54 protein-coding genes, 1 tRNA gene, 1 pseudogene and 3 riboswitches (1 of these 59 cut by a window edge) are annotated in these 55,754 nt (G+C 64.1%); of the genes and pseudogenes, 32 read left to right on the top strand and 24 right to left on the bottom strand.

Features of this window, described 5'->3' with window-relative positions:
• A protein-coding gene (locus tag NVV93_RS17280; protein ID WP_258251868.1) for a paraquat-inducible protein A crosses the window boundary here: on the bottom strand, positions 1–547 show its 5' portion. It extends 50 nt beyond the left edge of the window; 547 of the gene's 597 nt are visible here — the first part of the coding sequence; its start codon is at positions 545–547; its stop codon lies off the left edge, out of view.
• Between the two features lie 354 nt (positions 548–901).
• Here NVV93_RS17280 and NVV93_RS17275 point away from each other — a divergent pair, with 354 nt between their 5' ends.
• Both NVV93_RS17275 and NVV93_RS17270 read left to right on the top strand, forming a co-directional pair.
• Positions 902–1,786, top strand: coding sequence for an NAD(P)-dependent oxidoreductase (locus NVV93_RS17275; protein ID WP_258251867.1), 885 nt, complete (start codon positions 902–904; stop codon positions 1,784–1,786).
• Entirely contained in the window at positions 1,779–2,708 is a 930-nt protein-coding gene (locus NVV93_RS17270) for an NAD-dependent epimerase/dehydratase family protein (RefSeq protein WP_258251866.1), read from the top strand. The genes NVV93_RS17275 and NVV93_RS17270 overlap by 8 nt, the downstream gene beginning before the upstream one ends.
• A 55-nt stretch (positions 2,709–2,763) precedes the next feature.
• Here NVV93_RS17270 and NVV93_RS17265 read toward each other — a convergent pair whose 3' ends face one another.
• Positions 2,764–3,435 carry an OmpW family protein gene (locus NVV93_RS17265; protein WP_258251865.1) on the bottom strand — a complete coding sequence of 224 codons (672 nt, stop codon included), beginning with the start codon at positions 3,433–3,435 and terminating at the stop codon, positions 2,764–2,766.
• Positions 3,436–3,629: 194 nt separating this feature from the next.
• On the opposite strand from NVV93_RS17265, the gene NVV93_RS17260 reads away from it, so the two are divergent.
• Positions 3,630–3,974 (top strand): hypothetical protein, encoded by a 345-nt coding sequence (locus NVV93_RS17260; protein ID WP_258251864.1) that lies wholly within the window; start codon positions 3,630–3,632, stop codon positions 3,972–3,974.
• A 4-nt stretch (positions 3,975–3,978) separates the two neighbouring features.
• On the opposite strand, the gene trxA is transcribed toward NVV93_RS17260, so the two are convergent.
• The 3 genes from trxA to NVV93_RS17245 form a co-directional block, all read right to left on the bottom strand.
• Complete coding sequence (gene trxA / locus NVV93_RS17255) at positions 3,979–4,851, bottom strand: thioredoxin (RefSeq protein WP_258251863.1); 873 nt, start codon at positions 4,849–4,851, stop codon at positions 3,979–3,981.
• Between the two features lie 118 nt (positions 4,852–4,969).
• Entirely contained in the window at positions 4,970–5,626 is a 657-nt protein-coding gene (locus NVV93_RS17250) for a methyltransferase (protein WP_258251862.1), read from the bottom strand.
• On the bottom strand, positions 5,623–6,066 hold the full coding sequence (locus tag NVV93_RS17245) for a YbaY family lipoprotein (protein WP_258251861.1): 444 nt from the start codon (positions 6,064–6,066) through the stop codon (positions 5,623–5,625). The genes NVV93_RS17250 and NVV93_RS17245 overlap by 4 nt, the downstream gene beginning before the upstream one ends.
• A 117-nt stretch (positions 6,067–6,183) precedes the next feature.
• On the opposite strand from NVV93_RS17245, the gene nrdR reads away from it, so the two are divergent.
• The 10 genes from nrdR (at position 6,184) to NVV93_RS17195 (ending at position 14,206) form a co-directional block, all read left to right on the top strand.
• Positions 6,184–6,648 carry a transcriptional regulator NrdR gene (nrdR, locus tag NVV93_RS17240; RefSeq protein WP_258251860.1) on the top strand — a complete coding sequence of 155 codons (465 nt, stop codon included), beginning with the start codon at positions 6,184–6,186 and terminating at the stop codon, positions 6,646–6,648.
• Entirely contained in the window at positions 6,645–7,778 is a 1,134-nt protein-coding gene (ribD, locus tag NVV93_RS17235) for a bifunctional diaminohydroxyphosphoribosylaminopyrimidine deaminase/5-amino-6-(5-phosphoribosylamino)uracil reductase RibD (protein WP_258251859.1), read from the top strand. The genes nrdR and ribD overlap by 4 nt, the downstream gene beginning before the upstream one ends.
• A 96-nt stretch (positions 7,779–7,874) precedes the next feature.
• A riboswitch (FMN riboswitch) is annotated at positions 7,875–8,026 on the top strand.
• A gap of 118 nt (positions 8,027–8,144) precedes the next feature.
• Complete coding sequence (locus NVV93_RS17230; RefSeq protein ID WP_258251858.1) at positions 8,145–8,807, top strand: riboflavin synthase; 663 nt, start codon at positions 8,145–8,147, stop codon at positions 8,805–8,807.
• 13 nt (positions 8,808–8,820) lie between these two features.
• A complete protein-coding gene (ribBA, locus tag NVV93_RS17225; RefSeq protein ID WP_258251857.1) occupies positions 8,821–9,900 on the top strand; it encodes a bifunctional 3,4-dihydroxy-2-butanone-4-phosphate synthase/GTP cyclohydrolase II in 1,080 nt (359 codons plus the stop codon).
• 91 nt (positions 9,901–9,991) lie between these two features.
• A complete protein-coding gene (gene ribE / locus NVV93_RS17220; protein ID WP_258251856.1) occupies positions 9,992–10,468 on the top strand; it encodes a 6,7-dimethyl-8-ribityllumazine synthase in 477 nt (158 codons plus the stop codon).
• Positions 10,465–10,962: a transcription antitermination factor NusB gene (gene nusB / locus NVV93_RS17215; protein ID WP_258251855.1), complete on the top strand. Its 498-nt coding sequence runs from the start codon at positions 10,465–10,467 to the stop codon at positions 10,960–10,962. Before ribE ends, nusB begins: the two co-directional genes overlap by 4 nt.
• A 131-nt stretch (positions 10,963–11,093) precedes the next feature.
• Positions 11,094–12,053, top strand: coding sequence for a thiamine-phosphate kinase (thiL, locus tag NVV93_RS17210; RefSeq protein ID WP_258251854.1), 960 nt, complete (start codon positions 11,094–11,096; stop codon positions 12,051–12,053).
• A 225-nt stretch (positions 12,054–12,278) separates the two neighbouring features.
• Complete coding sequence (locus NVV93_RS17205) at positions 12,279–12,791, top strand: phosphatidylglycerophosphatase A (protein ID WP_258251853.1); 513 nt, start codon at positions 12,279–12,281, stop codon at positions 12,789–12,791.
• Positions 12,792–12,807: 16 nt separating this feature from the next.
• The gene (locus tag NVV93_RS17200; RefSeq protein ID WP_258251852.1) at positions 12,808–13,572 is read left to right on the top strand and encodes a transporter substrate-binding domain-containing protein; all 765 of its coding nucleotides are present in this window, start codon (positions 12,808–12,810) and stop codon (positions 13,570–13,572) included.
• Positions 13,559–14,206 carry a TIGR02281 family clan AA aspartic protease gene (locus NVV93_RS17195; RefSeq protein ID WP_258251851.1) on the top strand — a complete coding sequence of 216 codons (648 nt, stop codon included), beginning with the start codon at positions 13,559–13,561 and terminating at the stop codon, positions 14,204–14,206. The genes NVV93_RS17200 and NVV93_RS17195 overlap by 14 nt, the downstream gene beginning before the upstream one ends.
• A 141-nt stretch (positions 14,207–14,347) precedes the next feature.
• Here the strand turns inward: NVV93_RS17195 and NVV93_RS17190 are convergent, their stop codons facing one another.
• The 5 genes from NVV93_RS17190 to NVV93_RS17170 all read right to left on the bottom strand — a co-directional run bounded on the left by NVV93_RS17190 (position 14,348) and on the right by NVV93_RS17170 (position 18,519).
• Positions 14,348–16,429, bottom strand: a complete 2,082-nt coding sequence (locus NVV93_RS17190; RefSeq protein WP_258251850.1) for a FapA family protein — start codon at positions 16,427–16,429, stop codon at positions 14,348–14,350.
• Between the two features lie 6 nt (positions 16,430–16,435).
• Positions 16,436–17,101: a PilW family protein gene (locus tag NVV93_RS17185; RefSeq protein WP_258251849.1), complete on the bottom strand. Its 666-nt coding sequence runs from the start codon at positions 17,099–17,101 to the stop codon at positions 16,436–16,438.
• A complete protein-coding gene (locus NVV93_RS17180; protein ID WP_258251848.1) occupies positions 17,098–17,469 on the bottom strand; it encodes a hypothetical protein in 372 nt (123 codons plus the stop codon). The genes NVV93_RS17185 and NVV93_RS17180 overlap by 4 nt, the downstream gene beginning before the upstream one ends.
• A 163-nt stretch (positions 17,470–17,632) precedes the next feature.
• On the bottom strand, positions 17,633–18,100 hold the full coding sequence (locus tag NVV93_RS17175; protein ID WP_258251847.1) for a Tfp pilus assembly protein FimT/FimU: 468 nt from the start codon (positions 18,098–18,100) through the stop codon (positions 17,633–17,635).
• The gene (locus NVV93_RS17170) at positions 18,097–18,519 is read right to left on the bottom strand and encodes a type IV pilin protein (RefSeq protein ID WP_309137380.1); all 423 of its coding nucleotides are present in this window, start codon (positions 18,517–18,519) and stop codon (positions 18,097–18,099) included. The genes NVV93_RS17175 and NVV93_RS17170 overlap by 4 nt, the downstream gene beginning before the upstream one ends.
• A gap of 429 nt (positions 18,520–18,948) precedes the next feature.
• Between NVV93_RS17170 and ribA the strand changes: the two genes are divergently transcribed.
• Genes ribA through NVV93_RS17150 form a run of 3 tightly spaced genes read left to right on the top strand, consistent with a single transcriptional unit; the run spans position 18,949 to position 20,775 of the window.
• A complete protein-coding gene (gene ribA / locus NVV93_RS17160) occupies positions 18,949–19,578 on the top strand; it encodes a GTP cyclohydrolase II (protein ID WP_258251846.1) in 630 nt (209 codons plus the stop codon).
• Positions 19,568–19,978 (top strand): MFS transporter, encoded by a 411-nt coding sequence (locus NVV93_RS17155; protein ID WP_258251845.1) that lies wholly within the window; start codon positions 19,568–19,570, stop codon positions 19,976–19,978. The genes ribA and NVV93_RS17155 overlap by 11 nt, the downstream gene beginning before the upstream one ends.
• Entirely contained in the window at positions 19,978–20,775 is a 798-nt protein-coding gene (locus tag NVV93_RS17150) for a cobalamin-binding protein (RefSeq protein ID WP_258251844.1), read from the top strand. Before NVV93_RS17155 ends, NVV93_RS17150 begins: the two co-directional genes overlap by 1 nt.
• 383 nt (positions 20,776–21,158) lie before the next feature.
• Here the strand turns inward: NVV93_RS17150 and NVV93_RS17145 are convergent, their stop codons facing one another.
• From NVV93_RS17145 to NVV93_RS17125, 5 genes are all read right to left on the bottom strand, one after another.
• A complete protein-coding gene (locus tag NVV93_RS17145) occupies positions 21,159–23,042 on the bottom strand; it encodes a TonB-dependent receptor domain-containing protein (RefSeq protein WP_258251843.1) in 1,884 nt (627 codons plus the stop codon).
• A gap of 100 nt (positions 23,043–23,142) precedes the next feature.
• Positions 23,143–23,344, bottom strand: a riboswitch (cobalamin riboswitch).
• Positions 23,345–23,594: 250 nt separating this feature from the next.
• On the bottom strand, positions 23,595–24,548 hold the full coding sequence (locus NVV93_RS17140) for a metal ABC transporter ATPase (RefSeq protein WP_258251842.1): 954 nt from the start codon (positions 24,546–24,548) through the stop codon (positions 23,595–23,597).
• 120 nt (positions 24,549–24,668) lie between these two features.
• Complete coding sequence (locus NVV93_RS17135) at positions 24,669–25,493, bottom strand: aldo/keto reductase (RefSeq protein WP_258251841.1); 825 nt, start codon at positions 25,491–25,493, stop codon at positions 24,669–24,671.
• The gene (locus NVV93_RS17130) at positions 25,490–26,665 is read right to left on the bottom strand and encodes an FAD-binding oxidoreductase (RefSeq protein WP_258251840.1); all 1,176 of its coding nucleotides are present in this window, start codon (positions 26,663–26,665) and stop codon (positions 25,490–25,492) included. Before NVV93_RS17130 ends, NVV93_RS17135 begins: the two co-directional genes overlap by 4 nt.
• A gap of 183 nt (positions 26,666–26,848) precedes the next feature.
• Positions 26,849–27,181: a multidrug efflux SMR transporter gene (locus NVV93_RS17125; RefSeq protein WP_258251839.1), complete on the bottom strand. Its 333-nt coding sequence runs from the start codon at positions 27,179–27,181 to the stop codon at positions 26,849–26,851.
• Positions 27,182–27,262: 81 nt separating this feature from the next.
• Between NVV93_RS17125 and waaA the strand changes: the two genes are divergently transcribed.
• Positions 27,263–28,546 carry a lipid IV(A) 3-deoxy-D-manno-octulosonic acid transferase gene (gene waaA / locus NVV93_RS17120; protein ID WP_258251838.1) on the top strand — a complete coding sequence of 428 codons (1,284 nt, stop codon included), beginning with the start codon at positions 27,263–27,265 and terminating at the stop codon, positions 28,544–28,546.
• A gap of 199 nt (positions 28,547–28,745) precedes the next feature.
• On the opposite strand, the gene NVV93_RS17115 is transcribed toward waaA, so the two are convergent.
• Positions 28,746–30,194 carry a TolC family outer membrane protein gene (locus tag NVV93_RS17115; RefSeq protein WP_258251837.1) on the bottom strand — a complete coding sequence of 483 codons (1,449 nt, stop codon included), beginning with the start codon at positions 30,192–30,194 and terminating at the stop codon, positions 28,746–28,748.
• Between the two features lie 219 nt (positions 30,195–30,413).
• Positions 30,414–30,520, top strand: a riboswitch (TPP riboswitch).
• A 93-nt stretch (positions 30,521–30,613) separates the two neighbouring features.
• On the opposite strand from NVV93_RS17115, the gene thiC reads away from it, so the two are divergent.
• Positions 30,614–32,497 carry a phosphomethylpyrimidine synthase ThiC gene (gene thiC, locus NVV93_RS17110; RefSeq protein ID WP_258251836.1) on the top strand — a complete coding sequence of 628 codons (1,884 nt, stop codon included), beginning with the start codon at positions 30,614–30,616 and terminating at the stop codon, positions 32,495–32,497.
• Positions 32,498–32,650: 153 nt separating this feature from the next.
• Positions 32,651–33,952: a putative hydroxymethylpyrimidine transporter CytX gene (gene cytX, locus NVV93_RS17105; RefSeq protein ID WP_375162897.1), complete on the top strand. Its 1,302-nt coding sequence runs from the start codon at positions 32,651–32,653 to the stop codon at positions 33,950–33,952.
• Positions 33,953–34,093: 141 nt separating this feature from the next.
• On the opposite strand, the gene NVV93_RS17100 is transcribed toward cytX, so the two are convergent.
• Positions 34,094–34,837: an RsiV family protein gene (locus NVV93_RS17100; protein WP_258251835.1), complete on the bottom strand. Its 744-nt coding sequence runs from the start codon at positions 34,835–34,837 to the stop codon at positions 34,094–34,096.
• Between the two features lie 208 nt (positions 34,838–35,045).
• On the opposite strand from NVV93_RS17100, the gene NVV93_RS17095 reads away from it, so the two are divergent.
• The 9 genes from NVV93_RS17095 (at position 35,046) to NVV93_RS17055 (ending at position 44,216) form a co-directional block, all read left to right on the top strand.
• Complete coding sequence (locus NVV93_RS17095; RefSeq protein WP_258251834.1) at positions 35,046–35,663, top strand: NUDIX domain-containing protein; 618 nt, start codon at positions 35,046–35,048, stop codon at positions 35,661–35,663.
• On the top strand, positions 35,654–36,106 hold the full coding sequence (locus tag NVV93_RS17090; RefSeq protein WP_258251833.1) for a DUF1249 domain-containing protein: 453 nt from the start codon (positions 35,654–35,656) through the stop codon (positions 36,104–36,106). The genes NVV93_RS17095 and NVV93_RS17090 overlap by 10 nt, the downstream gene beginning before the upstream one ends.
• Positions 36,107–36,227: 121 nt before the next feature.
• Positions 36,228–37,043 (top strand): 3',5'-cyclic-AMP phosphodiesterase, encoded by an 816-nt coding sequence (gene cpdA / locus NVV93_RS17085; RefSeq protein WP_258251832.1) that lies wholly within the window; start codon positions 36,228–36,230, stop codon positions 37,041–37,043.
• A 47-nt stretch (positions 37,044–37,090) separates the two neighbouring features.
• Positions 37,091–37,696 carry a YqiA/YcfP family alpha/beta fold hydrolase gene (locus NVV93_RS17080; protein WP_258251831.1) on the top strand — a complete coding sequence of 202 codons (606 nt, stop codon included), beginning with the start codon at positions 37,091–37,093 and terminating at the stop codon, positions 37,694–37,696.
• Positions 37,697–37,710: 14 nt separating this feature from the next.
• Positions 37,711–39,600 (top strand): DNA topoisomerase IV subunit B, encoded by a 1,890-nt coding sequence (parE, locus tag NVV93_RS17075; RefSeq protein ID WP_258251830.1) that lies wholly within the window; start codon positions 37,711–37,713, stop codon positions 39,598–39,600.
• Positions 39,597–40,583: an esterase-like activity of phytase family protein gene (locus NVV93_RS17070; protein ID WP_258251829.1), complete on the top strand. Its 987-nt coding sequence runs from the start codon at positions 39,597–39,599 to the stop codon at positions 40,581–40,583. Before parE ends, NVV93_RS17070 begins: the two co-directional genes overlap by 4 nt.
• Positions 40,580–41,104 (top strand): TIGR02281 family clan AA aspartic protease, encoded by a 525-nt coding sequence (locus NVV93_RS17065; protein WP_258251828.1) that lies wholly within the window; start codon positions 40,580–40,582, stop codon positions 41,102–41,104. The genes NVV93_RS17070 and NVV93_RS17065 overlap by 4 nt, the downstream gene beginning before the upstream one ends.
• Positions 41,105–41,111: 7 nt before the next feature.
• Positions 41,112–43,364: a DNA topoisomerase IV subunit A gene (gene parC / locus NVV93_RS17060; RefSeq protein ID WP_258251827.1), complete on the top strand. Its 2,253-nt coding sequence runs from the start codon at positions 41,112–41,114 to the stop codon at positions 43,362–43,364.
• A 141-nt stretch (positions 43,365–43,505) separates the two neighbouring features.
• Entirely contained in the window at positions 43,506–44,216 is a 711-nt protein-coding gene (locus NVV93_RS17055) for a membrane integrity-associated transporter subunit PqiC (protein WP_258251826.1), read from the top strand.
• Between the two features lie 97 nt (positions 44,217–44,313).
• Here the strand turns inward: NVV93_RS17055 and NVV93_RS20115 are convergent.
• A pseudogene (locus tag NVV93_RS20115) lies at positions 44,314–44,525 on the bottom strand (metal-dependent hydrolase); the annotation flags it as partial.
• Between the two features lie 32 nt (positions 44,526–44,557).
• Positions 44,558–46,096, bottom strand: coding sequence for an AhpA/YtjB family protein (locus NVV93_RS17050; protein ID WP_258251825.1), 1,539 nt, complete (start codon positions 46,094–46,096; stop codon positions 44,558–44,560).
• A 133-nt stretch (positions 46,097–46,229) separates the two neighbouring features.
• Between NVV93_RS17050 and serB the strand changes: the two genes are divergently transcribed.
• Positions 46,230–47,444, top strand: coding sequence for a phosphoserine phosphatase SerB (gene serB, locus NVV93_RS17045; protein ID WP_258251824.1), 1,215 nt, complete (start codon positions 46,230–46,232; stop codon positions 47,442–47,444).
• Between the two features lie 60 nt (positions 47,445–47,504).
• On the opposite strand, the gene NVV93_RS17040 is transcribed toward serB, so the two are convergent.
• From NVV93_RS17040 to rarD, 5 genes are all read right to left on the bottom strand, one after another.
• Positions 47,505–49,574: an EAL domain-containing protein gene (locus NVV93_RS17040; protein ID WP_258251823.1), complete on the bottom strand. Its 2,070-nt coding sequence runs from the start codon at positions 49,572–49,574 to the stop codon at positions 47,505–47,507.
• A gap of 62 nt (positions 49,575–49,636) precedes the next feature.
• A complete protein-coding gene (locus NVV93_RS17035) occupies positions 49,637–51,463 on the bottom strand; it encodes a molecular chaperone (protein ID WP_258251822.1) in 1,827 nt (608 codons plus the stop codon).
• Between the two features lie 169 nt (positions 51,464–51,632).
• The gene (gene asd / locus NVV93_RS17030) at positions 51,633–52,505 is read right to left on the bottom strand and encodes an archaetidylserine decarboxylase (protein ID WP_258254404.1); all 873 of its coding nucleotides are present in this window, start codon (positions 52,503–52,505) and stop codon (positions 51,633–51,635) included.
• A gap of 15 nt (positions 52,506–52,520) precedes the next feature.
• A complete protein-coding gene (gene rhdA, locus NVV93_RS17025) occupies positions 52,521–53,336 on the bottom strand; it encodes a thiosulfate sulfurtransferase (RefSeq protein WP_258251821.1) in 816 nt (271 codons plus the stop codon).
• 514 nt (positions 53,337–53,850) lie between these two features.
• On the bottom strand, positions 53,851–54,735 hold the full coding sequence (gene rarD, locus NVV93_RS17020; protein ID WP_258251820.1) for an EamA family transporter RarD: 885 nt from the start codon (positions 54,733–54,735) through the stop codon (positions 53,851–53,853).
• 166 nt (positions 54,736–54,901) lie between these two features.
• Between rarD and NVV93_RS17015 the strand changes: the two genes are divergently transcribed.
• The 3 genes from NVV93_RS17015 to NVV93_RS17005 all read left to right on the top strand — a co-directional run bounded on the left by NVV93_RS17015 (position 54,902) and on the right by NVV93_RS17005 (position 55,430).
• Positions 54,902–55,060 carry a YqaE/Pmp3 family membrane protein gene (locus NVV93_RS17015; protein WP_205348471.1) on the top strand — a complete coding sequence of 53 codons (159 nt, stop codon included), beginning with the start codon at positions 54,902–54,904 and terminating at the stop codon, positions 55,058–55,060.
• Positions 55,061–55,104: 44 nt separating this feature from the next.
• Positions 55,105–55,293 carry a YgdI/YgdR family lipoprotein gene (locus NVV93_RS17010; protein ID WP_258251819.1) on the top strand — a complete coding sequence of 63 codons (189 nt, stop codon included), beginning with the start codon at positions 55,105–55,107 and terminating at the stop codon, positions 55,291–55,293.
• 61 nt (positions 55,294–55,354) lie between these two features.
• Positions 55,355–55,430, top strand: a tRNA-Thr gene (locus NVV93_RS17005).
• The last annotated feature ends 324 nt before the right edge of the window (positions 55,431–55,754 follow it).

Below are 55,754 nucleotides of genomic sequence, written 5' to 3'. Positions count from 1 at the left end.
GCAGTATGCTCAGGGCGGCCAGGGCCACCAGGCCTATTCCGGGGATCACCGACAGCATGCCGGCGAGCTTGATCACGGCGACCAAGGCGCCGAGCAGGCAGACCTCGAGCATGCTCCACGGGCGCAGCGATTCGAGCCAGCGCATGCACAGGCTGAAGGCCGGCGAGCGCCGCGCGGCGACGGCAAAACTGAGGACCCAGACCAGCAGCGCGACCTGGACGATCGGCGCGACGATCACCGCGATAGCCGCGACCAGGGCGATGAAGGTGATCGGCCCGGCGCTGAGGACCAGCACCGAATCCCATAGTGTTGCGGCGTTGCTCAAGCCTTGCAGGCTGATGCTCATGACCGGGTAGACGTTGGCGAAGACCAGCAGAATCGCGGCGGTGACGCTGAGCGCCAGACGTTGCTGGATAGACAAACCGTCATGCCGTTGAAGAACCCCGCCGCACCGGACGCAAAGGGCTTTTTGGTGCTTGGTGAGAGCGGCTTGTTGATAGACGGAATCGCAGTACTCACAAATGATCAATCTATCGCTGCTCACCATGGCTCGCTCTCGCTGAAACGCTGCGCTAGGCCGGTCACAATATAGAACTGCTCCGCGATTGAGCAAGCGAGCGGGTCCGGCGATTCTTCGTCAGGCGGTCGGATGAGCTGGCTCGTCGCGTGCGGCCGATGGCGGTAATTGTCTCTTTAACCGCTGGCATGTCTGGCCGCCGTCCAGTTTGTCCGTGACGGCTGGGGATGAAACCCGCAAAATGCTGGTAATGCCCTGATTTCAGGGGATCATTGATCATCTCGCCAGTTAGCGCCGATGACCTGACCGCCCATGCGGTTTCTCTGGGCGGTCAGGTCGTTTACAGTTTTCTAGTTCCCATATTCTTTGACCTTTGAGTTAGCTATGCGAATGCGCCTGATGTTACTGGGCGGTGGTAATGCTCTCGGTCAGGCGCTGATTCGCCTGGGTGCCGAAGAAGACATTGGTTTCCTTGCCCCGCGTCCGCCCGAGGGGGGCTGGGATGCCGCCAGCCTTACGCAGTTGCTGGACTCCACCCGTCCCGATGCCGTGATCAACCTGGCTTATTACTTCGACTGGTTTCAGTCCGAAGAGGTCAGCGAGAGCCGTTTCGCCGCACAAGAGCGCGGTGTCGAGCGGCTCGCCGAGTTGTGCCAGCATCATCAGATTGTGCTGCTGCAGCCCAGCAGCTATCGAGTTTTCGACGGCTCACGTGCCACCGCCTACAGCGAGAAAGAAGAGCAGGTGCCGCTGGGCTTGCGTGGTCAGGCCCTCTGGCGCATCGAGCAGACCGTGCGGGCGACCTGTCCGCGGCATGTGCTGGTGCGCTTCGGTTGGCTGATGGACGACGATCCCTGCGGCTTGCTCGGGCGTTTTCTGCGGCGCGCCGAGAAGGGTGAAGAGTTGTTCTCCGCCGACGACCGGCGCGGCAACCCGACCCCGGTGGACGATGCCGCACGGGTGCTGATCGCGATAGCCAAGCAGCTCGATTGCGTGGCGCCGCTATGGGGTACCTACCATTACGGTGGCCACGAGGCGACCACCGCACTGGCGCTCGGTCAGGCGATTCTCAGCGAAGCGCGCACCTATCGGCCGGCGCTGTTCGACCATATCAGCCCGCAGCCGCACGCCGCACGCTCGGACGCCGCCGACGAGCCGCAACATGCGGTGCTGGCCTGCAAGAAAATCCTTCATACCTTCGGGATCAAGCCGCGCGCCTGGCGTGCCGGCTTGCCTGCCCTGCTGGATCGGTATTACCGCCATGTCTAATGCTCCCATTCTGATCACCGGTGGTGCGGGTTTTATCGGCTCGCATCTGGTCGATACCCTGCTGGGTCGCGGCCACGCGGTGCGCGTGCTGGATAACCTGTCCACCGGCAAGCCGGCCAATCTGCCGTTGGGCGATCCGCACCTCGAGCTGATCGAGGGCGATGTCGCCGACGAAGCTCTGGTGCGTCGCGCGATGCAGGGCTGCCAGGCGGTCGCCCATCTGGCCGCGGTGGCCTCGGTGCAGGCCTCGGTGGACGATCCAGTGAGCACCCATCGGAGCAATTTCATCGGTACCTTGAATGTCTGCGAAGCCATGCGCGAGCACGCCATCAAGCGCGTGCTGTTCGCGTCCAGCGCGGCGGTGTACGGCAATAACGGTGAAGGTCAGGCGATCGACGAAGACACCGGCAAGGCGCCGCTGACCCCGTATGCGGTGGACAAGCTGGCCAGCGAGCAGTACCTGGATTTCTACCGCCGTCAGCATGGCTTCGAGCCGGCGGTGTTCCGCTTTTTCAATATCTTCGGTCCGCGTCAGGATCCGTCCTCGCCCTATTCGGGAGTGATCAGCATCTTCACCGAGCGCGCGCGCGCCGGCCTGCCGATCACTGTGTTCGGCGATGGCGAGCAGACTCGCGACTTTGTTTATGTCGGCGACCTGGTGCAGGTACTGCACCAGGCGCTGGAAGCGCCGACGCTAGCGGTGGGCGCGGTGAACGTCGGACTCAATCGCGCGACCAGCCTCAAGCAATTGCTGATGGATATCCGTAGCGTGCTCGGCACATTGCCGGAGATCAGCTACGCCGCGGCGCGCGCCGGCGATATCAAGCATTCGCGGGCCGATAACCGGCGCCTGTTGGAGCGTTTCGACCTTCCCGTGACGACACCGATGACGGTCGGCCTGGCCCGCTTGCTGGGCCTTTGAGGCCACACAAAAAAAGCCGGCACATACGCCGGCTTTTTCTATCGCCTCAGCGCCGTCAGAACTTGTAACCGACGCCGACCATGTACACCCACGGATCGACGTCCACATCGACCTTGACCTTGCCGACCCCGGCCAGATCCGTGCTCGCGGTGGTGTCGATATCCATGTACCAGACCGAGGCGTTGAGCAGCATGTGGTCGGTCAGCATGTAATCGACGCCGGCTTGCATTGCCAGGCCCCAGGAGTCATCCAGCTCGAGATTACTGAAGCCTTGACTCTCGCGCTGGCTGGTCAGGTCCTCATCGAAAAACATCGTGTAGTTCAGGCCAGCACCGACGTAGGGCTGCACGCGTGACGTCGGAGCGAGTGGATAGTATTGCAGTGACAGGGTCGGTGGCAGGTGTTTGATGTCCGCCAGTTTGCCATCCAGGCCACCGAGGCCCTGGACCGCCACCTGATGCTGAAACGGCGTGGCCGCCAGCAGCTCGACGCCGACGTGGTCGGTGAGCATATAGGCGCCGCTTAGGCCCAGCTGGGTATCGCTGTCGAGGGTGGCTTTGGTGCCGGCGACGTTGCCGCCCGCAATCGACAGATCCGCACTGTTTTCATGCGGGTCGACCGTGGCGGCCCCGGCGCGGATGATTAAATCGCCTGCCTGGTGCGCCTGCGCCAGCGGCGTAGCAAGGCTCAGGGTCAGCAAGGAAGTGGTGAAGAGAGCGGTGCGCATGGTGGAACTCCAAGCAAGCTGAAAATTTGGTGGGGCCAATTTGACGGAGCGCAGCGGGGCGAATATTGATCCAACTCAATACAGCTGCGAATAAGCGACGGAATTTTATGAGCCAAATGGAATTAGGCTGTCATGCCTTGGCGGCAGTTCAAACGCATGGGAGCATGCCGCCACTGGCGGGAGAGGAATGAGCAATGCTGCGGATTAAGGGCATGATCGGCGATCTGCCGGTGGATCTGACTGTCGAGCTGGATGCGGCGGACTGGCAACAGCTAGCCGCGCATTTGCCGACTGTCCCGTCGATCGCGCCGGCCGCGGCACCCAACGCGCCGGTGACGGCGAGCGATGCGCAATGGCAAAACGCGCTGAGCCTGTTGCGTCAGGCCGGTGAGATGGAAGGGCCGGCCCTGCTCGCCGCGGTTAGCGCGTTGACGGGCGGGGCGGCCGCCGGCAAGCGCCTGCTGGTGCGCTTGCGGCATTGCCCGCAGGTGCATGTCGAAGGTGGCGGCGAAACGCCGTTGTACCGCTGGGTCGGCTAACGGCTTAGTAGAGCACCTGGTACAGCCGGCGTCGGTAGGCGATAACCAGCGGATGGTCGCCGCCAAGCAGATCGAATACCTGCAGCAGGGTTTTGTGGGTGAGCCCGTCGGCATAGCTGCGGTTGCGCACGAACAATTTCAGCAAGCCATCCAGCGCCGCGTCGTATTGCTGGCGGGCGAGTTGGTGGATGCACAGTTGATAGGCTGCTTCGTCGTCTTCGGCATTCTGCGCTAGGCGGCTTTTCAGCAGCGCAGCGTCCGGCAGGTCGGCGACCTGGTGTAAAAAGGTCAGCTGCGCGCGGGCCGCAGCCAGCGCCGCTTTATGTTCGTCGCCTTTGACTGCGCCAAGCACCGTTTCCGCCTCTCCCAGTTCACCGCGCTCGGCCAGGCAGCGCGCATACAGAATCAGCGCGACCGGCTGCTCGCTGTTTTCGCTGAGCAGGGCTTGCAGCAGGCTTTCCGCTTCGCCGAACCGGTCTTCGGCGAACAGCGCCTGGGCCCGCTCCAGCGGATCGTCGGTGGCTGGTGCCGGGGCCTGCACATGCGGTTCGAGCATGGCGCGGACCGCCGACTCCGGTTGCGCGCCGGCAAAGCCGTCGACCGGCTGACCGTCCTTGAACAGCACCACGGTCGGCAGGCTGCGGATGCCGAAGCGGGCGACGATCTCCTGCTCGAAATCGCAGTTGACCTTGGCCAGCAACAATTCGCCCTGGTAGCTCTCGGTCACCTGGGCGAGCAGCGGCATCAGGGCCTTGCAGGGCGCGCACCAGTCGGCCCAGAAGTCCACCAGCACGGGCTTGTGGAAGGAGTTCTGGATCACCAGTTGATCGAAGTCGGCGGCGCCGGATACGTCGAAGATATAAGGGCTGTCGCTCATGGTCGGTCTCGAGTGGCGTAATGCTGATGACTATAAATGCGGGCGTTTGGCGGCGGATACAAGTAGCCCGGATGCATCCGGGGTAATGAGAGACGCTGCTTCCCGGATTACATCCGGGCTACGGGCGCTGCGCGTGATACAGGCTGACCCGGCGGAACTCGGCGGGTTCGGCCAAGTCCGGCCAAGTACAGGCGTCGAGCGCAGCCAGGCGCTGATACAGCGGGTGCTGGAAGTCGCGCACCCGTGAGTCAGCGACCAGCGCTTCGCGGCCGCGGCTGAGGAACTCATCGAGCAGTGGCAGATTGGCGCGATCGTAGAGCACGTCGGCGACGATGATCAGGTCGAAGCGATCCGCCTCGGCGAAGAAATCCGCCGAATAACTCAGCGTCACGTCATTCAGCTCGGCATTCGCGCGGCAGGCAGCGAGGGCCAGCGGGTCGAGGTCGCAGGCCACCACTTCGGCCGCGCCGGCCTTGGCCGCGGCAATCGCGGCAACCCCGGAGCCGGCGCCGAAATCCAGCACGCGCTTGCCGCGCACCCACTGCGGATGCTCGGCCAGCCAGCGGGCCAGGACCAGGCCGCTGGCCCAGCAGAAGCACCAATACGGCGGCTCGTCGAGAATCAGCCGGGTTTCCTCGGGACTGAACTCGCGATCCATATTGGCGGCGTCGATCAGCCACAGCCTGAGGTCGGTGCCGGGCAAGGTTTCGGCGACCAGCCGGGAGTCGCCGAGCAGCTCGCTGAGCGCCGCCTGCAGCGCGGCCGGAGCCTTCATGGCGCGGGCGCCAGCTGCAGGGTGCCGAGCGCCTGGGTGGTCGGCGTGCTGATGCGCCGCGCCGGCAGCTGCAGGATCAGCATCCCGGCTTGGCTGACCCGCCCGCGCAACTCGACCCGTGCGCCTTGGGGAAACGCTTCGGGGTTGAAGCTCAGGCGAAACGGCAGCACGGCGCCCGAGCCCTGCAGTTCGATATTGCCGAGCAGGCGCTGCGGACGGTCGCGCTCGTCGATCACCAGCAGCGCCAGTTCCACCGTGCTGCCCGCCGGCGCGCCGGCGAGGCTGCCGCTGAGTTCGCGCAGATGCGCCGGCAGCGGGGCGACCACCGGGGCGGCGGGCTTCGCCGCTGAGATAGTGGGCGTCACGGACTTGGGCGCCGGTGAAGAGCAGGCAGCGAGCAGGCAGGTAGCGGCGAGGAGGGCGGAGCGGCGCAACGGCATGGTGGGAATTCCAATCACGGCAACAACGGTGGGCGCCTATATACCGCATGCCAGGCGGGTTGTCTTGCTGACTCGATGCGCTACCATGGCCGCTCCATCCCGCATCGCCAGCCTCCTATGCACTGTCCTTTCTGCGCCGCCAATGACACCAAGGTAATCGACTCGCGCCTGGTCGCCGAGGGCGAACAAGTTCGTCGCCGCCGCGAATGCCTGGCCTGCGGCGAGCGCTTCACCACCTTCGAAACCGCCGAGCTGGTGATGCCGCGCCTGATCAAGCAGGACGGCAGCCGCCAGCCCTTCGATGAAGACAAGCTGCGCGCCGGCATGCAGCGCGCCCTGGAGAAGCGTCCGGTGAGCATCGAGCGCCTGGAGGCGGCGATTGCCCACATCAAGCATCAGCTGCGCGCCACCGGCGAGCGGGAAATCAAATCGCTGGTGCTCGGCGAGTTGGTGATGACCGAGCTGCAAAAGCTCGATGAAGTTGCCTACATCCGTTTCGCCTCGGTGTATCGGCGCTTCCAGGATCTCAACGAGTTCCGCGAGGAAATCGACCGCCTGGCCCGCGAGCCGTCCAAGCAATGAGTGACAACGCCACGGACGCCCTCGACGCCCGCTACATGAGCCGCGCGCTCGAGCTGGCCCGCAAGGGCCTGTATTCCACTCATCCGAATCCGCGCGTCGGTTGTGTCGTCGTGCGCGACGGGCAGATTGTCGGCGAAGGCTGGCATGCCCGCGCCGGAGAGCCGCATGCCGAAGTACACGCACTGCGCCAGGCTGGCGAGCGCGCGCGGGGCGCGACGGCCTACGTCACGCTCGAGCCATGCAGCCATCACGGCCGCACCCCGCCGTGCGCCAATGCGCTGATCGATGCCGGCGTGGCGCGGGTGGTGGCGGCCATGCAGGACCCTAATCCGCAGGTCGCCGGACGCGGTTTGCTGCGCCTGGCCGAAGCCGGTATCGCGGTGCACAGCGGCGTGCTGGAAGGCGAGGCGCGCACCCTCAATGTCGGCTTCATCAAGCGCATGGAGCAGGGTGTGCCGTTCGTGCGGGTCAAGCTGGCGATGAGCCTGGACGGGCGCACGGCGATGGCCAGCGGCGAGAGCCAATGGATCACCGGAGCCGCCGCGCGCGCCGCCGTGCAGCGCTTGCGCGCGCGCTCCAGCGTGGTCTTGACCGGTGCCGACACGGTCCTCACCGATGCGGCACGGCTCACCGTGCGGCCCGATGAGTTGGGCTTGAACGCCGAGCTGACCGCCTTGGCGGTGACCCGCCCCCCTGTGCGCGTACTGGTCGATGGGCGCTTGCGGGTGCCGCTCGACGCACCGTTCTATCAGGCCGGCGCGGCGTTGGTGGCGACCTGCGCCGCGGCCTCGGCGCGCGACCGGTTTCTCGCCGAAGGCCACGAGCTGCTGGCGGTGCCGGGCAGCAACGGGCATGTCGACTTGCGCAAATTGCTCGCCGAACTGGCCGCGCGCGGCGTCAACGAAGTCCTGGTCGAGGCCGGCCCACGCCTGGCGGGTGCCTTTGCCCGGTTGGGCCTGGTCGACGAATACCAGCTGTTCGTCGCCGCCAAGTTCCTCGGCTCCAGCGCCCGGCCGTTGCTCGACCTGCCGCTGGCGCGGATGGCCGAGGCGCAGGAGCTGCAAATTCGCGATATCCGTGCGGTCGGCGATGACTGGCGAATCATCGCCACCCCCAAGGCTCTCGGGTAATTCCGTAGGCGTCGGGGCGCCCCAGCGGGTGGCGCTTTTATGCATCTGCAGCGCAAATATGATAAAAACACGCACGGCCACCCCATCGGGTGGCCGTAACGTTCTCAGGGCGGGGTGTAAGTCCCCACCGGCGGTAATGACACGCAAGGTGTCTAGCCCGCGAGCGCCTTTCCGGCTACGGAAAGGGTCAGCAGACCCGGTGTGATCCCGGGGCCGACGGTCATAGTCCGGATGAAGAGAGAACGGGATTGCCGTGCGGGCCATGGGTCCGTGCTTGCACCCATTCGATCCGATGCCCTGTTTTGATCAAAAACAGGAGTTGTGCATGTCATTCCTTATCACCCCGATCCGTGCTCCGGAGGACCTATGTTCACCGGCATAATCGAAGCCCTCGGCACTATCCGCGCGCTCAGCCCGAAAGGCGGCGATGTGCGCGTGCAAGTCGCGACCGGCAAGCTCGACCTTTCCGACGTCAAACTGGGCGACAGCATTGCCGTTAATGGCGTGTGCCTGACGGCCGTGGAACTGCCCGGCGATGGCTTCTGCGCCGATGTCAGCCGCGAGACGCTGGCCTGCACCGCGTTCATTGGCCTCAAGGCCGGCAGCGTGGTCAACCTGGAGAAGGCGCTGACCCCCAGCAGCCGTCTCGGTGGGCATCTGGTCAGCGGCCATGTCGACGGGGTCGGCGAAGTCATCGCCCGCGCCGATAACGCCCGCGCCGTGCAATTCACCCTCCGTGCGCCACGCGAGCTGGCCAAGTACATCGCCCTCAAAGGCTCGATCACCGTCGACGGCACCAGTCTGACCGTCAATGCGGTGAACGGCGCCGAGTTCGAGCTGACCATCGTCCCGCATACTTTGAGCGAGACCATCATGGCCGACTACCGTCCGGGTCGCCTGGTCAACCTCGAGGTCGATCTGCTGGCCCGCTACATCGAGCGCCTGCTGCTCGGCGACAAGGCCGCCGAGCCGAGCGCCTCGGGCATCAATGCAAGTTTTCTGGCCGAACACGGCTACCTGAACAAGTAAAGGAATCGCCACGATGGCACTCAACAGCATCGAAGAACTGATCGAAGACATCCGCCAGGGCAAGATGGTCATCCTCATGGATGACGAAGACCGCGAGAACGAAGGCGACCTGATCATGGCCGCCGAATGCGTTAAGGCCGAGGACATCAACTTCATGGCCCGCTTCGCCCGCGGCCTGATCTGCATGCCGATGACCCGCGAGCGCTGCGAAACGCTCAAGCTGCCGCTGATGGCGCCGCGCAACGGTTCCGGTTTCGGCACCAAGTTCACCGTCTCGATCGAAGCCGCCGTAGGCGTCACCACCGGTATTTCCGCCGCCGACCGGGCGTGTACCGTGCAGGCGGCCGCGGCGAAGAACGCCAAGGCCGACGATATCGTTAGCCCCGGCCACATCTTCCCGCTGATGGCTCAGGCCGGTGGCGTGCTGGCGCGTGCCGGCCACACCGAAGCGGCCTGCGACCTGGCGCGGATGGGCGGCTTCGATCCGAGCGGGGTGATCTGCGAAGTGATGAACGACGACGGCACCATGGCCCGCCGTCCGGAGCTCGAAGCGTTCGCCGCCGAGCACGACATCAAGATCGGCACCATTGCCGACCTGATCCACTACCGGATGATCCACGAGCGCACCGTCGAGCGTATCAGCGAGCAACCGCTGGACACCGAAGTGGGCCAGTTCACCCTGGTCACCTATCGCGACGCTGTGGAAGACACCGTGCACATGGCGCTGACCCTCGGCCGCATCAGCCCCGAGGAGCCGACCCTGGTGCGGGTGCACAACATGGAGCCGCTGCGCGACCTGTTCATGGTCAACCAGCCAGGGCGCTGGAGCTTGCGCGCGGCGATGGCCAAGGTGGCCGATGCCGGTAGTGGCGTGGTGCTGCTGCTGGGTAACCCGCTCACCGGTCCGGAACTGCTCGCCCACCTCGGCCGTCAGCAGCCGCCGAGTCCGGCGACCTATAGCACGGTCGGTGCCGGCTCGCAGATCCTTCGCGACCTCGGCGTGCGCCAGATGCGCCTGATGAGCTCGCCGATGAAGTTCAACGCGATATCCGGTTTCGACCTAGAGGTTGTAGAATACCTGCCCTCTGAATAAGGCCCGCAGCTGCTGCGGCCCACGGGGCGCCCCATTGCGCCCCTTTTTCATCTTTACTCCCTGAATCTGCTCTTTACAGACGAGAACGCTCATGACCCTGAAGACCATCGAAGGTACTTTCATCGCCCCCAAAGGCCGCTACGCCCTGGTGGTTGGCCGCTTCAATAGCTTCGTGGTCGAGAGCCTGGTAAGCGGCGCAGTCGATGCGCTGGTACGCCACGGCGTGAGCGAAAGCGACATCACCATCATTCGCGCCCCGGGTGCCTTCGAGATTCCGCTGGTCGCCCAGAAAGTCGCTCAGCGTAGCGAGTACGACGCCATCATCGCCCTTGGCGCGGTGATTCGTGGCGGCACGCCGCACTTCGAATACGTCGCCGGCGAATGCACCAAGGGCCTGGCCCAGGTGTCCATGGAGTTCGGCGTACCGGTGGCCTTCGGCGTGCTGACCGTTGATTCCATCGAACAAGCCATCGAACGTTCCGGCACTAAAGCCGGCAACAAAGGTGCCGAAGCGGCACTCTCGGCCCTGGAAATGGTCAGCCTGCTGGCGCAGCTGGAGGCCAAGTGATTAGCGACGACAACGACAGCTTCAACCCACAGCCGGAGAAGCGCCCCAACGCGCCGACCGGCAAGCTCGCCGCGCGTCGTCAGGCGCGCAGCCTGGGCATGCAGGCGCTGTATCAGTGGCAGATGGCTGGCCAATCGCTGAACGAAATCGAAGCGCAGTTTCGCGTCGACAACGATTTCAAAGCCGTCGACGGCGCTTACTTCCGCGAGATTCTGCACGGGGTGGCGACCAACAAGACCGAGATCGATGATGCGCTGCTGCCCTGTTTGGACCGCACTCTGGAAGAACTCGATCCGGTCGAGCTGGCCATTCTGCGGCTGTCGACTTACGAGCTGCTCAGGCGCATCGACGTGCCGTACCGCGTGGTGATCAACGAGGGCGTCGAGTTGGCCAAGGTGTTCGGCGCCACCGACGGACACAAGTTCGTCAACGGTGTGCTGGACAAGCTGGCGTCCACGCTGCGCGCCGCCGAAGTGAATTCGGCCAAGCGCTAACGACCTGGCGCCTGCGGAAGTAGCCCGAGTGCTCTTTTGTAGGGGCCGGCCCGTGGCCCGGATGCAATCCGGGAGCGAAGCGGCGGGTTTCCCCGGATTTCATCCGGGCTACATGGTTCGGGATTTCTGGCGTGGGTGAGTTCGAGCTGATTCGCCGTTACTTTGCCGCCGCGTCCTGCGCGCGCGCGGCGGCCGGCGTTGCCTTGGGCATCGGCGACGATTGCGCGTTGTTGCAGGTGGACGCTGGCGAACAGCTGGCGGTCTCCACCGACACCCTGGTTGCCGGGGTGCACTTTCCCGATTGTTGCGATCCTTTTCTGCTCGGCCAGCGTGCGCTCGGCGTCTCCGCCAGCGATCTCGCGGCGATGGGCGCTGCGCCGCTGGCCTTTACCCTGGCCTTGACCCTGCCGAACGCCGAGCCGGCCTGGTTGGAGGATTTTGCCCGGGGTCTCGACCAGATGGCGCAGGCCTGCGGTCTGGCGCTGGTCGGTGGCGATACCACCCGCGGCCCGCTGAGCCTGACCCTCAGCGTATTCGGGCGGCTGCCCGCCGGCCAGGCCTTGACCCGTAGTGGCGCGCGTCCGGGTGATCTGCTGTGTGTCGGCGGCACGCTCGGCGATGGGGCCGGTGCCTTGCCGTTGGTGCTCGGTCAGACGCAGGCCGCGGCAGCCGTCGCCGAACTGCTGCTGGCACGCTATTGGGCACCGCAACCACAGTTAGCGCTCGGTCAGTTGCTGCGTGGCAAAGCCAGTGCGGCGCTGGATATTTCCGATGGCCTACTCGCCGACTGCGGGCACATCGCCCGCGCCTCTGGCGTCGCCTTGCTGATCGAGCGCGAGCGCCTGCCGCTCTCGCCGGCGCTGCTGGCCCTATGCGGGCGTGAAGCAGCCCTGGCCCATGCGCTTGGCGGTGGCGACGATTACCGTCTGGCGTTTACCCTGCCGGCAGAGCAGCTGGCCGCGGTGCAAGTAGCCTGGCCGGAAGTGGCTGTGATCGGCCGGGTCGCGGCGGGTGAGGCTGTGCAGCTGCTGGACGCCGATGGCCAGCCGCTGGCTTTGCCCGAGACGGGCTATCAGCATTTCCGGCCATAGTCGTGCGGACGGCTATGGCGCAAACGCGTGTGAAGCAGGCAGGCCTTGTAGGCGATGCCTGCCGCAAGATGACGGGTAGGGTGGGTTAGCCGCAGGCGTAACCCGCCAACCTTGCAGGACAACGGTGTTCATGGCCACACCGCAGGGGTTACACCGCTACGCGGCTAACCCGCTCTACAAAAGCCGTGCTCAAACTTAACAGGCCATAGCCTCTAGGAACTTTGCGTGCCCGAACATCCCGATCAAGCTCCCGCCCAGCCGGTACCACACTCGGTATGGCATAACCCTTGGCACTTCCTGGCCTTCGGCTTTGGTTCCGGGACGTTGCCGAAAGCCCCAGGCACCTGGGGCTCGTTGGTCGCGCTGCCGTTCGTCCCGCTGTGGCAACTGCTGCCGGACTGGGGCTACTGGCTGATGCTCGGGCTGACCATGCTGTTCGGCTTCTGGCTGTGCGGCAAAGTTGCCGATGACCTGCGCGTGCACGATCACGAAGGCATCGTCTGGGACGAAATGGTCGGCATGTGGATTACCCTGTGGCTGGTGCCGGAGGGCTGGCAATGGCTGCTCGCGGGCTTTGTCGTGTTCCGCATTTTGGATATCCTCAAGCCTTGGCCGATCCGCTGGATCGATCGCCATGTGCATGGCGGGGTCGGCATCATGCTCGATGACATCCTGGCCGGGGTGTTCGCCTGGTTGACCATGCAACTGCTGGTCTGGGCTGTCGCCCTGTGGGGATAGTGTTTCAAGGAGTCGTATGCGTAGTTGGATAGGGACATTGCTATGCGTGCTGGGCCTGAGCCTGACGGCATCGGTGCAGGCGCACACCGCCACGGGCACGATTCGCGTGGCCAGCGAAGTGTGGTCCGGTTATACCGAGGCCGATGGCAGTGGCCTGGCGTGGGACGTGTTGCGCAAGGTGTTCGGCCCGGCTGGCGTCGAGTTGCATACCCGCAGCGTGCCGTATACCCGCGCGGTCGGCCTGGTGAAACGCGGCGAGGCGGATGCTTGGGTCGGCTCCTATCTGAATGAAATCGACGGCGCAGTGGTCTATCCGCTCTGGCATTTCGATGCCGATCAGATCTACGCACTGGGCCGGGCCGACGAAGCAGCGGTGAATCTGGATAACCTCGGCGATTTCCGCCTGGTGTGGATGCGCGGTTATGCGTTCGCTAAATATCTGCCGAATCTGACCCACTTCGAGGAAATCCAGCGACGTGGCGGTATTCTGTCGATGCTCGATCTCGAGCACGCGGACTTCTATATCGATGCCCGTCCAGAGATCGAGCAGGTACTGCAAGCCGCGAAGAATCCCGCCGCCTACCGGATCACTCCGCTGACCCAGTTGCGTCTGTACCTGGCTTTTGCCGATACCCCGCACGGACGGACGCTGGCCAAGTTGTTCGATGAGCGCATGGCCGTGCTGGTGAAGTCCGGGGAACTGCGGCCGGTGTTCGCACGCTGGCACTATCCCTATCCCTTCGTCGATACGCCTGAAGAGACGCCCCATGCGCTGCCTTGATCTACTTGCCGTCGTTCTGCTGCTGTCCGCCAGTGCGCTGCAAGCCGCGCCACAGGTGCAGGTGGTTGGCTTGTTTCCAGGCGCTGCGGTGCTCAAAGTCGATGGCCAGCGCAAGTTGGTCAAGGTCGGCCAGACCGGCCCCGGCGGGGTGCAAGTGATCAGCGCCGACAGCCGTGGCGCGGTCCTGCGTATCGATGGCGTGGACAGCGCTTACAGCCTTAGCCGCGAATACGGTGATGGCGGTTATGCCGTGCCGAGCAAGCAGCAGCTGAGCATTGCCAAAGGGGTGGGTGGGCATTACTGGGTAGCGGGCTCGATCAGCGGCCAGCCGGTGCAGTTCCTGGTCGACACCGGCGCCACCTCGATCGCTCTCAACGATGGCCAGGCGCGCCGCCTGGGTCTGGACTATCGCGTGCAGGGTCAGCGGATGCTGGTGAGTACTGCCAGCGGCACGGCCAATGCGTGGCGGATCAAGCTCGATCGGGTCAAGGTCGGCAGCCTCGAACTGCTCGGCGTCGAGGCGATGGTCCTGGAAGGCAACGCGCCGACTGAGGCGCTGCTAGGCATGAGCTTCCTCAACAGGGTCGGCTGGCGCGAAGAGCAGGGCGTGCTGATGCTGGAGTCTAAGCACTGAGCGGTAGCTGGCACACGCGGACAAGCGTCGCGGTCGTTTCCCGGTAGGGCGTACTCGCGCAGCAGTACGCCAGTGTGGTCAGCCTGTAACGGCGGACTGTTCGCTGCGCTCCGGTCCGCCCTACACCGGGGCTCCAGTCGCCTACAAGTAACGACTCCAGAGCAATTTGGCCTGACTGATCTGGCCGCTCGGGCTGTCGGCACTCGGGTCGCAATCGGTTTGGCACGGTTGCGTGCCGCCCCCCATGTCCGGGATGTCGCCTGGGTCGTAGCCGCTGGGTAGGTTGCGCAGGTCGATGGTGGTCCTGCCGCTCCAGTTATTGCTGCCCGCGCCACCCTGGCTGGCCGCCGTCACCTGGCCATTGATCATGGTGTCGCCACCGGTTTGCAGCAGATTGCCGGCGATCACGCTGCCGTAGATCTTCGAGGACGCGCCGAGGTTGATGTTGCCGCCGCTGAAGGTATTGCCGACGAAGCCGCCGGCGAGCAGGGCGATATTGCCCAGAGCATTGGGTTTGAGTTGCTGGGCGGCGGTATCGCAAAAGTTGGTCGGGAACAGCGGGGCGTAGAAGGTGCTGGTGCAGATATTCGCGTAGCCGGCGAAGTTGATCGCGAAGGTGCGATGGCTGCTGCTGGCGATGTTGCCGGTGGCCAGGATGCTGTTGCGGAACTTGCCGTTGGACAGTTCGACATTGCCCTCAAACCACAGCGCGCCAGGGGCGACCACCACCGCTTCGTTCGGGGTGCCCTGGGGCGGTGTGGTATCGGCGGGCGAGTTGCCTTCCAGCCGCCATGTGCCGTTGTTGAAGGTGATGCTCTGGGCATTTTCCGAGTTGCCGCGGGTGAGCCGGCGCAGGGTGGCCATGCCCGGCCCGGTGCAGGTGCCGCTGACCACCGTGCTGCACTCGTCGCGGCAGAAGCCACCGCCATCCAGCGCGGCACACAGATATCCCCACTTATCGCCGCCTTGTTTGATTCTGCCAATCCGGTAGCTGCCGTCGGCGATGCCGTTGACGTTCTTCACGCCCACCTGGATCTGCCCGTTGCGGAATTCGAAGACGTAGTTGGCCGAATCCTTCAGTTCATAGGCATCGACGTTGGGCTTGGGCAGGCTGAACGGTTGCAGCGGGGTCATCAGCAGCACGGTGACTGCGGTCGGGGCGCTGATCTTGGCCGGCGCCACCGGGCAATTGAAGGTCGCCCGGCCGGCGCGGATGCTGTTGAAGTTGTTCCAGTTGACCGAGGCGCAGAACACGTCGGCCTGGCTGTTCATCGCGCGAATGATCGGGAAACCGCTGGCGGTAATGTTGCCCACCGCGTTGGCGGTGGCGGTGGTGCCATTGCTGATGTTGATGGTCTTGCCGGCGGTGAAGGTGCCATGGCTGCCGCCGCTGCTGGCGTTGATTGCACCCAGGGCGTTGGCGGTGCCGACGCTGCCGTTGCTGATAAGGATGTCGCCATTGGCGAAGATCGCTCCCTGAGTGCCGCCGCTGTTGATATTCACATTGCCGACCGCCGAGGCCTTGAGCGCGGTGGCCGAGCCGCCGAGAGCGATGTTGCCGTTGGCGAACAGTTCTTCGACGGCAATGGCGCTGCCGATGTTGATGTCGCCGGTGGCGCGCAGGGTCTTGATGCCGGTGATCGAGGCATTGTTCAGGGTCGCGTTGCCGTCGACGTTGAACTTCGCCGCGTTGCCGCCTTTGACGTCGATGCCGCCCGTCATGTTCAGGTCGCTGTAGATGTTCAGCACATCGGTCCACGGTTCGTGCGGTTTCGCTGCGTTGGCCCCGGCGACCACCGCAAACACCGCCTGGATGGTCGAGGTGGCGCGCGCCGCGTTGTCCTGGTTGCGGATGTTGGCGGTCACGGTGTAACGCTTTTCCGTCGCCCCGGATGCCGGCGGCAGGTTGCTGACGATCTTCGCCTGCAGCGTGCTGGTGCCGACCTGCATGTCGATCTGATTGTTCGCCAGCAGCGCGCCCAGCGCAGTTTCGTCGAGCTGTTCCAGATAGCTGCGGAAGATCTCCAGACCCGCCCAGGCGCCGGCCTGCGCGTGGGTGCTGGCATGCATCGCGGCCTGTTTTTCCTGGGTGCCGCGCACCGCATGCACCACACCGAGGGCGGTGACGGTGAGGGCCATGCCGACCAGAACGACAATCAGAATGGTCGCCATGCCGCGCTGGCGGCCGGGCATCCGGCGCGGGTATCGGATCATGCGGTGCATAGCCGGCTACTCCGTGATGTTCGGTAGGCAAATGCTGTAGCTCAGCGGCGCGATGCCGCTGGTGCCAGCCAGCTGTGCACTGCTTGGCGCGCTGAGGGTGACTTGTGGATGTCGCGCCTTGGCGCCGACGCCGAACGGTGCGCAATCCAGGCTGGCGATGCTGAAGGCGATCAGCGGCTGCGGTGCGGCCTGTTGCGTGGCGGGGACCTGCAGCTTGGCCAGCTCGCTGCGCACGCTCCAGTTCAGTCCGCCCAGGCTGGCGCCGGCGCTGCAGCCGCTGTCGGCTTGCAACAGGGTGAACAGGCGTACCGGCTTGCCGGTATTGGCGTCGCTGCCGGCGCGGTCGACCAGGCCGCGACACTGGTAGCCGGCAGCGTCCAGATAACGCCAGAGCAGGGCGCTGGGATTGCTGCCGTCGAGACTGATCGCGGTTTTCTGCAAATGCTGCGAGCCGATGGTGTCGATGCCGAAGCCGGCGCTCTGCAGTTCCAGCTGCGCGGTGAGCAGCCCGGCAGCGAGCTGGCCGTCTTGATTGGCGTCCTGGGTGGCGACGACCGCGGTCTGCACCAGATTCTTGTACAGACCGAGCATCGCCAGGATGCATACGGTCGACAGCAGCATGCCGATCATCAAGCTGATCAGGCTCACGCCACGTTGCTGCCGATTAGTCATAGCGCACCGCCGACGCGGACTTCGCCGCCCAGGCTCGGATCGCTGACCGACAGGACCAGCGGGCCCTGGATGCCGACCAGGCTTTTGCGCGCGCTGTCGGTAGCCTTGCCGACGGAGGCGGCCAGGTTGCTGTTGCAGCCGCTGACCGTGACCCGCAGGGTCAGCGGATTGGGTAGCTGAATGCTCGGCGCGCTGGCGCACAGATCGAGCGTGCCGCTGCCGTTGCGTTGCAGCAGGTCGCGCATCTGGCTGATGGCGAGGTTCTGCAAATTCATATCCTTCTGGCTGACCGCCACCCGCGAGCTGGTGTAGACCAGGCCGAGGCCGACGATCGCCATCAGCAGCATGCCGATCAGTGCTTCGATCAACGCGTCGCCACGCTGCCGTTTAGCAGGCCGTTGAAAAACTACCTGCGTTGCCGATACGGCGTTAAAAACGGCCTCAAAATGCTCATTTACAACGCGTAAACTGCGCTTTTTCGGCCGTTTTTGCCTTGTCTCGGCTGCCTCGGCTACATTTTTCAACGGCCTGCTAGTTGAGCGTGAACGTGACATGTTCACTCCCTGCCGCGAGGGCAAACGATTGGTTGGTGCTGCAACCGCCGCTGGCCAGGACCATGGCTTTGCTGTCGAACGCCAGGCAGCTGAACGTGGCGCCAGCGGTCTGCACGCTGACCTGTGCGGGCAATTGCGCGCTCCAGATCTGCGCGCTGCTGCAACTGGCCGGGCTGTCGGCGGAGGCGGCTTCATGCAGGCTGAGGCGCCGGTTTGGATCCAGGCACAGCGCCGCCACCGGCTGGGCATCAATGACCCCATAGCGATTGCGCAAGGCGTGCGCCTTGGCGCGGGCGATGCCTTGGCTGAGCACACCCTCGGCATCGCGCACCTGGGCGCTGTTCGACCAACTGATGGTGAAGGGGCCGGCGAGCATCGCCAGCAGGCCGATCAGGGCAATGGTGATCATCAGCTCGATCAAGCTGAAACCTGCCTGACGCTTCACAGCCAGTTACCGTTGTAGGCCCCGCAGCTGGCAATAGTGCGTACGTTGCCGTTGGTCAGGGTGATGATGCAGCCAGCCAGGCGCCCGCTCGAGCCAGTGGCGGTAAGGGTGTAAGCGCTCGCCGCCGAATTGACGCTATAGGCGAAGCTGGCTTCCGCTGGCTGCCAACCGGGGAACGCGGTTTTGGTGGCGCTGGTATCGGCGGGCGTGGCGACCGGATAGGCGAGAGTGCGCTGGTAGGCGTTTTCCAAATTCAGGCTGAGTCCAACCAGATCGGCCTGCGCCGCCTTGATGCGGCCCTTGGCGATATACGAGTCATAGGCCGGCAGGGCGATGCTGGCGAGGATGCCGATGATCGCGATGGCGATCAGCAGTTCGATCAGCGTGAAACCCTGAGAAGAACGGATGGTTCTGGGCATGGGCGAATCCTCCTTGCCGTTGCAACGGTACGCCGATGCGCTAAAAAGTGTGATCCAGTTATCATTATTGTTGACCTTAAAGTCAGCGCCTGCGTTGATCCAGGGCAGCATTTGCCGCCATTCGTCCAGGCAAACTGTGCGTGTTGTGGTCGAGGGCCTGCGAGGGCTGGTTATGAACATCGAGCGTTTCGCTCGTTCTCAGAACCTGTCTACGATCTGCTGCGCGTCGGCCATCCGGCGTTGAAACCGGGCTCAGAATGCTCATTTACAACGCGTAAACTGCGCTTCTTCACCCGATTTCGCCTTGTATGGCTCTAGCTCGCGAGATCGTAAACAGGTTCTCAGCAGGTTTCTGCCTGCCTTACCGCGACGGGCTGCTGGTACAATGCCGGCCCTTTAAATTTTCCGATTTCGAGACAGGAGCTTCCGGTGTCCATCGTTTTTGTCGCCGCTTCGCAACTGCCGACGCCGTTCGCCGTGTTCACCATGCATGGCTTCCTCGAGGAAGCGACGGGCCGCGAGCACGTCGTGTTGACGCTCGGTGATGTGGCCGACGGCGAGCCTGTACTCGGCCGCCTGCACTCCGAATGCCTCACCGGTGATGCGCTGTTCAGCCTGCGCTGCGATTGCGGTTTTCAGCTCGAAGCCGCGCTGCGTGCGATTGCCGAGGAAGGTCGCGGCGCGCTGCTGTATCTGCGCCAGGAAGGCCGCGGCATTGGCTTGCTCAACAAGATCCGCGCCTATGAGCTGCAAGACGGCGGCGCCGATACCGTCGAAGCCAACGAGCGTCTGGGCTTTGGCGCCGACCAGCGCGACTACGCGATCTGTCTGCCGATGCTCAAGCACCTCGGCATCAGTTCGCTGAAGCTGATGACCAACAATCCGCGCAAGGTCAAAGGCCTCAGCGAGTTGGGCATCCAGATCAGCCGCCGCGTGCCGCTGCAGATCGCGCATAACCCGCACAACCAGAAGTACCTCGCCACCAAGGCCGGCAAACTCGGTCACTTGCTTGGCAACCTGCACCAAGGCGAGGAGAAGAGGAAAGCGCGTGAGCCGTGACCAGCAGCGTCGCCGCCTGGCGCTTGAGTGGTGGCTGTTCGTGGCGCTGGGGTTGGCGCCCTGGCTGCTGACCTGGTTGTTCGAGGCGGGCGCGCCGTCGCCGCTGGCCATGCCAGTGTTTATCGCCGGGCTGCTGGCGATGTTCGTCAGCCTGCCGCTGTTTCGCCGCTACAAACATGCCTTGATCGCCACGCAAAAGGCCTTCGATAGCGACGCCGAAAGCAGCGCGTGGCAAACCCTCGGTCAGGTTCGTCGCAAGGCGCTGATCGGCGCCGTAATGCCGGCGTGGATCGCCGCCCTGGGCCTGCTGGTCGGCCTCGAAGGCCTGCCCAAATTGCTCTTGGTCTGCGCCAGTCTGGTGCTCCTGTCGCTCTACCGCATCCCCCGCCAACTGCGCTGATGCGTGCCCTGTTCGTCTGCCTGCTGCTGATCCTGGCTGGCCCGCTCAAGGCAGCCGAGCGGGTGATCAGCCTGGCGCACTCACTCTCGGAAATCATGCTCGAGCTGGACGCCGGCGACTTGCTGGTCGGTGTGCTGGATGGTGACGAGCGCCCGCCGGCGTTGGCGGCACTGCCGTCGGTGGGGCGTTATGGGCAACTCGAACTGGAAACCCTGCTGAGTCTCAAGCCCGACCTGATCCTGATCGCGCCGGGCAGTGTGCCGCTGGCGCAGCAGGAGCAGCTCAAGCACTTCGGCCTTCCCCTGTATGTCGTCGCGCCGCGTCGCCTCGAGCAACTGGCCAGCGAGTTCGCCGCCATCGGTGAGCGCATCGGTCGCCCAGAGCAGGGCCGCAAGCTGGAGGCGCGCTTTCGTCAGGGTCTCGACGCGTTGCGCACTCGCTATCACCGCGAGCAACCGCTGCAGGTGTTCTATCAGGTCTGGCACAGGCCGCTGTACACCATCGGCGGCGGCCAGGTGATCAGCGACGCGCTGGAGGTCTGCGGGGCGCGCAACGTGTTCGCCGGTCTCACCCAGCCGGCGCCGCAGGTCGGCATCGAAGCGGTGCTGCAACGCGACCCGCAGGTGATCCTCGGCGGCACGCAGGCCGAACTGGATATCTGGAAAAGCTGGCCGCAACTCAGCGCGGTGCGCCTGCAGCAAGTCTGGGAAGTACCCGACAAAGGCCTGGAGCGACCAAGCTTCCAGATGCTCGGCGCCCTGGAACAGCTTTGTCAGGTGTTGGCCAAGGCCAGGTAATCAGGGCGACGGTGTTCCCGGATTGCATCCGGGCTACGCCGCTGTGGCTCGCTCCTACCGGGTAAGTCCGTAGGGTGGGTGAAACCCGCAGGCCGGGGATTGGATCTGGCGGGTTGCACCCGCCCTACGAAGGTGTTCCAACCCGTAGGATGGGTGGAGACGCGCAGCGACGATGCCCATCGCACACCCTCGATGGGCATCGCTGCGCTCAACCTGCGCCGACCCATCCTACGCGCTGCGCACCGGTGGATGTGAGGAGCGACATCCACCCTACAGGTCCGACACTGCGTAGCCCGGATGCAATCCGGGAGCCGGCTCAGCCCGTAGGGCGGGTGCAACCCGCGCGCCGTGGAATGATCTGGTGGATTGCCTTCGTTTTCGAATTACAGCGCCGGCGTCCAGGTCACCGCAAACAGCGCGGTACGGCCCGGCGTGTTGTAGCCGAAACGGCCATTCGGGGTGCTGTAGTCGGCCTCGGCGTAGTCTTGGTCGAACAGGTTATCGAGCTTCACATCCAGCGCCACTTCCGGCGTCGCCTGCCAACTGCCGCGCAAGCCGAGTACGCCGTAGCCGGCCAGCTCCTCGTTATTGTCGGCATCGTCATAGCGGCCACTCACCGCGCGCCAGCCGGCACCCAGCGAGAACAGGCCGAAGCTGCGGTCAAGATCCAGGCTCAAGGTGCGCTTGGCGCGGCGGGCCAGGGTGTGGCCGCTGTCGCGATCACGCGGATCGATCAAACCGAGGGCGAGATTGCCCTGCCAGCCGAACAGCTCCTGCTGCAGCGCCGCCTCGAAGCCGTTGATCCGCGCAGTCTGGATATTCTGCGGGATGAAGTCCTGGTCGAGGACGATGGCGTCATCCAGATCGATGCGGTACAGCGACAGCTCCAAGGAACCGCTGTCGCTGTAGCGGTTGCGCCACTGGATTTCGTAGTTCTTGGATTTTTCCGGCTGCAAGTCGGGGTTGGCGCTGGGGAAGCAGAAGCCGTCGAAGCAGAAGTCCGGGTAATAGAGGTCGTTGAAGGTCGGCGCGCGGAAGCCTTCGCTGTAGGAGAAGACCAAGTCGTTGCGCGCATTCAGCGCCACAGTCAACGCGCCGTTCCAGGTGTTTTCGCTGCCGAATTGCTGGTTCTTGTCGTGGCGCATGCCGAGTTCGGTGCTGAACACCTCGCCGTTGTAGCGGTGTTGGACGAAGCCAGCCTGATTCCAGCGCGATTGTTCGGTGAAATCGGTATCGCTGTGCAGGGTGTCCTCATACCAGTCGGCGCCGAGCAGCACTTGCTGGGTCTCGGTCACCGCCAGGGTATTCACCCAGCTGGCGGAGTCATGGTAGGTATTGAACTGGCTGTCGCCGCCGCCCGCGAGGTCGTTGCTGGTGTCGCGCTTGTCTTCGCTGTGGCCGATCTGCAGGCGGCTGTTCCACACCTCGCTGAAGTTACCATCGACGAAGCCCGAGGCGCTGCTCAGTTGGAAGTCGGTGGTCGGCAGCGAGCCGCTGAAGACATCGTCGTATTCCACTTGGCCGCGCTGGTCGAGGGCGCTGAAACCGGCTTGCCAGTCGTCATTGAAGCGGTGGCTGAGATTCATGCTCAGCGAGCGGTTGCGGAAGGCATCCTCGTCGCCGTTGCTGCCGAAGCCGTCGCGGGTGGTATCGAAGCCCTGGGTGTCATCGAGCGCCGCGCCGAGGTTGAAGCGGGTCCGCTGGTCGCCGCCGGACAGGCCGAGGCTGCGCTCGAAGGTGCTGTCGCTACCGGCGCCGAGGCGCGCGTAAGGCTTGAGGCCGTCACCGTCGCCCTGGCGAGTGAAAATCTGGATCACCCCGCCAATCGCATCCGAGCCGTACAGCGCCGAACGTGCGCCACGGACCACTTCGACCCGTTCGATCTGTTCGGGGCTGAGAAACTCCAGGCTGCTGGTGCCGCTGGAGGCGGCGGCAATGCGCTGGCCGTCGACTAGCACCAGGGTTTGCGCGGTCGAGGTGCCGCGCAAAAATACGCTGGTCAGGCTACCGACACCGCCGGTGCGGGTGACACTGACGCCCGGCACGCGCTCGAGCAATTCGGCGACGCTGCGCACTTGCAGGCGGTCGATATCGGCGCGAGTGAAGACGCTGGTGGCCGCCGAGGTTTGCGCGCGGGATTGTACGTCGCGGTTGGCGGTGACCACGGTATCGGCGAGTTTCAGCGCCTGGTCGTAGGTCGGGGTTTCGGCAATAGCCTGGGCGCTGGGCAGAAAGGCGACGGCAAGGGCAAGGCGGGACAACTTCATGATGGATCCTCAAAAGTGGTCAGCAAACTTTTGAGGAGGGCAGGGACAAGCGGGCGGTGCACAGACGCGGCCACGCTTGACGGTGATGCCCTCCGCAACACCTGTCACAACGCACCGAGGCTGGTCTCCGGGCTGCCGACTCGCGCGGATCTCACCTTCCCGGACGAGAACGTCCAGTGGTTGTCGAGACCGCGTGCCATCCGTTGATGGCGGTCGGTTTACCGTTGCGGGGGCAGCGCAGGTTTTTCACCTGCTTCCCGTTTAACGCCCATCATTGGGCGACCTAGGTACAGCAAAACGCCGCGCACCTTAATGCGCGACGGGTAAGAGTACAAGCGAGGCGTACGGCTTGCCGCGCGTAGGATGGGGCGGGACGCGCAGTCTGAGCGCAGTGATGCCCATCGGTTCTGCAGTGATGGCTATCGGCGCCATGCGCCCCGGCCCATGCTAAGGATGACCCTCTCCCACAAGGGAAAGAGGGTGCTCGAAGCGGGTACGCCCGCATGTTGCGCTCGATGGTCGCGAGCCCTTTTGCCAAGCCAGTGTTGTTTTTCAGGCCATGCGAAACAGTTTTCTGGCCTGCTCCGTCAGGCGCTTGAGGCCGCTTTTGCCCGGTATTCTCTGGCGGGGCGTGAGGTTCTGCTGGGCCAGCCAATCCTTCCAACGCACCCGCTCGTCGCGTACCAGCCAGCCGTCCTGCGGTGCGAAGCTTTCCGCCAGCCATAGACCGCGGGTGCTGGCACTCTTCAGGCGGCCTTTCCTGAGGGTCAGCAGCTCCGCGCAGGGCCGCCCGTGTTCGAGGGGGATCAGGTACAGGTCGGCGCGGCTGCGGTCGAGGCGGGCGATCAGTTGCTCGTTCTCCAGGCATTCGTCGACGTGGAACAGGCTGAGCTGCTTGATTTCCTTGGGCAGTTCCAGACGCAGGTCATAAACCAATTGCAGCGAGGCGGTCGGCAGATGCACGTAAGCGCGCGGCCGTTCGAGCAGAGTCAGGTTGCCGCAGCGCACCTGGCGCGCCGCGCCGGATAACGGGCTGAGGCGGAAGTTGCAGCTTTCCCGGTAACGCAGGGCGTCGTGATAGGGCGCTGGCAGCCAGGTATCGCCGAAGCGCCCGCAGAGCCAGCCTTCGGGCGTCTCCAGCAGGCATTCCTCGGCGACTTCATGAATGGCGGTAAGCAGCGGCAGATTCAGCTCATGGGCCGGGACATAACCGGAGATCAGCTTGAGCACCACATCGCCGCGATCCGCGCGCCGCTGGCGCACCAGCACCCAGTAATCGCGGCCCTGCCAGTTCAATGTCAGGCGCACCGAGACGCCCAGGTTGGCCAGCTCGGTGGCGAAATGCTGGTTGTCGTCGATCTGGATCGGCTGACGCCGGGCGAGCATCTGGGTGAAATTCAGCGGGCGGCCGCGGCTCTGATAACTCAGGCCATCGGCGTTGGCTTCGACGAATAACGGCAGCGTCTTGAAGTTACTGGGATCCTTGCGGGCGAGAATTCTCGGCATGTCGGCTCCTGGCTAACGTCAGCAATACGGGTCCTGGCGGTTGATTGCGTGCCGCTCGCGAGCGAGTCGCCGGCTGGCGGATGCCGTGAAGACTGCTCCAGTCAGCGGCGAGGCAGGCAATCAACCGCGTTGGCCAGTGGTTATTGTTCTAATCACTTCTGCAGCGGTCGCGACATTATGGGTCAGATGTAGCGGATTGATGGTTCCGACTATCGCCGCGTGCACGCCGGGGTGGCCGAAAATCAGTTCGAAGCTGGCCCGTACCGGATCGACATCCGGCGCCAGGCACACGTGGCCGCTGGCCAGCGCCTTCTTGATCAGCACCCCTTTACCGTGCGCGGCGGCGTAATCCAGCACCGGCCGCTCGGCCTGCTCGCTGAGGTTGAAGGTGACCATCGCGCAGTCGCCGTGCTGCAGCGCCTGGATGCCGCCCTCGACGGTTTTGCCGGAGAAACCGAAGGCGCGGATCTTGCCCTCCTGTTTGAGCGCGGCGAGCGTCGCGTAGACCTCGCCATCTTGCAGGATGGCCAGGTCGTTGCCGTCGGAATGCACCAGCAGCAGGTCGATGAAATCGGTTTCCAGGCGTTGCAGGCTGCGTTCCAGCGAGCGCCGGGTGTGCGCGGCGCTGAAGTCGAAATGCGACAGGCCGTTGTCGAATTCCTCGCCGACCTTGCTGACGATCACCCAGTCCTGGCGCTGGCAGCGCAGCAGCGGGCCGAGGCGCTCTTCACTGCTGCCGTAAGCCGGGGCGGTATCGAGCAGGTTGATGCCCAGTTCGCGGGCCAGTTGCAACAGCTGGCGGGCGCTGAAATCGTCCGGAATGCTGAAGCCATTGGGGTATTTGACGCCCTGGTCGCGGCCCAGTTTGACCGTGCCCAGGCCGAGCGGCGAAACGCGCAGGCCGGTGTCGCCCAGTTGCCGATGCAGATCGTGCAGGCCGTTCATGGCAACAACTCTTCCCAGACCGCACGAGCCAGAGGCGGGCGTGGTAAGTCCGGCAACGTGGCCGCGGCGCCGGGCTGAATGCCATCGCGGGCGAGACTGGCCAGCACCCGCTCGGCGAAGTCTGGGGCCAGCGCCAGCTTGGTCGGCCAGCCGACCAGCAGGCGGCCTTGATCGGCGAGAAAAGCGTTGTCCGGACGCAGCAGACCGGATTGCGCCGGCTCGGCGCGGTCGACCCGCAGCGTCGCCCACTGCGCCTGGCTGAGGTCGACCCACGGCAGCAGCGACGCCAGTTCCTTTTGCGCGGCGGTGATCTGCGCCGCCGGCTCGCGCGCCACGCCATCGGCCTCGGCAATGTCACCGCCGAGATACCAGACCCACTGGCCATCGGCCGCCGGATGACTGGTGACGGTGACCCGCGGCTTCGGCCCGCCGCCCAGGCAATGCGCGTACAGCGGTTTGAGCGTCGGCGCCTTGAGCATGACCATGTGCAGCGGGCGGCGCTGCTGGGCGGGCTGGCTGAGGCCGAGGGCGTCGAGCAACACCTGATTGCCGGCGCCGGCACTGAGCACGATGCGTTGCGCACGAATCTCGCGGCCATCGACGCGCAGGCCGACCAGCTCCTCGCCGTCGCGCAGCGCTTCGATGTGTTGGCCGGCGAGCAGGCTGTCGCCGGCTAGGTCGGCGAGGCGGGCGATCAGGCTCGGCACATCGAGCACCAGTTCATTGAGGCGGTAGACCTTGCCCTTGAATTGCGGATCCTGCAGGGCCGGTGGCAACTGCTCGCCCTTGACCTGATCGACGCGGGTACGCATCGCCTTGCTGGCGAAGAAGCTGGTCAGGTTGCCGGCCAGGGTGCCCGGCGACCACAGGTAGTGCGCGTCGGAGAGCAGGCGCACGCCGGCCAGATCCAGCTCACCGGTGCCGGCCAGTGCCTCGCGCCAGCGCCGCGGCATGTCGCCGATGGCTTCCGCCGAACCGGTCAGCGCACCGTGCAGGGCGTACTTGGCGCCGCCGTGGATGATCCCTTGCGACTTGACGCTCTGCCCGCCGCCGAGGCTGGCGCTTTCCACCAGCAGGGTGGCGAAGCCTTGCTGGCGCAGGCGCGCGTTCAGCCACAAACCGGCAACGCCGCCGCCGATGATCAGCACGTCAGTGGAAAGGGCTTGGGGCATGGCGCGGCTCGTCTGGTTGGAGAACAGGCCGGCAGTATATCGCGCTCGGCTGCCGCGCACGGGTACGTGTAGGAGCCAGCTTGCTGGCGATCCGCGCGCCGCTCAATCGCCAGCAAGGTAGCCCGGGTGCAACCCGGGAAAAGCGGCGTTGCCGGCCCCCCGGATTGCATCCGGGCTACGGATTCAGTGCCCGGAGCTGGCGGAGAACAGGTTGATCACCAGCACGCCACCGATGATCAGGCCGATGCCGAGCATGGCCGGCAAGTCGAGTTTCTGGCCGTAGAGAAACAGCGCGGCGATGCTCACCAGGACGATGCCCAGCCCCGACCAGATCGCATAGACGATGCCCACTGGCAGGCTGCGCATCACCAGAATCAGCATCCAGAAGGAAATCGCGTAGCCACAGATGACCAGCAGCAAGGGCAACGGCGTGCTCAGCCCTTTGACCGCCTTCAGCGAGCTGGTGGTGACCACTTCGGCGGCGATGGCGATGGAGAGGTAGGCGTAGGGGTTCATGTGCGTCTCCGGAATTGGCCGGGCATTCTAGCCCGGCCCTGCGGTCGCCAGCGTGACGCGAGCGCGCTAAGCTGCGCCGCCATGAACCGACACCTTTATTCCCTGCTGTTTCATCTGGGCCTGCCGCTGGTCGGCGTGCGCCTGTTCCTGCGCTCCCGTAAGGCGCCGGCGTATGCCCAGCGCATTGGCGAACGCTTCGCCCTCGGCTTGCCAGCGTTGCAGCCCGGTGGCATCTGGGTGCACGCGGTGTCGGTGGGCGAGAGCATCGCCGCCGCACCGATGATTCGCGCTCTGCTCGAACGCCATCCGCAGCTGCCGATCACCATCACCTGCATGACGCCGACCGGCTCGGAGCGCATTCACGCGCTGTTTCCGGCCGAGCAATACGCCGGGCGCATCCAGCATTGCTATCTGCCGTACGACTTGCCCTGGGCCGCCGGACGGTTTCTTGATCGGCTCAAGCCGCGTCTGGCGGTGATCATGGAAACCGAGCTGTGGCCCAACCACATCCATCAGTGCGTGCGCCGCGGTATTCCGGTGGCGCTGGCCAACGCGCGATTGTCGGAGCGCTCGGCGCGCGGCTACGCACGTTTCGCTCGGCTGACCCGGCCGATGTTGGCGGAGATGAGCTGGCTGGCGGTGCAGACCGAAGCTGAGGCTGAGCGGTTTCGCCAGCTCGGCGCGCAGCCGCAGCGGGTGACGGTGACCGGCTCGATCAAGTTCGACCTGCATATCGATGCCGAACTACCGGTGCGGGCCGCCGCGCTGCGCCAGCAATGGGGTGCTGCCCAGCGACCGGTCTGGATCGCGGCCAGCACCCACGCCGGTGAGGACGAAATCATCCTCGCCGCGCACCGGCAACTGCTCGAACGGCATCCCGATGCACTGCTGATTCTGGTGCCGCGTCATCCGGAGCGGTTTGCCGCGGTGTTCGAACTGTGCCAGCAGCGCGCCTTCGTTACCCGTCGCCGCTCCACGGCGGAAACAGTCGACGCGCAGGCCCAGGTGCTGTTGGGCGACACCATGGGCGAGCTGCTGTTTCTCTATGCGCTGGCCGATCTGGCTTTCGTCGGCGGCAGCCTGGTCGCCAACGGCGGGCATAACCTGCTGGAGCCGGCGGCGCTGGGCAAACCGGTGCTGAGCGGGCCACATCTGTTCAATTTTCTCGAGATCGCCGCGCAGCTGCGTGACGCCGGTGCGTTGCAGGAGGTCGCCGATGCCGACGGTCTGGCGCAGGCATTGCAGCGCCTATGGGAGGTGCCAGAAGCGGCGCAGGCGATGAGCCAGGCAGGCTTGGCCGTGTTGCAGGCCAATCAGGGCGCGCTGCAGCGCTTGCTGGACGGGTTGGATAACTTGCTCCGCTAGCTGGCCGATGGCCCGTAGGAGCGAATTCATTCGCGATACGCGGGCAACGTCGATCACGCCTGATCGCGAATGAATTCGCTCCTACGCGATGCGGGTGCACCGCTGGGGGGCGCGACCCCAGACGTGGCGCGATTGGCAACGCGAAATAATCGTTGCCAGGGCCCCAACAAAAAGCCCGACTCGCGTCGGGCTTTTGCGTTTACTGCGGCCGGGTGTTGCGTATCTGCGCTTCGGCTGCCGAGGACAAGTCCGGCGGCAGGAAGTCCTTGTCCGGGTTGTAGTCGGCCTTGAGATAGCGAGCCAAGGCTTCCAGATCGGCCGGGCTGAGGGTGCCGGCGACCTGCTTCAGGCGCAGGTTGTCGAGAATGTAGTCATAGCGGGCGTCGTTGTAGTTGCGCACCGAGCTGTACAGCTGACGCTGCGAGTCGAGCACGTCGACGATATTGCGCGTGCCAACCTGGTAGCCGATCTCGGTGGCTTCCAGGGCGCTTTGGTTGGAGATGATCGACTGTTTGCGCGCTTGCACCGTCTCGACATCGGTGTTCACCGCACGGTGCAGGTCGCGGGTGTTCTGCACCACCTGGCGACGCAGGCTCTCGCGCTGCTGTTCGGTCTGGTTCAGGCGCGCATAGGCCTCGCGCGCCTGCGAGCTGGTCAGGCCGCCGCTGTAGATCGGGATGTTCAGTTGCAGGCCGATGCTGCTTTGTTCGACATCACCGTTGTAGCGGATGCCTGGGTTGGCGGCGCTGTTGGTGAAGCCGAGGCTATCGTTGTCGCCCTTCTGATACTGCGCCACCGCGTCGAGGGTCGGCGCATGGCCGGCCTTACGCTGCCGCACGGTTTCTTCCGCGGCGTCGACCGCGTAATTGCTGGCCAACAGGTTGAGGTTCTGCTGCGCGGCGGTGTCGACCCAGGCCTTGGCGTCGTTCGGCGTCGGGGTCAGCACCGGCAGGCTGTGCTTGATGCCCTCGACGGCACGGTAGTCGCGATTGGTCAGGGTGGTCAGGGCTTGGAAGGCATCGTCCACCGCGCGCTGAGCGAGAATCCGGTTGGCCCGCGCGGTGTCATAACCTGCTTGGGCTTCGAGCACGTCGGTCTTGTCCGAGAGGCCGACGTCGAAGCGTTCGTTGGCTTGGTCGAGTTGGCGTTTGAACGCGGCTTCCTCGGCCTTGGTCGAGGCCAGGTTGTCCTGGGCGCGCAACACGGAGAAATAGGTTTCGGCGCTCTGCAGGATCAGGTTCTGCTCGGTGGCCGAGAGTTGCAGCGCAGCTTGCTCGTTGACGGCTTCGGCGGCTTGCAGCTGGAACCAGCGATCGGCGCGGAAGATCGGCTGGCTGAGGGTCGCCTGGTAAACGATACCGCTGCGCGACAGCGACGGGTCGCCGGCGGAGGTTTCGACGTCGGTGCGAGTGTCGGCCAGGTTGGCGCCGCCATTGATCTGCGGCAGCAGACCGGAGCGCGCTTGCGGCACCACTTCTTTGTTGGCCTGGTAATCGGCGCGGGCGGCGGCCAGGTCGGCGTTGTTGTTGACGGCTTCCTGATAGACGCTGACCAGGTCGGTCTTGGCTGTCAGGGGCACATCTTCTGCCCAGGCCAGTCCATTGGATGCGGCGGCCACGGCGAGTGCCAGGGAAAGTCTGCGCAGCATGGGGGCAGTCCTACTAATTCGGGATGATGGGCAAGGCTAAGGGCGCCACTGGTAGCGGTCAAGCGCGCCGAAGACGGCGAGAGTGTAGTTTGCCGCAAGCTCTGTTGCCTGACGGGAACAATAGTTTGCAGACTGCGTGGCGAAGTCACGTGTAGACGCGTCGGTCAGTATTTTTGACTCGCGGGTTGGTTTTCTGCGCGAGGCGCGTTTAGACTGGCCACGTTCTTGTCGGGGTGCCTCGAATCGGAGGCTGAGATCGGAAAGTTCCGGATCCCGTTGAACCTGATCAGGTTAAGGCCTGCGTAGGGAACAAGATGTACTCGTCTTTTTTCGCGGCGAGTTTTCTCGGCACCAGTCTCGGTGCGCCCCTCCGCTTCGCCTCTTCAGGTTCGCTCCGACATCACCCAGGAGCCGAGCCAATGAGCGTCAAACCACAACAAAAACTCAGTGACAGCGCCCAAGTCGACCAGCAGTCGATCCAGCCCTTTCCGCGTTCGCAGAAAATCTATGTGCAGGGTTCGCGCCCGGATATCCGCGTGCCGATGCGAGAGATCAGCCTGGATGTGACCTCGACCGCCTTCGGTGGCGAGATCAACGCGCCGGTCACCGTCTATGACACCTCCGGCCCCTACACCGACCCCAACGTGACGATCGACGTGCGCCAGGGGCTGGCCGACGTGCGCTCCCAGTGGATCGAGGATCGCGGTGACACCGAGCGCCTGCCGGGGCTAAGTTCCGAGTTCGGCCAGCGCCGCCTGAATGATGCCGAACTGACCGCCATGCGCTTCGCCCACGTGCGCAACCCGCGCCGGGCCAAGGCCGGGCACAACGTCAGCCAGATGCACTATGCACGCCAGGGCATCATCACCCCGGAGATGGAATACGTCGCCATCCGCGAGAACATGAAGCTGGCCGAGGCGCGCGAGGCGGGCCTGCTCAAGGCACAGCACGGCGGGCAAAGCTTCGGCGCCTCGATCCCCAAGGAAATCACCGCCGAGTTCGTCCGCGAGGAAATTGCCCGCGGCCGCGCGATCATTCCGGCCAACATCAATCACGTGGAACTGGAGCCGATGATCATCGGCCGCAACTTCCTGGTGAAGATCAACGGCAACATTGGCAACTCGGCGCTGGGTTCTTCCATCGAGGAAGAAGTGGCCAAGCTGACCTGGGGCATCCGCTGGGGCTCCGATACCGTCATGGATCTCTCGACTGGCAAGCACATCCACGAGACCCGCGAGTGGATCATCCGCAATTCGCCGGTGCCGATCGGCACGGTGCCGGTGTATCAAGCGCTGGAGAAGGTCGGCGGCGTCGCCGAGGACCTGACCTGGGAGCTGTTCCGCGACACCCTGATCGAACAGGCCGAGCAGGGCGTGGACTACTTCACCATCCACGCTGGCGTGCTGTTGCGCTACGTGCCGCTGACCGCCAAACGGGTCACCGGCATCGTCTCGCGCGGCGGCTCGATCATGGCCAAGTGGTGCCTGGCGCACCATAAAGAGAATTTCCTCTACACGAACTTCGAGGAAATCTGCGAAATCATGAAGGCCTACGACGTCAGCTTCTCGCTTGGCGATGGCCTGCGTCCGGGCTCGATCGCCGACGCCAACGACGCCGCGCAGTTCGGCGAGCTGGAAACCCTCGGCGAGCTCACGAAAATTGCGTGGAAGCACGACGTGCAGACCATGATCGAAGGCCCCGGCCACGTGCCGATGCAGCTGATCAAGGAGAACATGGACAAGCAGCTGGAGTGCTGCGACGAGGCGCCGTTCTACACCCTCGGCCCGCTGACCACCGACATCGCGCCCGGCTACGATCACATCACCTCGGGCATCGGCGCGGCGATGATCGGCTGGTTTGGCTGCGCCATGCTTTGCTACGTCACGCCCAAGGAGCACCTGGGTCTGCCGAACAAGGATGACGTGAAGACCGGCATCATCACCTACAAGATCGCCGCGCACGCCGCCGACCTCGCCAAGGGCCACCCGGGTGCGCAGATCCGCGACAATGCGCTGTCCAAGGCGCGCTTCGAGTTCCGCTGGGAAGACCAGTTCAACCTCGGCCTCGACCCGGACACCGCACGCAGCTATCACGACGAGACGTTGCCGAAGGACTCGGCCAAGGTCGCGCACTTCTGCTCGATGTGTGGGCCGAAGTTCTGCTCGATGAAGATCACCCAGGAAGTCCGCGAGTACGCCAAGGAGAACGGCCTGTCGGCAGAGAGCCAGGCCATCGAGGCGGGCTTCAAGCAACAATCCGAGCGCTTCAAGGACGAGGGCTCGGTGATCTATAAACAGGTGTGACGGGGTGTCGGTAACGACGATCGTTCCCACGCTCCGGCGTGGGAACGCAGCCCGTGACGCTCTGCGTCACAAGAGCAGACGCGGGAGCGTCTAGAAAGGCGTTCCCACGCAGAGCGTGGGAACGATAAATACTTACTTTGCGGATAACCGATCGTGACCACTCCCAGTCTGTATGCCCCCGATGTTGCCGTATCTGCCGAGCGCCGTGTGTTCGGCGCCCGCGACCTGTTTTCCCTGTGGTTTTCCCTCGGCATCGGCCTGATGGTCCTGCAACTCGGCGCGCTGCTGGCGCCGGGCCTGGGCATGAGCGCGGCGCTGCTGGCGATCCTGTGCGGCACCCTGGTCGGCGTGTTGCTGCTCGGCAGCGTGGCGGTGATTGGTAGCGATACCGGCCTGGCGACCATGGCCGCGCTCAAGCTCAGCCTCGGTTCGCGCGGCGCGGCGCTGCCGGCGCTGCTCAACCTGCTGCAACTGGTCGGCTGGGGCGCGTTCGAGATCATCGTCATGCGCGACGCCGCCAGCCTGCTGGCCGGCAAGGCCTTCGGCGCGGACAGCGCCTGGACCAGCCCGCTGCTGTGGACGCTGTTCTTCGGCGCGCTGGCGACCTTCCTGGCGGTGACCGGCCCACTGACCTTCGTGCGTCGCGTGCTGCGCAAGTGGGGTATTTGGCTGCTGCTCGGCGCTTGTATCTGGCTGACCTGGAATCTGTTGGCCAAGGCCGACTTGGCCGCACTGTGGGCGCAACGCGGCGACGGCTCGCTGCCGTTCGCGCTGGGCTTCGACATCGCCATCGCCATGCCGCTGTCCTGGCTGCCGCTGATTGCCGACTATTCGCGCTTCGGCAAGCGCGGCGGTGGGGTGTTCGCCGGTACCGCCATCGGCTTCTTCCTCGGCAACGTCTGGTTGATGAGTCTGGGCGTCGCCTACACCCTGGCTTTCACCAGTGGCAGTGAGGCCAATGCTTTGCTGTTGGCGCTAGGCGGCGCCGGGTTGGGCATTCCGCTGTTGCTGATCCTGCTCGACGAGTCGGAAAAGGCTTTTGCCGATATCCACTCGGCGGCGGTATCGGTCGGCATCCTGCTGCCGCTCAAGGTCGAGCAGCTGGCTCTGGTGATCGGCCTGCTGTGTACGCTGATCGCTGCGCTGGCGCCATTGGCCGAGTACCAGAACTTCCTGCTGCTGATCGGCTCGGTGTTCGCCCCGCTGTTCGGCGTGGTGCTGGTCGACCACTTCATCCTGCGTCGCCGCCGGGCCGACCTGGCGCCGCGCGTCGCGTTGCGCTGGGACACGCTGCTGGCCTGGGGCTGCGGAGTGGTGCTGTATCACCTGCTGGCGCATTTCGCCCCGCAGATCGGCGCCAGCCTGCCGGCCCTGCTGCTGGCCGGCGGCCTGCAATTTGCCCTCGGGAGGTTGTTCGGCATGCCGGGCGCGGTCAAGGCCAGTGCCGCCACGTAGCAGGGTGATTCGGGAGTAGGGCGTACTCGCGCAGCAGTACGCCGACAATGCTGACCGGCTATCACTGGCGGACTGTTCGCTGCGCTCCTGAGCGGCCGGCGCACCGGTCCGCCCTACGTGTCGAGTCTGGCCATGCGCGGCTCAGCCACGGCCCGGGAAGTACTGCGGCTTGAGTACGCCGTTGAGCTGCGGGTAGGGGATTTTCAGTTCCGGATGGCCGCTGGAGTACGGTGCGATGCTGTAGCTGTCGTATTTCAGCAGCACCGCACCGTAGGTGAGCGCGACGTTGGCGGTTTCCTGGAACGGCCAGGTCTTCTGATAGTCGGCATCCTGATCGAGCTTCTCGGCGGCGAGCCAGCGACGGTGTGCGTCCTGCGCCAGTTTCCAGAAGGCATCTTCCTGGCCGGGCAATAGCATGTCGCGCAATGTCAGCGGTTTTTTCAGCTTGCTGTCGTAGTTGATGAAGCGTCGCCCCGGCATTCCATGTGCGCCGCCGGTCGCCAGGTAGCTGGACAGTTCGATGATCAACAGGCCATCGTGCTGTTCACGCAGCTTGGCTTGCAGGTAGCTGCTCCAGCCAGGCTGTGCGCTGGCGAGAAAGTCCTGTTCGTAGGACTGCAGGGACGCTGGCAATGGATCGCCCTCACTGTCGCGGGTCATTTCCAGCAGATTTTTTTCGATCAGGGCGTTGAGCTGCGGGTCGTCGGTGAAGGTCAGCGTGTCGATATTCACCAGCGGGCAGTCATCTGCCTGACAACCGGGCTGGGTATGCTCCCAGGCGTGGCGTTGAGGAACGACGGTTTTGCTGCTCGGCGTGGGCACCAGGCTGCAACTGGCCAGGCTGATGATCAGGGTGGCGAACAGGGTGGCTTTCAGCAACTGCATGGGCATCCTTGGCGGTGTATTTCAGGGGGATGGCTGTCGGTCTTCGACTGCCGGCGAGCCGTTGAGTTCGACAACCGAGGCGGCTTGCGTACGGCCTATGCTGGCAGCCTATGAATGATCTTGAAAGAGGCTGCGCGGCTCTCGATGGCGCGCTAGGATGACCAGAATCAAGGCTTCGCCGGCACCAAATGCAGTTAGTGGGGGAATGATGAGCGAAACATTCAAACCAGGTCCGAACGCGGTCGAGATCGTCCAGCGCGAAAACTGCTTTCGCGGCTTCTACCGGCTCGACCGTGTGCACCTGCGTCATGAGCTGTTTGGCGGGGGCATGAGCCGGCAGATCGACCGCGAGCTGTTCGTTCGCCACGACGCCGTGTGCGTGCTGCCCTACGATCCACAGCACGATTGCGTGGTGCTGATTGAGCAGTTTCGGGTTGGCGCGTTGGGCAAAGCCACCAGCCCGTGGTTGCTGGAGCTGGTCGCCGGGTTGATCGACACCGACGAGCAGCCCGAGGAAGTCGCGCACCGCGAGGCGCAGGAGGAAGCCGGTTTGCAACTCGGCGCGCTGTGGCCGATCACCCAGTATTTCCCCTCGCCGGGCGGCAGCGACGAACTGGTGCATCTATTCCTGGCGCGCTGCGACAGCGCTGGCGCTGGCGGAGTACATGGGCTGGCCGAAGAGGGCGAGGATATTCGCGTCCACGTCTGGCCGCTTGAAGATGCCTTGCAGGCGGTCAGGGATGGGCGGATCAACAATGCGGCGAGCATCATTGCGCTGCAGTGGCTGGCGCTCAATCGCGCCGAGGTACGGGGGCTATGGGTGTAACCCTGCTACGGGATCGCTACCGGGTCGACCTGGTCGAATTGCAGTCCACCTGCGAGACCAACTACGCCCATCTGATGCGCCTGTTGCCGGCGATGCGCGACAAACCGGACTCCCGGCGCGTGGGCTTGAGCCAAGGCGAGCGACTGCTCGGCGTGCTGGCTCTGGATGTATTGGAAAGCTGTCCCTACACCACAACCTTGCAGGTCTGCCAGGAGCACAGCCTGCCGTGGTTGCCGGTGCCGCGCCTGGAGGTGCGGGTCTATCACGATGCGCGCATGGCCGAAGTGGTGCGCGCCGAAAATGCTCGGCGTTTCCGCAGTATCTATCCCTATCCCAACGCCGCCATGCATCAGCCGGATGAGAAATCCCAGCTCAATCTGTTCCTCGGCGAATGGCTCAGCTATTGCCTGGCCTGTGGGCATGAACTGGAGCCGTTGCTGTAATGGGTTGTGCAGAAAATTGCGCACCCGCCGATAGCTAACTGTGACGCGCGTCTAGAACGCCGCTTTACCCCCCTGTCATTGAGCCACCATAATTCTCTGACCCTGATCTGGAAATGTCGCCTTGCCCAGCTCATTGCTTTCCGCTGCTGATTCTTCGGTACTGCTGGTCCAGTTGTCCGACAGCCACCTGTTCGCCGAGGCGGACGGCAAGCTGCTTGGCATGGATACCCGCGACAGCCTGCAGCAGGTGATCCAGCGGGTCAGCGAAGAACAGGCGGACATCGATCTGGTGCTAGCCACCGGCGACCTCTCGCAAGATGCCAGCCCAGCGTCCTATCGGCGTTTTCGCCAGATGAGCGAGACGCTAGCCGCGCCAGCGCGCTGGTTGGCCGGCAATCATGACGAGATACCGGTCATGGAGGACGCCTGCAGCGGCAGTGATTTGCTCGAGCCGATCGTCGACCTGGGTGCCTGGCGCATCGTCCTGCTCGACTCCTCGATTCCCGGTGCCGTGCCCGGTTTACTCGATGCAGAGCAGCTGGAGCTGCTCGAGCAGGCCCTGCGGGAGGCGCCGCAGCGCCATCATCTGATCTGCCTGCATCACCATCCGGTGGACATCGGCTGCGCCTGGATGGAGCCGATCGGCTTGCGCAATGCCGATGCGCTGTTCGCGGTACTCGACCGCTATTCGCAGGTGCGCGCGGTGCTCTGGGGCCACGTTCACCAGGAGATCGACCGGCAGCGCAATGGTGTGCGGCTGCTCGCCTCGCCGTCCACCTGCGTGCAGTTCGCGCCGGGCAGCGAGGAGTTCTGCGTGGGCGCCGAGGCGCCCGGTTATCGCTGGCTGCGCCTGCATGCCGACGGTCGTCTGGACACCGGAGTATCGCGGGTTACCGGGATCGATTTCGAGGTCGACTACAGCGTCAAAGGCTATTGAGGCCCCGAGCTTGCAGCGTGCCGCATGCAGCCTGTAGCCTCCCGCCCATGACTAGAATCCTTTATATCCATGGCCTCAACAGCTCGCCGGACTCGCTCAAGGCCCGTCAGCTGAACGCCGCCCTGCAGCGCCTGGGCCAAGCCGAACATTTGCGGATGCCGGCCCTGCATCACCATCCGCGCCAGGCCATTGGCCAGCTCGAGGCGGCCATCGCCGAACTCGGTCAGCCGGTGCTGATTGGCAGTTCGCTGGGCGGTTACTACGCCACGCATCTGGCTGAGCGGCATGGCCTCAAGGCGCTGCTGATCAACCCGGCGGTCAATCCGCATCGCTTGTTCGCCGGCCACCTCGGCCCGCAGACCAATCACTACACGGGCGAGACCTGGCAGCTGACCGACGACCACGTCGCCGCCCTAGCCGAGCTGGAAGTGCCCGCGCCGCAGGACCCAGCGCGCTATCAGGTATGGCTGCAGACCGCCGACGAAACCCTCGACTACCGCCACGCGCAGGCCTTCTACCGGGCGTGTGCGTTGCGCATCGAAGCTGGCGGTGATCACGGCTTCCAGAACTTCGCGGCCCATCTTCCGGCGCTGTTGGCGTTTGCCGGCGTCCCCGGGCAGCTGTGGCATGACGTCGACTTTTCCGACCTTTGACTGAACAGAGCGCTATGGCCACTTACAACGCAGATGCCATCGAAGTCCTCTCTGGCCTTGATCCGGTGCGCAAGCGTCCGGGCATGTACACCGACACCACGCGGCCCAACCACCTGGCCCAGGAGGTGATCGACAACAGCGTCGACGAAGCGCTGGCCGGGCACGCGAGAAGCGTGCAGGTGATCCTCTACGAAGACAACTCGCTGGAAGTGCTCGACGACGGCCGTGGCATGCCGGTGGATATCCATCCGGAAGAGGGCATTCCCGGGGTTGAGCTGATCCTCACCAAACTGCATGCAGGCGGTAAGTTCTCCAACAAGAACTATCAGTTTTCCGGTGGTCTGCACGGCGTTGGCATCTCGGTGGTCAACGCCCTGTCGACCCAGGTCGACGTGCGGGTCAAGCGTGACGGCAACGAATACCGCATGACCTTCGCCGATGGCTTCAAGGCCAGCGATCTGGAGGTGATAGGCAGCGTTGGCAAGCGCAATACCGGCACCAGCGTGCGCTTCTGGCCGGACCCCAAATACTTCGATGCGGCCAAGTTCTCCTTGAGCCGCCTCAAGCATGTATTGAAAGCCAAGGCCGTGCTCTGCCCAGGCCTGGCGGTGAGCTTCGAGGACAAGGCCAGCGGCGAGAAGGTCGAATGGTTCTACGAAGACGGTCTGCGCTCCTATCTGGTCGACGCAGTCAGCGAATTCGCCCGCCTGCCCGACGAACCGTTCTGCGGTAGCCTGGCCGGCAATAAGGAAGCGGTGGACTGGGCGCTGCTGTGGCTGCCGGAGGGCGGCGACAGCCTGCAGGAAAGCTACGTCAACCTGATTCCCACCGCGCAGGGCGGCACCCACGTCAACGGCCTGCGCCAAGGCTTGCTGGATGCCATGCGCGAGTTCTGCGAGTTCCGCAACCTGCTGCCGCGCGGGGTCAAGCTGGCCCCGGAAGACGTCTGGGAGCGCATCGCCTTCGTCCTCTCGATGAAGATGCAGGAAGCGCAGTTCTCCGGGCAGACCAAGGAGCGCCTGTCCTCGCGCGAAGCCGCCGCCTTCGTTTCGGGAGTGGTAAAAGACGCCTTCAGCCTGTGGCTCAATACCCATCCGGAAACCGGCCTGGCCCTGGCCGAGCTGGCCATCAGCAACGCCGGCCGGCGCCTCAAGGCGAGCAAGAAGGTCGAGCGCAAGAAGATCACCCAGGGTCCGGCGCTGCCCGGCAAGCTGGCCGACTGTGCCGGTCAGGACCCGATGCGCTCCGAACTGTTCCTGGTTGAAGGTGACTCCGCCGGCGGCTCGGCCAAGCAGGCGCGCGACAAGGAATTCCAGGCGATCCTGCCGCTGCGCGGCAAGATCCTCAACACCTGGGAAGTCGACGGCAGCGAAGTGCTGGCCAGCCAGGAAGTGCACAACATCGCCGTGGCCATTGGCGTCGATCCTGGCTCGGCGGATCTCAGCGAGTTGCGCTACGGCAAGGTCTGCATCCTCGCCGACGCCGACTCCGACGGCTTGCACATCGCCACGCTGATCTGCGCGCTGTTCGTCCGTCACTTCCGCCCGCTGGTGGATGCCGGCCACGTCTACGTCGCCATGCCGCCGCTGTACCGCATCGACCTGGCCAAGGAAATCTTTTACGCCCTGGACGAGGCCGAACGCGACGGCATCCTCGACCGCCTAGTCGCCGAGAAGCGCCGCGGCAAGCCGCAGGTCACCCGCTTCAAGGGCCTCGGCGAGATGAACCCGCCGCAGCTGCGCGAAACCACCATGGACCCGAATACCCGGCGCCTGGTGCAGTTGAGCCTGGACGACTTTGCCCAAACCGAAGAGTTGATGGACATGCTGCTGGCCAAGAAGCGTGCCGGCGACCGCAAGACCTGGCTGGAATCCAAAGGTAACCTGGCCGAGGTGGCGGTTTGACGCGTCGGGTCCTGGCCGCGTTGCTGCTGGTCGCCTTGCCTGCTGTGGCTCTGGCGCAGGAAGAGCTGAAGCTGAGTGGCGAGTATCCCGTCGAAGGCATGCCAGCCGGCAATCTGTCCGGATTGACCAGCTGCGGCGATGGGCTGTGGGCGGTGTCCGATCGTGAGGACGACCGCCTCTATCGGTTAAGCGCCGAGGCGGGCGTGCTCAAGGCCGAGGCCGAGCGGTTCGAGGCGCCGCCGGTACCGCCCAGCGGTTTGCCTGGGGGGCTGCGCATGCGCGCCTGGGTGGCCAGTCAGTTTCGCGGTGGCGCGTTGGATTTCGAGGGCCTGAGCTGCGATGCCGCCGGCAATCGCTATCTGGTCAGCGAGACGCATGCCGCCGTCCTTAAAATTCCTCCGGCGGGCAGCGCCGAATGGCTAGCGCTGCCGGCGAGTCTGGTTCGTCAGGCGCGGGTCAACGGTATGCTGTCGCACTTCAATGCCTTGTTCGAAGGGGTTGCCATCGACCCGCAGGGCAGCCGCTTGTGGCTGGCCGCCGAGCGTGAGCGCCGCGGCCTGCTGGTGCTGCACAAGCCGCAGAGCCAGTGGGCCTGCAAGGGCGGCTGCGTGCTGATCAGCGAGACCGGCACTGAGCCGCCGCCGGCGCAACTGAACAGCGCGCCGGCGCCGAAAGACTTTTCCGATCTGACCTTCTTCGCCGACAAGCTGTACAGCCTGGAGCGCCAGGGCTATCGGATCTGCCGGCGCTCGCCGGTCAACGGCGAGGTCGAACGCTGCTGGTCGTTCGCCGCCGAGGCGCTGAATAATGAGGCGCGCCGCTATGGCAGCCAGCCGTTCGGCATGGCCGAGGGCCTGTGGCTCGACGCCACGGGAGCCTGGATCGCCTTGGATACCGGCCAGCAAACCCGCCAGGACGGCGAGCAGCGGCCGATCATTTGGCATTTCGCCGCCCCTGCTGCGGGCTGGGGCGCCAGCAAATGAGCGAGCAGGGCGCTGGCCGCCGCGCCGGGCGGGTCATGTGGGTCCTCGCCTGGGGCGCCGGACTGTTGCTGGCCACGCATTTGTTTGGCTTGTGGGAGCAGCGCCAGCACAATCCCAACCGTGCGCCGCAATCGGTGCGCGGCGAGGGCTATATCGAAGTGCGTCTGCTCAGCAGTCGCGGTGGCCACTATTTGCTCGACGGACAGATCGACGGCCAACAGGTGACCTTCCTGCTCGATACCGGCGCGACCCAGGTGGCGATCCCTGCGGCGCTGGCCGAGCGGCTTGGTTTGTCGCGGGGTGCGCCGATCGAACTGAGCACCGCCAATGGCCGTGTCACCGGCTGGCGGACCGCTCTGGCGCGTCTGCACTTGGGCGATATCGTGCTGCGGGATGTTGCCGCGCTGATCGTGCCGAATATGGATGGCGACGAGGTGCTGCTCGGCATGAGCGCCCTCAAACAACTCGAATTCACCCAGCGCGACGGCACCTTGCTGCTGCGCCAACACACTTCTCCGTGAGGCACGCATGAGCGAACCCCTCGATCTGAGCCTGGATGGCGTGGAGCGTCGCTCCCTCGCCGACTTCACCGAACAGGCTTATCTCAACTATTCCATGTACGTGATCATGGACCGCGCCCTGCCGCACATCGGCGACGGCTTGAAACCGGTGCAGCGGCGCATCGTCTACGCGATGAGCGAGTTGGGTCTGGACGCCGACTCCAAGCACAAGAAGTCGGCGCGTACCGTCGGCGACGTGCTCGGCAAGTTCCACCCGCACGGCGACAGCGCCTGTTACGAGGCCATGGTGTTGATGGCGCAGCCGTTCAGCTACCGCTACACGCTGGTCGACGGTCAGGGTAACTGGGGTGCGCCGGACGATCCGAAGTCCTTCGCCGCTATGCGTTACACCGAGGCGCGCCTGTCGCGCTACTCCGAGGTGCTGCTGTCCGAGCTCGGCCAGGGCACGGTGGATTGGGTGCCGAACTTTGACGGCACCCTCGACGAGCCGGCGACCCTGCCCGCGCGCCTGCCTAACATCCTGCTCAACGGCACCACCGGCATCGCCGTGGGCATGGCCACCGATGTGCCGCCGCATAACCTGCGCGAAGTGGCGAGTGCCTGCGTGCATTTGCTCGACGAGCCGAAGGCCACGGTCGCTGAGCTCTGCGAGCATATCCAAGGCCCGGACTTCCCCACCGAGGCGGAGGTCATCACCCCGCGTGCCGATCTGCTGAAGATCTATGAAACCGGGCGTGGCTCGGTGCGCATGCGCGCCGTGTACCGCGTCGAGGATGGCGACATCGTGGTCACTGCGCTGCCGCACCAGGTGTCCGGGGCCAAGGTGCTCGAGCAGATCGCCGCGCAGATGCAGGCCAAGAAGCTGCCGATGGTCGCCGACCTGCGCGACGAGTCGGACCACGAGCATCCGTGCCGCATCGTCATCATTCCGCGCTCCAACCGGGTGGATGCCGACGAGCTGATGCAGCACCTGTTCGCCACCACCGATCTGGAATCCAGCTACCGGGTCAACACCAACGTCATCGGCTTGGACGGCAAGCCGCAGGTCAAGGACCTGCGCACGCTGTTGACCGAATGGCTGGTGTATCGCGTCGGTACCGTGCGCCGGCGCTTGCAGTTCCGCCTGGACAAGGTCGAGAAACGCCTGCACCTGTTGGAAGGTTTGCTCACCGCGTTCCTCAATCTGGATGAAGTGATTCACATCATCCGCACCGAGGATCAGCCCAAGCCGGTGCTGATGGCGCGTTTCAATCTCAGCGATATCCAGGCCGATTACATCCTCGATACCCGCCTGCGCCAGTTGGCGCGCCTGGAAGAAATGAAGATCCGCGGCGAGCAAGACGAGCTGGCCAAAGAGCGCGACAAACTGCAAAGCCTGCTCGGCAGTGAAGCCAAGCTGAAGAAGCTGGTGCGTCAGGAAATCCTCGACGATGCCGTCAAGTATGGCGACGCGCGCCGTTCGCCGATCGTGTCCCGTGTCGAGGCCCGCGCGCTGTCGGAAACCGAGCTGCTGCCAACCGAGCCGGTCACCGTGGTGCTGTCCGAGAAGGGCTGGGTGCGCTGCGCCAAGGGTCATGAGATCGATGCCGAAGGTCTGTCGTACAAGGCCGGCGACGCGTTCAAGATTGCCGCTCCTGGGCGTTCCAACCAATATGCGGTGTTTATCGACTCGAGTGGGCGCAGCTACTCGTTGGCCGCGCATTCGCTGCCGTCGGCGCGGGGTCAGGGCGAGCCGCTCACCGGCCGGCTGACGCCGCCGCCAGGCGCCAGTTTCGAGTGCGTTCTGCTGCCCGAGGACGAGGCGTTGTACGTGATCGCCTCCGACGCCGGCTATGGCTTTGTGGTCAAGGGCGAGGACCTGCAGGCCAAGAACAAGGCGGGCAAGGCTCTGCTCAGCCTGCCCAGCGGCGCCAAGGTCGTGGCACCGCGCCCACTGGCCAGCCGCGAAGAGGATTGGCTGGCGGCGGTGACTACTGAAGGGCGTCTGCTGCTGTTCCCGGTCCGCGATCTGCCGCAACTCGGCAAGGGCAAGGGCAACAAGATCATCGGCATTCCTGGCGAGCGAGTCGCCAGCCGTGAGGAATATCTGACCGATCTGGCGGTTTTGCCGGCCGGCGCGACTTTGGTGTTGCAGGCAGGGAAGCGCACTTTGTCGCTAAAAAGCGACGATCTCGAGCATTACAAAGGCGAGCGTGGTCGGCGCGGTAACAAGCTGCCGCGGGGCTTTCAGCGTGTCGATAGCCTGCTGGTCGAGCCGTAAAGCTGATTGCAGAGCGATTCCAGTCATTAGCCAGGCTGGAGTCGGGCGCCACTTTCGCGGATGATATGCGCCTTGCGAAACGCGCCAGTTGGGCGCCTGGTGGACTGCCGGTCGGTGTGCACTGACTGCATGGTGGGAAAAATGATTGGATTGCGTGTCCCAAAACTCATTCTGCTGGTAGGGGTGCTCGGCCTGGCGGCTTGCGTAAGTCATCAACCGTTGCCGCTGTATAAGCTCGACAGTGGCGCCCCGAGCGTGTCCGAACATAAAGACGGCCCAGCGGTTCTGCTTGGGCCGGTCGAGGTAGCCGATTACCTGCAGCGGGAAACGCTCTTGCAGCGCCAACCCGACGGCAGCCTGACTCCAGCGCCCGATGAACGCTGGGCCGGCAGTCTGGCGGCGGATATCAAGCAGTTGCTGTTGCATCAGCTGGCCTGGCGCTTGGATACCCAGCGCCTGGCATTGGCACCGGCGTCAGAAGGCTTCAGCGCGGATGCGCAGGTTCTGGTGTCGATCTCCCGGCTCGATTCCGGTCCGCAACAGCCGGCGGTGCTCGAAGCGCATTGGCGTGTGCTGGATAAGCGTGGCCAGCTCCGCGAAAGCCGTATGGTGCGATTGCAGGAAGCACATCAGGGTACGCCGGCCGATCAGGTCCGCGCGCAGAGCCTGCTGTTGCAGCGCATGGTCGAAGAGTTGGCGGTGGCGGTGCGGCCGGTGGCTCGGGAGCCAGCGCCGGTTGCCGAGACGCCGCGCAAGCCGGCGGCTGCCGCGGCGAAACCCAAGGAGCCCGAGGAGCCGAAGATTCCGATGGCCGCGCCAGTGCGTACCGACGTCGAGGTGTTTCGCTTCTAAGCGCTGCAACATTCCCAAAGCCCGCCCAGCGCGGGCTTTTTTATGTCCGTCTGGCGCGCAGCCAGAGGCGTACGGCGCCGCCGTCTAAGGCCAATGCGCCGGCCTTCAGCGCGCCGCCCAGGTCGCGCAGGGCCAATAACAACGAATGGCGGAAACCCCGATGGCCGAAGGCGCCGGCGTAACCGGTGCCTAGCTTGAAGGCGAGCGCATCGGCGTCGGGCAGGTAGCAGTCCGGCGACTAGCAATCGGCTAGAAATGACTCGGCCCCAGCGCTAGGCCAACGGCCCGCCTGGGGAGTGGATGGTTGATCGGGGGTGGTCATGGGCGCGCGCCGCACTCGATCAGTGCGGGCGGCCTTCGTGCATGCGCGTCAATTGCCGTTCGAGCAGTGACGGATACGGCTCCAGCAAGCGCTCGACGCAGCAGGCACCTTCCGGGCTGGCGATCGGCCGGATGCGCACCCGTTGACGTAGCAGGTTGTCGTCGGCCACGTCGCGTTCGACCAGCAGCAGATTGCGGCTGTGTTGTGATAGCGCCAGGGCGTTCTGCGCGGTCTCGCTGAGCAGTAGATCGCCTTGGCTGAGACCGTTCAGATTGTCGCCGTGAGTCAGGCCGAGTTGCAGTTGCAGGGTGATGCCGCTGTCCGCCACTTCAATCTGCAAGGCATGGCCGAGGGCGCGCATCAGTTCGCCGCAGCAGATGGCATGGGTCAGGTAATCATCACCGCTGGCCTTGCTGTGGAAAACGATCAGGCTGCCGCCGTCACTGAGGGTATGCAAGGTGCCCTTATAGAGCGCGGCGGCTTCTTCCAGGCAATCGCGATAGCGCTGCAGCAGATCCATCAGGCGTGCGCGTGGCAGGCGTCGCAGCTGTTCTTGCGCGCCCAGTTGAATGGCCAGCACGGCGCTCTGTTGCGGTTCGTCGACGATGACCGGGGGCGGCGCCTGCTCTTCCTCGAACAGCGGCTCGCGCAGTTCCACGAAGGGATCGTCCTCATCGATGCTGGTCAGGCGTGCCGCTGGTTTCAGGGGTGGCTCGCGAAGGTCATCATCCAGGTCGCCGTGATCGAAGCTGTCGTCGCGCAGATCACGGATTTCAAAACTGGGGCTCGGATCTTCTTCGTCTGGAAAATCGTCTTCTTCGCCGAAGTCGTGTTCGTCGATGGGCGCCGGCTCCGGCTCGGGTTTCTCTGGGACCAGGCGCGCCTGTAGCTGGCGGGCCAGATCGCCGATCTCGTCCTGGCGACCCGCGGCCGGAGCCGGATCGTCCGGATCGCGCAGCCACACGCGCAGCTGCATCAGCGGCGTCGACAGGTGTCGGCCCAGGCGCAGGCTCAACGACAGGGTCAAGGCCAGCAAGATCAGGCTAAGCAGGCCCATGCTCTGCAGGCTGATGGTCATCGGCTGCTGAAATTGCTGCATGTCGAGGCTGAGGCGAAGATGCCCGGCGATCACTTCCTGGAACGTAATCGGCGTGGAAAACAGCCCTTCGTTATCGCCGAGCATATTCTGTGTCGGCCGCGACCCCGCTTCGGCGAGGATGCGGTTATCGACGCTATAGATCGCGGCGTGGGCCACCAGCGGGTTTTTCACCAGGTTATTGAGCAGCACATTGAGGCTGAGGATGTCATTGGACACCAGGAGCTCAGTGGCCGAGGCGGCTGTCTGGGTGATCAGGCTCTGCCCCAGCGCGTCGGCTTGCTGCTGCATGGCCTGCTTGAATTGCAGACCCATGACCAGGGCGTAGATCACCAGTGCGAGCGCCACCAGCAATAAGCTGTGGCTGGCGACGCGCAAGGCGATCGGCACGCGCCGCTGGCGCAGGGCATGGAAGATCAACAGGAAGAAATTATCGGGTTTGACGGGCGCGGGCCGGTTCACAGAGCGCGGCTCTTATCGAATGAAGTTGCTGCGCAGTATAACGAGCGACCCTGATAGGGCAAAGCGCCGGGCGTGCCCGTATGGCGGTGAAAGTGGGTAGAATGAGCGCCTTTTCCACCGCGAGGGATGCGCTTTGCGCGAAATCGTCCTGATCAATATCACCGGCGAAGACCGCCCCGGGTTGACCGCTGCCATCACCGGGGTACTCGCCCAGGGTGGCGTGAATATTCTCGACATCGGCCAGGCCGTGATTCACGACACTTTGTCGTTTGGCATTCTGGTGGAGATTCCGGATACCGAGCAGGCCTCGTCGGTTCTCAAGGATGTGCTGTTCACCGCCTACAAACTCGACCAGCAGGTGCGCTTCACCCCGGTATCGGAAAGCGATTATCAGCAATGGGTCGGCGGGCAGGGCAAGCAACGGCACATCGTTACGTTGCTGACTCGCAAGGTGACCGCCGAGCAGTTGCAGCGGGTTAGTGCGATCACCGCCCAGTACGGGTTGAACATCGATCAGATCGATCGCCTGTCCGGGCGCATGCCGCTGGATTGCCCTGCCGAGCAAAGCCAGGGGTGCATCGAGTTTTCCGTGCGCGGCGAGTCGGCCGATCCGGCCGCGCTGCGCGCCGAGTTCCTCAGCGTGGCGCAGGAGCTGAATGTCGATATTGCCTTTCAGCAGGACACGGTGTTTCGCCGTAACCGCCGCTTGGCGGTGTTCGACATGGATTCGACGCTGATCGAGGCCGAAGTCATCGACGAGTTGGCCAAGGTCGCCGGTGTCGGTGAGCTGGTTGCCGATATCACCGAACGGGCGATGCGCGGCGAGCTGGATTTTCGCGCCAGCTTCAAAGAACGCCTGGCCTTGCTCAAGGGCTTGCCGGAGAGCGAGTTGGCCGCCATCGGTGCATCGTTGCGTTTGACCGAGGGCGCTGAGCGACTGTTTGCCGAGCTCAAGCGGCTGGGCTACAAGACCGCGATTCTCTCCGGTGGCTTCAGCTATTTCGCCAACCAGTTGCAGGCCAAGCTGGGTATCGACTACGTCTTCGCCAATGAATTGCAGATCGCCGATGGCCAGCTGACCGGTGTGGCCATCGAGCCGATCGTCGACGCGCAACGCAAGGCCGATCTGCTGCGCGAGTTGGCGCAGAAGGAAGGTCTGCAGCTGGAGCAGACCATTGCTGTCGGCGATGGCGCCAACGATCTGCCCATGCTTGGGCTTGCCGGCTTGGGCGTGGCCTTTCGCGCCAAGCCGCTGGTCAAGCAGTCGGCCAAGCAGGCGATCTCCACGCTCGGGCTGGACGGAATTCTGTATCTGCTCGGCTACCGCGATCGCGACGGCCAGGATTGATTGCGACATTCCGCTCAGAAAAAAGCCGCCCTCGGGCGGCTTTTTTCATGCGCGCTAGGACTATTCGTCGCCGGCTGAGAAGTCGTAGTCCATCGACTGGCTGGGACCCTGCAAGTAATAGCCCTGGATGTAATTGACCCCGGCCTGCCAGAGTGTGGCCAGCACGCTAGCGCTCTCCACGAACGGCACGATGGTCAGCTTGGCTTGCGCGTGGAGGCTGGCCAGCAAGGTTTTTAGCGCTTCCTGGCTCTCGGCGGTGGACAGGTCTTGCGAGTAGGAGCCGTCGATTTTGACGTAATCGACGTTCATGTATTTGAGCGTGTTGAACGGGTTGAGCGCGCAGCCGAATTGGCACAGGGTGACCTTGCAATGCAGTTCGGCCAGGCCCTGGGTCAGCGCCTTGGTTTGTTTCAGATAGGCAATCGCATCCGGTTCGTTGATCTGGAAGGCCAAGGCGTCGGAGGGTAGCCGCGCGGCCTTGAGGGCCACGCTGAGCCAAGGCAGCAAGGTTTGATCCTGCAGGCTGGCGCTGGACAGATGCACGAACAGGCAGGTGTTGTGACCCTTGGCGCGGTGGTCGGCGAGCAGCTTGATCGAGTTGAGGATCACCCAGCGGTCGATTTTCTCGGCCAGCCCGGCGTCCAAGGCCGCGCTGAGGAATTCGCTGGGCGGTACTTCCTTGCCTTGCGGATTGAGCAGGCGCAGCAGCACTTCGTAGTGCTCGTTGTTATCGCCACGCAGGCTGATAATCGGCTGGAACAGCAGGCGGAACTGGTTGTTATCCAAGGCCTGCTGAAGCATCGCCAGAACGTTGCCGCGATTGGCGGCGGCAGCCAGCTCGCTGGCCGGGCAATAGACGTTGAGGCCGTTGCCCTCGCTCAATTCGTCCGCGCAGCGGTGTGCGCGATTGATCACTTCCTGGGCTTTGGCGGTCGTTTCGTTGAGCCCGGCGCTGCCGATCGATAGCGTGGTTTGGACGGTGCGGCCGCTGACGTCGAACAGATGACTTTCGATCTTTTTCAGCAGGCTGTGCAGGCTATCCTGGCTCTGCTCCGGCGTTTGTCCGGGCTGCAGTACGGCGAACACGCCGTCGCCGAAGCGCGCCAGTTGCGCGTCGCGCGGGAAGTGCTGGCGCAACAGGTTGGCCAGGTCGGTAAGTAGCAAATCGATCCCGGCCAAGCCGACCTCCGCCAACAAGGCGGGATAGCGGTCGACGCGTACGTAGGCCAGGTTGGCCGGCTCGCTATTGCTCACGGCGCGCTGCGCGGCCGCATCCAGCAGCTCGATGAAGTGGGTGCGATTGAATAGGCCGGTGACCAGATCCTGGCTGCTGATTTCCCGCAGTTTCTCTTCCAGTTCGGCATTGCCGCTTTCGCCGCGAATCACCACCTGAATGCAGGGCTCGCCATCGTAGGTCGCCTGGGAAAACCCCATGCGGGCCTGGAAGTCCTGGCCGCTGGCTTTCATACCGCTACAGGCCAGCTCTGCGCCACCTTCGCTGCTTTGGTAGTTCTTCAGGAAGTCCTTGAATCGGCCCTGGTCGGCGCTGGCGATCAGATCGATCATTGGCATGCCTTCCAGCTCGTCGGCATCTTCATAGCCGAATAGCTGCAGGTAAGAGCGGTTGGCATAGACGTGCATGCCATCGTGCACATAGGTGATGGAGTCCACCGAGCTGTCGAGCAATAGCTGACAGCGTTTTTCTGCTTCGCGTAGAGCCACTTCGGCCGTGCGGCGGGCACGACGCTCTTCGAGGTTGGCCAGTTCGCGGTTGGCGACCAGGATCAGGCGTTCGTCTTCGCCTTGGGGCAAGGCATCCTGGGCGCCGAGAGTCAGGGCTTCGGTGACATCGTCGGAATCGTTGCCGACGAGCAGTTGAATCACCGGGATGTCCTTGGCCTGGCGGCGGATCGCGGTGATGGCTTCGCTGGGCTCGAGGTTTTCGCTGCTCGGTGCGGCGATCAGCAAGTCCCAGCTTTGTTGCAGGGCCTCCGCCAGGTCGTCGCTGGAGGTCAGGCGATGGACCCGCGTGGCGCGGCCGGCGTTGCGGAACAGGCTAACAAGGCGCTCGGCCTCGTTCTGCGAGTCTTCCAGAATCAGTAGCCGAATAGTTTTTTTTTCGATGGCCATGGTTTGCTTAAGTCTGCGCTAAACGGGAGCGAAAATGCGACAAATGGTAGGGGTTCGGCAATCTATAGTGACTTCCAAAGTGAGTCAAAATCTTCCTCGCCGCCGTCTTTAGGGCCTTTCTCGGCTGTGAGCGGTTTCCCGGTTGGCTCGCTGGGCGTCTGTTCCACGACGCGATATTCGAACTGATTGAAGCTGCCGCTGCCGGCTTGTTTGCGACTCAGTACGGCGCGGCGTTCATCGCCGTTGAGGTTGATCAGCACCTTGTTGCCTTCCTGGAAGGGCAGGCGCGGGGTGATGAGCGTTGCCGGGCGGGAAATCGCGCTGATTTCCGGCAGCAGCAGTGCGCGCAGGAACTGGCTGTTCTGTTCGGCCTTGCGCAGCAGTTGCAGTCCGCATGGCAGGGCGTGCGGGGCGATCAATTCGATCCCCATCTGCGTGCCGCCGCCGCGCACCTGACGAATCCAGCGCACCAAGGCAATACTCCAGCTTTGTTCCGGTGCGTCCTGTATGCCCAGTAGCTCGCCAGCTTGCAGCTGGGCGGGAACTTCCTTGGGCCAGCTCAGGCAATAACCGCCGGGACTGTGATTGACGATTGGCAAGGTATAGGTCGGATAGTCGTCGTTGCTGATATTGGTCAGTTCGGCTGTGCTTTGGGCCGGATGCGTGTACTGGATTTCCTCGAGCGGCATGCCCTTTTCCCAGTCATTTTGTTGCTGGGCGTCGAACGCGGTTCCCCATATATCGGGAGCGCCTGGTTTGCTATCGGCCTGGAAGACGGCGTTTTTGCTCTGCGGCGGATGCTTGAGCACTTCGTTGAATGGCATGCGCCCTGCCAGGTAATAGTGCAAGGCGCTCATGCCGATGTTGACGGTCAGAGTGCCCTGGCCCGGGGTGCGCTGGAAGGTTCGCTCGGCGATGTCACCCCACGCGGAGCTGAGGTGCTGCAGCAGGTCGAGGCTGACGGTATCCGGCATCAACAAACGCGACTGCGCGCGATTTTCCTCGGGCAGCAGCAAGTATTCCTTGATCGCATCGACCAGCGCTTGCGGATCGATACCGAGCAGGTTGTGCAGCTCGTTTTCCTGGAACAACGATTTGTAGCGCGGTGGACCATCGACCTGGGTGGCGACCACGAACAGGCTGCCTGGCTCGTCGGCCAGTTGCAGGTGCACCAAGGCGCTCCAAGGTTCCAGCACTTCGGCCAGGCGGGCGATGCTGCTTTGGCGCATCTGGTTGCAGCGCGCGCAGCCCAGTAGCAGAGCGACGATGTACGTCTGTTGCACGCTTAGCCCTGGGGTGTGGCGGGCCAGTTTGTCGCGTACCACCACGGTGTTCAGTTTGCGTTGAACGGCGATCTGATAGAGCTGATGCAGTTCGAGCCAGAGCCCTTCCGGGACTGGGCAATACAGCTGGCTGGCGCGAATCAGCGGGCCGCACAGGGCATGGGTGGCGCGCTGCAAGGCAACCGCGAGGAGTTCGGCGCGCTCGCGTTCACGCTCACGCCCGCCGCGCGGTGCTTCCTGGGTGATGATCAGCTTGTAGCCAGCGGCCAGGTGGTTCTGCAGGGCTTGGCAGAGGTTGGCGATCTTGCGCGGGCGCTCATCCAGCACGATGGCCTGGTTGAGGAAATGTCGTTCCAGATGCTTGCAGACGTAATAGACCTCGGCGCGCAGCAGCTCGAGCAGCTGCAGGCGATTGTCGCTCGGGGTAATCAGGTGATTGAGTTCAATCAGGCACTGATAAAGCTGGCGCGCGGTCTCGCCGAGATTGGCCTTGGGCAAGCCGGCGATCCAGCGCTTCAGATCGCGGAAATTAGGCTCGCAAAAAGACAAGCCCTGCTTGTTGGGAGTAGGCACACGTAACAGTAGATGAGGACTCTGTTTTTCCATGTAACTCGTTATCCATTGACTTGGATAATCCAACGACACAGGGCAGCGAGTCGTTTGAAAATACCGGTTTTTTCGAACTCTAGCAGTATCTTGCGAGCGCCGCAGCCGACCGAATTACGGGTCGGCGGACGGCTCACACTAGTCAGTATGCGCCAGCATTGGACTGACGTTACGCCGAAATGTGCGGCGCGCCAAAACGCTGGCCCATCCGGACCGGACTGTCGGCGGCGAGTTCAGCGGCCCATTGCACTTGCTCCGGACCAAACAACACGATGGCAGTGGAGCCCAGCTTGAAACGGCCCAGTTCTGCGCCTTTGGCCAGCTCGATTGGCGCGCGGGCGGCGGCATCGTAGCGAACGGTTTTCAGCTCGCGCTTGGGCGGCGTAATCAGCCCCGCCCATACCGTTTCGATCGAGGCGACGATCATCGCGCCGACCAGCACCACGGCCATCGGACCGCGCTCGGTGTCGAACAGACACACCACGCGTTCGTTGCGGGCGAACAGCTCCGGGACATTTTCCGCGGTCAGCTGGTTGACCGAAAACAGCCGTCCCGGCACATAGACCATTTCCCGCAGCGTGCCGGCCAGCGGCATGTGCACGCGGTGATAGTCCTTCGGCGACAAATACACCGTAGCGAAGCTGCCACCCATGAATGGTGCAGCGCGTTCGCTATCACCACCGAGCAGTTCGACCGCGCTGAAACCATGGCCTTTGGCTTGGAAGATGCGGCCGTGCTCGATTTTGCCGAGTTGGCTGATGGCGCCATCGGCCGGGCACAGCACCGCGTCGGCTCTGGAGTCGAGCGGGCGGGCGCCGTCTTTCAGGGCGCGGGTGAAGAACGCGTTGAAGTGCTCATAGGCGTGCAGGTCTTCGACTTGCGCCTCGCTCATATTTACTTCGTAGCGACGGGCGAACCAGTCGATCAGGCGGTTCTTGAACCAGGCCGCGCGGCATTCGGCGGCGAAACCGATCAGGCGCGACAACAGGTGATGCGGCAGCAGGTATTGGCTGAGGATGAACAAGCGGTCTTTCATGCGGATTCCTTGATGACGCGATTATTGCTCGACGGGCGTGTCGGGATGATTGCCCCATTCGCCCCACGAGCCGGCATAGCCCTTGACGCGCGGATAGCCGAGCGCCTTGGCCACCAGATAGGTGAAGCCGGAGCGGTGATGGGTTTGGCAATGGGTGATGATTTCTTTGTCTGGGGTGATGCCCAGGCCGGCCAGCACTTGCGCGATGTCTTCGCGGATGCGCAGCGCGCGGCTTGGATCCATGCCGGCGGTCCATTCGAAGTTGATCGCGCCGGGAACGTGTCCGCCCTTGCTGGCCAACACCTTCTCGCCGCGATATTCGGCGGGGCTGCGCGCATCCCACACGGCCAGATCCGCCGCGCCCAGACGGCTCTGCAGGTATTCGCGGGTGGCGGTTGGTGCCTCATGCAAGGTCAACGGCAACGGTCCACCGACTGGCTCGGGAACGCGTTGATCGAGCGCACGGCCGTCGGCCAACCAGGCATGCAGGCCGCCATTCAAATAGTGGTAGTTCGGGTGGCCGATGACATCCAGCAGCCAGAGGAAGCGCCCGGCCCAGCCGCCGCCCTCATCGTCATACAGCACGTAGATCGCGTCGGCGTTATGGCCCAGTTCGCCGAACAACGCTTCGAGTTGCGCCTGCGGCGGCAGCAGCCCGGGAATCGGCGGACGGCCGAGCTGGGTGCGCTTGGGATCGACGAAGTGGGCGCCGGGAATATGCCCTTCGGCGTAGCGCGCGGCGCTGGTCAGATCGACCAGGATCAACTCCGGCGCAGCCAGCCGGCTAGCCAGATCGGCTGGTTCGATGACCAGCGGCAAGGTAGAGAAGGCGGACATGATGATCTTCCACATGGAAAGTCGCGAATTGTAGCGGAAGCCGGCGTGCTTGAGGCGCTGCGCCCGGTTCAGGTTATCCAGTGTTTGTGTGGATAGCGCTGTGGATAACCTGGGGAGTTAGCGGTCGAGGCGACGGCCCAGCTGGGCTGCGGCGGGCTTGGTCGAAAACCGCTCAATCGGCGCGGGCGCTTGGATGCACAGCAGTGTTGCGGTGGGCGCGAATGGGTGCCGCTATTGCCCTGCAGGCCCCGTCAATCGGTGGTTGCGGAGGTTTTCTGCGGACTTGCTGAGAATCTGTAGATGGCTATCGGCGGGTCCGAGCGGCGCAGCGCGGTGCACCGGCCAGCTGCTCGGCTCAGCTATCCACCATTGTCGTGGATAGGATTGTGGATAACCTGAGGAGCGCTGAGGCCTGCGCTAGTGCGGCGAGGCTTTGCCGGGGTTGGTGGAAAACTGAGCAATACGTCGGTTATGCAACAGCGCCGCAGCGCCGCGCTTACCGGTGGCGGCTCGCTCAGTTACGCCGCAAGGTCAGCCAGGCGTCGACGCTATAAATCAGCAGGCCGAGCCAGATGCAGATGAACGCGGCCAGCTTGCTCGGTTCGAAGTGCTCGTCGAACACGAATACCGCCAGCAGCAGGACCAAGGTCGGCGCCACGTACTGGAGAAAGCCCAGGGTGGTGTAGGGCAAATCGCGCGCTGCGGCGTTGAAGCATACCAATGGCACCAAGGTGATCGGGCCGGCCGCGAGCAGCCAGAGGGCTTGCGGCGTGCTCCAGAACTCCGCTTGGCTGCTCATCGCCGTCGGATGCCAGAGCAGCCAGCCAAGCGCCAAGGGCAGCAACAACCAAGTCTCCACCACCAGCCCCGGCAGCGCGGCCACCGGTGCCTGCTTGCGGATCAACCCGTAGAAGCCAAAGGTCAGCGCCAGTGCCAGCGACACCCAGGGCAGGCTGCCGACCTGCCAGACCTGTTGGGCAACCCCCAGAGCGGCCAGCCCCACGGCCAGCCATTGCAGGCGGCGCAGGCGTTCGCCGAGCAGCAGCAGACCGAGCAGCACGTTGATCAGTGGATTGATGTAGTAACCGAGGCTGGCCTCCAGCATCCGCCCGTTGTTCACCGCCCAGACGTAGACCAGCCAGTTGCTGGCGATCAACAGTCCGCTGGCGCCCAAGACTGCAAAGCGGCGGGGATTCTCGCGCAGTTCGCGCCACCAGCCGGGATGCTTCCAAACCAGCAGCAGCGAGGCGCCGAACAGCGCCGACCAGAGCGCGCGGTGGACGATGATCTCCACTGCCGGCACCTGCTGGATCGCTTTGAAATAGAGCGGAAACAAGCCCCAGATGACATAGGCGCAAAGGCCCAAGAGATACCCGCGACGCGGGTTGGCGGTGGCCATGCAGATCCTTGTACGAGCGCTGACGGTAGGCCGCTGATTTTAGTCGCCAGGAGCGAGAACTGTCTGGTTGTTCAGTTTTTTACCGCCCGAAGGTGCAATGCACTCGAGTGAACCTTGGCGCCGGCGCCGCGGTCGATTGACAGTGCAATCAACAAGGAGAGATCACATGGATCTGGTTCGCATCATCATCGCCATCCTGCTGCCGCCACTGGGCGTGTTCCTGCAAGTCGGCTTCGCCGGCGCTTTCTGGTTGAACATCCTGCTGACGCTGTTGGGCTACATCCCGGGCATCGTCCACGCGGTGTACATCATCGCCAAACGTTAGGAGGCTGCTTATAGCTCACTCACAGCCTCGCCATCGCCACGCTGATGAGCAGCGCACTGCTCGCCGGCTGCGCCGCGGAAACCGTGGTGACCATGCGTGACGGCACGCAATATCTGATCAACTCCAAGCCGGATATCAAGAGCCTCGATGGCTACTACGAGTTCGAAGATATCGCCGGTAAAAAGGTCCGTGTACGCGCCGACGAGGTGTCGACCATCGAGGAGGAGGGCTAGGCGCAATCGACGGCGGGGGGAGTGCCATTTCGGCGCGCCTTTGTGTAGATTTGCAGCCCACGCCGGATTAGCTCAGCAGGTAGAGCAGCGCACTCGTAACGCGAAGGTCGTAGGTTCAATTCCTATATCCGGCACCATTGACATACTTTCGCCTTCTCCCCAGTTCACCCGGATAAGACGGAAGACAAGAGAAACCGGCCCCTTGAGCCGGTTTTCTTTTTTCCGGGTTCACCCGGGTTCGTCTGGATAGCGGCGCTTTTGTAGGGTGGGGTAGCCGCGTAGCGGCGCAACCCGCCGGAGTCGTCGGCCTGGACAGCAGCGTTCAGCCGGGTCGGTGGGTTATGCCTACGACTATCCGGCAGCACCTGCCTTTTCCTCGGCGGGAAACCGCAAGCCGGCAGTCGGCGCCGGGTTTTCGGTGCCGAAGGGCTGTGCATCCGCGCTTGGCGTTGCCGGTCGGT

This window comes from Pseudomonas sp. LS44 (assembly GCF_024730785.1).
In the GTDB taxonomy this organism is placed as follows: domain Bacteria; phylum Pseudomonadota; class Gammaproteobacteria; order Pseudomonadales; family Pseudomonadaceae; genus Aquipseudomonas.
This window is presented reverse-complemented; position numbering and strand designations above follow the sequence as displayed.

Excerpts from the sequence above, each read along its gene's own strand:
- NVV93_RS17275 (WP_258251867.1), top strand. The coding sequence starts at position 902 with ATGCGAATGCGCCTGATGTTACTGGGCGGTGGTAATGCTCTCGGTCAG.
- NVV93_RS17270 (WP_258251866.1), top strand. The coding sequence starts at position 1,779 with ATGTCTAATGCTCCCATTCTGATCACCGGTGGTGCGGGTTTTATCGGC.
- NVV93_RS17265 (WP_258251865.1), bottom strand. The coding sequence starts at position 3,435 with ATGCGCACCGCTCTCTTCACCACTTCCTTGCTGACCCTGAGCCTTGCT.
- NVV93_RS17260 (WP_258251864.1), top strand. The coding sequence starts at position 3,630 with ATGCTGCGGATTAAGGGCATGATCGGCGATCTGCCGGTGGATCTGACT.
- trxA (WP_258251863.1), bottom strand. The coding sequence starts at position 4,851 with ATGAGCGACAGCCCTTATATCTTCGACGTATCCGGCGCCGCCGACTTC.
- NVV93_RS17250 (WP_258251862.1), bottom strand. The coding sequence starts at position 5,626 with ATGAAGGCTCCGGCCGCGCTGCAGGCGGCGCTCAGCGAGCTGCTCGGC.
- NVV93_RS17245 (WP_258251861.1), bottom strand. The coding sequence starts at position 6,066 with ATGCCGTTGCGCCGCTCCGCCCTCCTCGCCGCTACCTGCCTGCTCGCT.
- nrdR (WP_258251860.1), top strand. The coding sequence starts at position 6,184 with ATGCACTGTCCTTTCTGCGCCGCCAATGACACCAAGGTAATCGACTCG.
- ribD (WP_258251859.1), top strand. The coding sequence starts at position 6,645 with ATGAGTGACAACGCCACGGACGCCCTCGACGCCCGCTACATGAGCCGC.
- NVV93_RS17230 (WP_258251858.1), top strand. The coding sequence starts at position 8,145 with ATGTTCACCGGCATAATCGAAGCCCTCGGCACTATCCGCGCGCTCAGC.
- ribBA (WP_258251857.1), top strand. The coding sequence starts at position 8,821 with ATGGCACTCAACAGCATCGAAGAACTGATCGAAGACATCCGCCAGGGC.
- ribE (WP_258251856.1), top strand. The coding sequence starts at position 9,992 with ATGACCCTGAAGACCATCGAAGGTACTTTCATCGCCCCCAAAGGCCGC.
- NVV93_RS17200 (WP_258251852.1), top strand. The coding sequence starts at position 12,808 with ATGCGTAGTTGGATAGGGACATTGCTATGCGTGCTGGGCCTGAGCCTG.
- NVV93_RS17195 (WP_258251851.1), top strand. The coding sequence starts at position 13,559 with ATGCGCTGCCTTGATCTACTTGCCGTCGTTCTGCTGCTGTCCGCCAGT.
- NVV93_RS17190 (WP_258251850.1), bottom strand. The coding sequence starts at position 16,429 with ATGCACCGCATGATCCGATACCCGCGCCGGATGCCCGGCCGCCAGCGC.
- NVV93_RS17185 (WP_258251849.1), bottom strand. The coding sequence starts at position 17,101 with ATGACTAATCGGCAGCAACGTGGCGTGAGCCTGATCAGCTTGATGATC.
- NVV93_RS17170 (WP_309137380.1), bottom strand. The coding sequence starts at position 18,519 with ATGCCCAGAACCATCCGTTCTTCTCAGGGTTTCACGCTGATCGAACTG.
- NVV93_RS17150 (WP_258251844.1), top strand. The coding sequence starts at position 19,978 with ATGCGTGCCCTGTTCGTCTGCCTGCTGCTGATCCTGGCTGGCCCGCTC.
- NVV93_RS17145 (WP_258251843.1), bottom strand. The coding sequence starts at position 23,042 with ATGAAGTTGTCCCGCCTTGCCCTTGCCGTCGCCTTTCTGCCCAGCGCC.
- NVV93_RS17140 (WP_258251842.1), bottom strand. The coding sequence starts at position 24,548 with ATGCCGAGAATTCTCGCCCGCAAGGATCCCAGTAACTTCAAGACGCTG.
- NVV93_RS17135 (WP_258251841.1), bottom strand. The coding sequence starts at position 25,493 with ATGAACGGCCTGCACGATCTGCATCGGCAACTGGGCGACACCGGCCTG.
- NVV93_RS17130 (WP_258251840.1), bottom strand. The coding sequence starts at position 26,665 with ATGCCCCAAGCCCTTTCCACTGACGTGCTGATCATCGGCGGCGGCGTT.
- NVV93_RS17125 (WP_258251839.1), bottom strand. The coding sequence starts at position 27,181 with ATGAACCCCTACGCCTACCTCTCCATCGCCATCGCCGCCGAAGTGGTC.
- waaA (WP_258251838.1), top strand. The coding sequence starts at position 27,263 with ATGAACCGACACCTTTATTCCCTGCTGTTTCATCTGGGCCTGCCGCTG.
- NVV93_RS17115 (WP_258251837.1), bottom strand. The coding sequence starts at position 30,194 with ATGCTGCGCAGACTTTCCCTGGCACTCGCCGTGGCCGCCGCATCCAAT.
- thiC (WP_258251836.1), top strand. The coding sequence starts at position 30,614 with ATGAGCGTCAAACCACAACAAAAACTCAGTGACAGCGCCCAAGTCGAC.
- NVV93_RS17100 (WP_258251835.1), bottom strand. The coding sequence starts at position 34,837 with ATGCAGTTGCTGAAAGCCACCCTGTTCGCCACCCTGATCATCAGCCTG.
- NVV93_RS17095 (WP_258251834.1), top strand. The coding sequence starts at position 35,046 with ATGAGCGAAACATTCAAACCAGGTCCGAACGCGGTCGAGATCGTCCAG.
- NVV93_RS17090 (WP_258251833.1), top strand. The coding sequence starts at position 35,654 with ATGGGTGTAACCCTGCTACGGGATCGCTACCGGGTCGACCTGGTCGAA.
- NVV93_RS17080 (WP_258251831.1), top strand. The coding sequence starts at position 37,091 with ATGACTAGAATCCTTTATATCCATGGCCTCAACAGCTCGCCGGACTCG.
- parE (WP_258251830.1), top strand. The coding sequence starts at position 37,711 with ATGGCCACTTACAACGCAGATGCCATCGAAGTCCTCTCTGGCCTTGAT.
- NVV93_RS17065 (WP_258251828.1), top strand. The coding sequence starts at position 40,580 with ATGAGCGAGCAGGGCGCTGGCCGCCGCGCCGGGCGGGTCATGTGGGTC.
- parC (WP_258251827.1), top strand. The coding sequence starts at position 41,112 with ATGAGCGAACCCCTCGATCTGAGCCTGGATGGCGTGGAGCGTCGCTCC.
- NVV93_RS17055 (WP_258251826.1), top strand. The coding sequence starts at position 43,506 with ATGATTGGATTGCGTGTCCCAAAACTCATTCTGCTGGTAGGGGTGCTC.
- NVV93_RS17040 (WP_258251823.1), bottom strand. The coding sequence starts at position 49,574 with ATGGCCATCGAAAAAAAAACTATTCGGCTACTGATTCTGGAAGACTCG.
- NVV93_RS17035 (WP_258251822.1), bottom strand. The coding sequence starts at position 51,463 with ATGGAAAAACAGAGTCCTCATCTACTGTTACGTGTGCCTACTCCCAAC.
- rhdA (WP_258251821.1), bottom strand. The coding sequence starts at position 53,336 with ATGTCCGCCTTCTCTACCTTGCCGCTGGTCATCGAACCAGCCGATCTG.
- rarD (WP_258251820.1), bottom strand. The coding sequence starts at position 54,735 with ATGGCCACCGCCAACCCGCGTCGCGGGTATCTCTTGGGCCTTTGCGCC.
- NVV93_RS17015 (WP_205348471.1), top strand. The coding sequence starts at position 54,902 with ATGGATCTGGTTCGCATCATCATCGCCATCCTGCTGCCGCCACTGGGC.
- NVV93_RS17010 (WP_258251819.1), top strand. The coding sequence starts at position 55,105 with ATGAGCAGCGCACTGCTCGCCGGCTGCGCCGCGGAAACCGTGGTGACC.